Raw genomic sequence first — 57481 nt, 5'->3', positions numbered from 1 at the left:
TGCCCAGCGCCCTGGCTTCCGCCGATCTGGTGGCGCTGCTCAAGGATGTGCAGTTGGCCACGATCACGCTGGTCACCGCGCCGGACGAGAACACCGCGGCCCAGGCCAAGGACAAGCTGACGGCGCAGAAAGCGCGCTTGAAAGTGGGGCTGGAGCTGCAATTTCGGCAGGCCAGCAGCACCACCCAGCAAGGCCTGCTGCAGCAGGCCCAGGAGGGTCTGGATGACTACTTTGCGGCGGTGGACGAGACGATGCAGTTCAAGCTGGCGGGTCAGAAGGACCTGGCCGAGGCCAGCCTGTTCGCCAGCGTTGCCGAGTACCAGCGGGCCATGGAACAGATCATCGGCACCTTGCGGATCGAGAAAAACCGTACCAAGGACGAGGCGATCACCGCCTTGAACGAGAACCTGTCGGATACCGTGATGGCCATCGCCGGGGTCAGCGTCCTGGCCGCGCTGGTGCTGGCCGCCGCCGGTGCCTTGCTGTACCGCCAGATCACCCGGCCGATCAGCCGCATGCAGGCGATGATGAGCGAGATCGCCGCGAGCCAGGATTTCACCCGCCGCGTGCCGGTCGACCGCATGGATGAAATCGGCCATTCGATCGTGGCGTTCAACAGCATGATCACCAAGATCCAGGAAAGCTCGGAATTGCTGCAGCAAAAGACGGCCGACATGCAGGCCATGCTGCAGAACATCCCGCAGGGCATTCTGACCATCGTCGATGGCAACAAGGTTCACCCGGAGTTTTCCGCTTATCTGGAAACGATTTTCGAGACCAGGGATATCGCCGGCCGCAGCATGATGGACCTGGTCTTTGCCAACACCCATCTTGGCGCCGATGCGCTGTCGCAACTCGAGGCCGTCGGCGGGGCGTGCCTCGGCGAGGACGTGATGAACTTCGCCTTCAACGAGCACCTGCTGGTCGGCGAAATCGAAAAGACCATGGCGGATGGCCGGGTGAAGATTCTCGACCTGAGCTGGTCGCCGATCACCGACGACGCCGACACCATCGTGCGCCTGATGCTGTGCGTGCGCGACGTGACCGAGCTGCGCAAGCTGGCGGCGGAGGCCAACGAGCAGAAGCGCGAGCTGGAGATCATCGGCGAAATCCTCGCCGTCACCCAGGAGAAGTTCCACGATTTCATCGCCGGTGCGATCAAGTTCATCGACGAGAACGAACTGCTGATCCGCCAGCATCCGGAGCACGACGCCGAGACGATCGCACAGCTGTTCCGCCACATGCATACCATCAAGGGCAATGCCCGTACCTACGGCCTGCAGCACCTGACCAACATCGTGCACGAGGCCGAGCAGACCTACGACGAGCTGCGCAAGCCGCGCCCCGGCATCGCCTGGGATCAGGCCATGCTGCTGGACGAGCTGGCCGGCGTGAAGGCCATGGTCGAGTGCTATGCGCACATCAATGAAGTCAGCCTGGGACGCAAGGGGCCGGGCCGGCGTGGCGGCGAGCGCTATCTGCTGGTCGACCGGGAGCATATCCAGCAGGCCATCCAGCGCCTGGAAACGATCAATACCCGCAACCTGCACGAGTTGGTGGCGGCACGCGATGCGGTGCGTAAGGCGTTGCGTCTCTTGGGCACCGAGCCGATCGGCGAGGTGCTAGGCGGGGTGTTCGAATCGCTGCCGGCGCTGGCGCAGGAACTCGGCAAGGCCGCACCGCTGGTGAAGATCGAAGACAACGGCTACGTGGTGCGCAACCAGGCCGGCAGCCTGCTCAAGAACGTATTCATGCACCTGATCCGCAATGCCATGGACCACGGCCTGGAAACCCCGGCGGTGCGGCTGGCGCAGGGCAAGCCGGGGGCTGGCCTGATCCGCCTGAAGATGGGTGTTGCCGGCGGCATGTTGAACCTTCGCCTCAGTGACGACGGACGCGGCCTGGCGCTGGCCCGCATCCGCCAGATGGCCGTCGAGAAGGGGCTGATCGCGGCCGACGCGCCACTTGTCGACGAGGAGATCGCACGCCAGATCTTCCGTCCGGGATTCTCCACGGCGGAGAAAGTGACCGAGGTGTCGGGGCGTGGTGTCGGGATGGATGCGGTGAACGATTTCATCAAGCGCGAGCATGGCCGCATCGAGATCCGTTTCCTCGACGATGCGGTGGGCGCCGATTTCCGTCAGTTCGAGATCGTGGTGTGCCTGCCGGAGAGCCTGGCCGAGCATGTCGATGACGACCAGGTGCTGTTGGTCGAGCGCACGCGTCAGGAGCCGGTGGCCGCCGGGAGTGCGGCCGGGCCTGACCAGGGGGCGCACGAGGCGGAACCCGGCAAGGGCAACCTGCGCGTGGTCTGAGGCCGGGGGCCGTCGGCGGGCAAGGATGGGATGGTTGAATCAGGAACAGGGTTGGTAGATGAAGAACGATAGGCTGGTCGTCAGCAAGGTCCTGGTGTTGGACGATGTGGCGGCGCATTTCGAGCACCTGAAGGCCTTCTGCGAGGAGTGCGGGTTGGTGGGCATCCGGCCGCAGCAGCGCGATGCGGCCAGCGTGATGGCCATCCTCCGCTCCAATGTCGATCTTGGCGGCATCATGCTGTACGAGCGCTTCGGCGGCACGGCGGGCCAGGGCCTGGCTCTGGCCCGTGAAATCCACGCGGCGCGTCCGGAATTGCCGATTTTTCTGCGTCGCGACGCCGTGGCCAGCATGGCCGGGCTGGACGAGAAGACGGCGGCGATGTTCCGCTGCGCCTACACGCTGGCCGACCTGCAGCAGCTGCGTTCCTCGCTCGAGGTCTCGATCTTCAGCCGCGTCTACCCCAACGAGCTGGTGCGCGGCATCTCCGACTTCACCCGGGCCTCGCTCGAAACCTTGTTTCCCCTCTGCGACATCGACACCGAGACGCCTTATCTGGTCAAGGACCGTCTCATCTACGGCGAAGTCTTCACGCTGATCGCCATCGACAGTGACTGGTGCCGCGGCTACATGATGTTCCAGGCCTCGGAGGAGGCGGTGCTGGAGCTGCTGCGCCGAGCCGGGGGGCCGGAGGGCGAACACTGGACCTTCCGCGAGCTCAACAACGTGCTGGGGGAATTGACCAACCTGGCCTGGGGCTCGTTCAAGAACCGCTACGTCGGCCATGACAACCGTGGCGAGCGCGGCCAGACCCAGGTGCCGATCATCATCAACCATCAGCGCGGTTTCATTTCCTTTGGTTCGGACGATCCCCAGCTGTGCCTCAAGTACCTGCTGCGCGAGCGTCATCGTCCCGAGGCGGCGGCGGTGCCGATCTTCCAGCGCTTCGTCTTCAACCTGAACTGGTCGCCCGACGAGTTCCGGGAAAACCCTTCGGTCGAGTCGCTGGTGGATGCCGGCGAGCTCGAGCTGTTCTGATCATTGCTCATGTCATTTTGAAAAGGATATTCCATGGCGCAGATTTTGGTAGTCGATGATTCCAGCACCGTCCGCAACGAGGTGGCGGATTTTCTGAAGTCGCAGGGCCTGGCGGTCGCCACCGCGGTGGACGGCAAGGACGGGCTCGACAAGCTCAAGGCGGATGCGTCGATCAAGCTGGTGGTCAGCGACGTGAACATGCCCAATATGGACGGCCTGACTATGGCCGAGAAAATCCGCAGCGAGCAGAAGAACACGGCCGTCAGCATCATCATGCTGACCACCGAGAACAGCCCGGCGATGAAGGAGCGCGGCAAGGCCGCCGGCATCAAGGGCTGGATCGTCAAGCCGTTCAATGGTCCTGGCGTGATCGCGACGCTGAAGAAACTGGCCAGCTGAGGAGCGGCCGGGCCGCAAAGGGTAAGGGATGGATTTAACGCTAAACACGTTCCTGCTGGTGGCGGCGGGGATGGTGCTGGGCGCGGCCGCCATGTGGTGGCGCGCCGCCGCCGGGCAGCGCTTGGCCCGCAAGGAGCTCGCGCAGCGTGACGAGCTGATCCGCGAGCTGTCCGGGCGCCTGGCTGCCGACGAGTTGGAGGCGCACCTGGCCAAGTGGCGTGCCGAAGCCGACGCACTGCGTCAGCAGCTGGCGCAGCAGGCCGCTGTGCATGAGGCGGCGCTGGCCCTGGCGGCGGAGCAGGCCGCCGTGGAATGCGACGACCGTCTGTCGCAACTGGCCCAGGAGCATGCCCGGCAGCTGGCCCGGGTGCGGGCGGAGCTGAGCGCCGATCAGGCGTCCCTGCAGCGCGATATCGAACTGCTGTTGGGCATCGTCAGGACCGTCGAGCGCTGGCACGACGAGATGCAGACCATTCTGGGCAACAACCGGGAACTCAAGGAACAGAACGAGGAATTCGCCCGCATCGTGAAGAACGTGGTGATGCTGGCGCTCAATGCCGCCATCGAGGCGGCCCGCGCCGGCGAGCACGGGCGCGGCTTTGCCGTGGTGGCGGACGGCGTGCGCGACCTGGCTCTGACCTCGGCCAAGCTGTCGCAGGACTACAAGTGCAATCTCGACAAGAACGATCTCATCACCACCACCACGTTCCAGGACATGCAGGCGAGCGGCAACATGATCCGCACCGCCGTCTTCGGCATCCGGGCCAAGGCCGAGAAGATCCAGTCGACCATCGTCAGCGCGGACCTGTCGGCATGATGACCGCCAAGGCAAGTGCCGCGATGGATTGGTTGTTCGAGCAGGCCATCCGCGACCACAGTGTCCTCGGCGGTGGGGCGAGCTGCACCGTGACCCGCAAGGCGGAGGGGGACGTCGCGGCCGAGGATGGCCCGCGCCAGCTCGTGGTGCTCAACATGTCGTCCTACCTGTTCCGCATCGTGGCGCTGTTCGATTTCGACAATGCGGCGGCCACCACGGCGCATCTGGCCGGACAGGCGCGCGGCGGCGACAGGGCCCTGGACGATCAGGCCCAGTTCGACACCTACGCCGAGTTCGTCAACATGGTGTGCGGTGCCGTCAACCGCGGGCTGTGCGCCGAGTTCCTGCATGCCGGCATGTCGACGCCGTTCAGGCTCGAGAGCAGCTGCGCTCGCTACCTGTCCGTCCTGAATCCGACGCGGGTGCAGTGTTTCGCGGTGGAGGTGGACGATGGGATGCGCTTCGACGTTACGGTCTGCGTGTGTCTGGCCAACGGTACCACGCTGGATTTCGATGTCGACCGCCGCGAGCCGGAGCGGGAGCCGGCGGGTGAACTCGAGCTGTTCTGAGGGGGGCGTGGCGGGCGGCGGCGTGCCCGGGGACTTGGGTACGCTGGGGTTCTGCGCTACATTGATGCCAACGGCGTGATGCGCCGTTCAGCCATCGGCGGATGCGGCCGGTGGCTTTCGATTGAGTTCGACCGTAATGCAACCAGAAGAAGGGATGTGAACCATGCGCAAATTCGTAATGATGGCACTGCTGGCCCTGGTTTCGGCCAACGTGGCCCTGGCCGGCAACGCCGCGTGCGAAGCCAAGGCGGCGGAGAAGAAGCTGGCGGGTGCCGCCAAGGCCAGTTTCCTCAAGAAGTGCGAGAAGGACAGCAAGGCCTCGTCGGCGCAGTCGAGCTGCGAGGGCAAGGCCGCCGAGAAGAAGCTGGCGGGCGCCGCCAAGGCGAGCTTCGTGAAGAAGTGCGTGAAGGACGCCGGCGCCAAGTAAGCCGGCAGCGCGTGGCGTATCACCCGGGCCCGTCCGTTGTGGACGGGCTTTTTATTGCCCGGGCGGCGGGGCGCGTGCCGCCGGATGCCTTCACTTGTGGGGCAAAGCGGGCTAGTTTTAAAGAATCTCAAGGGGCAACCTTTCGCATACCGCACGGCTCGCGCCCGTCGTCCGCCGGCTTTCGGGGGCCGGGTCATGGCCGAGTTTGGAGGAGGACGATCATGTCGATCTCTACCACCCTGCAGAACTGCCTGAGCCGCAAGGGCAGTCAGTACGATATCGTGCATCACGCGCACACCCATTCCACCAGCGAAACCGCCCAGGTGGCGCACGTGCCGGGCGATCGCCTGGCCAAGACGGTGCTGCTGGCCGACGAGCGCGGCTACGTGGCGGCGGTGCTGCCGTCCACCTTCCGCCTGGACATGTCGGAGCTGAGGGACACCACCGGACGGGATCTGGAACTGGTCCGGGAGGCCGAGCTGTCGGCGCTGTTCCAGGACTGCGAAATCGGCGCGGTGCCGCCGGTGGGCATGGCCTACGGCATGCAGACCTACCTCGACGAGAGCCTGGCGGCGCAGCCGGACATCTACTTCGAGGCGGGCGATCACGAGGACCTGATCCACATGCGCACCGAGCAGTTCCTCAACCTGATGGACAAGGCGGAGCGGGGCAGTTTCGCCCACCGCTGGAGCACGTGACGCGCCCGCGCCGGCGCTAGCGTCAGGGAGCATGCATGGGAAAAGCCATCATCACGCCGCGCAACAACGGCCCGTATCACATCAAGGGCGAGTTCACGATCGTCACCCAGGGCGGCCGGGAGATCGCCGTGGAGCAGGACCAGGTCTGGCTGTGCCGCTGCGGCCACTCCAGGAACAAGCCGTTCTGCGACGGTTCGCACAAGGCGGCCGAGTTCAAGAGCGATCTGGACGAGACGTCGTAGCGGCGCCGTGGATCGGCCCGCCCTGGACGGCACCGGCGCGGCAGAAAGCAAAAAAGGTTGGCTTCGGCCAACCTTTTTTGCCTGTTTGAGGCCTGTCCGGCCGGGCGGGCCGTTATGGCGCCAGCCGCGACTTCTGCCACTGGCCGGTGGCGTCCAGTGTGTACACCACGCGGTCGTGCAGCCGGCTGGGGCGGCCCTGCCAGAATTCGATGCGGTCGGCGGCCACGGCGAAGCCGCCCCAGTGCGGCGGGCGCGGCACGTGCAGCGGGTACTTGGCGCCGAACAGCGCGGCACGCTTGATCAGCTCGGCCTTGGAGGAAATCTCGCTGCTCTGTTCCGAGGCCCAGGCGCCGAGGCGGCTGGCGTAGGGGCGGCTGTGGAAGTAGGTGTCGGACACCTCCGGCGCCACCGTCACGGCCTTGCCTTCGATGCGCACCTGGCGTTCCAGCTCGGGCCAGAAGAAGGTCAGCGAGACCCAGGGGTTGGCCGTCAGCTGGCGCCCCTTGCGGCTGTGGTAGTTGGTGTAGAACACGAAGCGGCCGTCCTCGACCCCCTTGAGCAGCACGATGCGCGCGCTGGGGCGGCCGTTATCGCCGACGGTGGCCAGATGCATGGCGGTCGGTTCGTTGACCTTGGCGGTGATGGCTTCGTTGAGCCAGAGCGTGAACTGCGCGACGGCGTCGGGCAGGCAGTCGTCCGGCGACAGTTCCTTCTGGGCGTAATCGTGGCGGATATCGGCGAGCTTCAGCGACATGGCGTCCTCCTGTGGGGTGCTATCTTAAGAGCCTGTTCAACGTCTTTTTTCGACTGCGCTGGCCTGGCAAATGGCCAGATGCTAGGCGGACGGTGCAGATCTTCGTTATTTTAAGGTCAAGTCGTCCAACACCGCAGCTGGCCGTTTGCCGGGCCAGCCCTTCGGGGCCGGGTGCTGCCGGCGCATCGCGTTGTCGTTCGTCCCTGGCAGTGAATGACACTGCGGCGGGACGCTCTTCTCGCGCTGCATCCGGCTGTACTCGGCCGCCGCTGCAAAAAGACGTTGAACAGGCTCTTACCTCTTCGCCTCCGCCGTGGGGAGTAGGGACGGGAGCACTGGTTTAGGCTAGAATAAGCCATTTAATCTGCGGCCTTTCCGCTCATGCATCTGGTTGCTTTCGGACTCAATCATCAAACCGCGCCGTTGTCGGTCAGGGAGAAGCTCGCTTTTCCGGCGGAGGTATTGCCGGGAGCGCTGGAGAGCCTGGTCCATTCCGACGCCGCGGGCGAGGCGGCTATCGTCTCCACCTGTAACCGCACCGAGATCTACTGCGCGAGCCACAACCCGCAGGCGGCGCTGGAGTGGCTGTCGCAGTTCCACGGCCTGCCGCTCGACGAACTCGCGCCTTATCTCTATCAGCTCGACGCCGCCGCCGCCGCGCGCCACGCCTTCCGCGTCGCCTCGGGGCTGGATTCGATGGTGCTGGGCGAAACCCAGATCCTGGGTCAGATCAAGGACGCGGTGCGCGCCGCCGAGCAGAGCGGCACGCTCGGTACCCAGCTCAACGCGCTGTTCCAGAAAACCTTCGCCGTGGCCAAGGAAGTGCGCAGCAAGACCGCGGTCGGCGCCAATTCGGTGTCGATGTCGGCGGCGGCGGTGAAGCTGGCCGAGCAGATCTTCCCCACCATCCGCGAGCTCAAGGTGCTGTTCATCGGCGCCGGCGAGATGATCGAGCTGGTGGCCACGCACTTCGCCGCGCGCAACCCGTCCTGTATCACCGTGGCCAACCGCACGCTGGAGCGTGGCGAGAAGTTGGCCGAACGCTTCGGCGGCAACGCCATTACCCTGTCCGACCTGCCCGAGGCGCTGCCGCGCTACGACGTGGTGGTGACCTCCACCGCGAGCCAGCTGCCGATCCTCGGCAAGGGCCTGATGGAGCGCGCCATCAAGATCCGCCGCCATCGCCCGGTGTTCATGCTCGATCTGGCGGTGCCGCGCGACATCGAGGCCGAGGTGGGCGAGCTGGACGACGTCTTCCTCTACACCGTGGACGACATCGCCAGCGTGGTCGAGGTCGGCCGCGAGGCGCGCCAGCTGGCGGCGGAAGAGGCCGAGACCATCATCCAGGCGCGCGTGCAGGAATTCGTCGAGTGGCTCAAGCGGCGCGAGACCGTGCCCCTGATTCGCGGCCTGCGCGACGAGGCCGAGCGCGTGCGCCGCCACGCGCTGGAGGCGGCGCAGAAGCAGCTGGCGCGCGGCGACGACCCGGCCAAGGTGCTGGAAGCGCTGTCGCAGCAGCTCACCAACAAGCTGATGCACCCGCCGACCCAGGCGCTGTCCGCGGGCCACGGCCCCGAGCACGACGCGCTGGTGCACGCCATCACGCGTCTTTACCGTTTACACCCGGAGTCGTAATGAAACCGTCGATTGCGACGAAGTTGAGCCAGCTGGCGGACCGGCTGGAAGAAGTCACCCATCTGTTGGCGAGCGAAGCCGCCACCCGGGACATGGACGCGTTCCGCAAGCTGACGCGCGAACACGCCGAGCTCACGCCGGTGGTCGAAACCTACCACGCCTATCGCCAGTGCGAGAGCGACCTGGCCGCCGCCACCGAGATGCTGGGCGACCCGGACATGAAGGAATTCGCCCAGGCCGAGATCGACGAAGGCAAGGAGCGCATGGCCAGCCTCGACGTCGAGCTGCAGAAGCTGTTGCTGCCCAAGGACCCCAACGACGAGAAGAATATCTTCCTCGAAATCCGCGCCGGCACCGGCGGCGACGAGGCGGCGCTGTTCGCCGGCGACCTGCTGCGCATGTACACGCGCTATGCCGAGCGCAACCGCTGGCAGGTGGAGATCGTGTCGTCGTCCGAGTCCGACCTGGGCGGCTACAAGGAAGTGATCGTGCGGCTGGTGGGCTTTGGCGCCTTCTCGCGCCTCAAGTTCGAGTCGGGCGGGCACCGCGTGCAGCGCGTGCCGGCCACCGAGACCCAGGGCCGCATCCACACCTCGGCCTGCACCGTGGCGGTGATGCCGGAGGCTGAGGAAATCGCCGAGGTGGTGCTGAACCCGGCCGACCTGCGCATCGACACCTTCCGGGCCTCCGGCGCCGGCGGCCAGCACATCAACAAGACCGACTCGGCGGTGCGCATCACCCACCTGCCCACCGGCATCGTCGCCGAGTGCCAGGACGGCCGCTCGCAGCACGCCAACAAGGCCAGCGCGATGCAGGTGCTGGCGGCGCGCATCTATGACATCCAGCTGCGCGCGCAGCAGCAATCGGTCGCCGCCGAGCGCAAGAGCCTGATCGGTTCGGGCGACCGCTCCGAGCGCATCCGCACCTACAACTATCCGCAGGGCCGCATCACCGATCATCGCATCAATCTGACGCTGTACAAGCTCGATTACGTGATGGACGGCGATCTGTTCGAACTGACCGACGCGCTGATCGCCGAGCACCAAGCCGAGCTCTTGGCCGCCATGGGCGACTGAGAAGCTGTTCCCGATCTTGCTGCGCCTTCCTGATCGGGAATCCTCATGTACTCCAGACCATTCCGGTTCCTGTGCTGCTCTTCGCCCCGTTGAGGGCGGCTTGCGACAGATCGTGAACAGGTTCTGCGCCCTTCCTCTCGTTTTGCCGTCACACGGGCCGCCTTCGGGCGGCCCGTTTCGTTTGGGGGCAAGCTTGCCTTTTTACGCACCATATATTATATATTTATATATATTGTTTTCGAATGGCGCACAAAGGAGCGAGTGATGAAGCAGAACATCGGCAAGATCGAACGCGTGGTACGCATCGCAGCGGGGCTGGGCATCGTCAGCCTGGCGCTGGTCGGGCCACACAGCCCGTGGGGCTGGCTGGGGCTGATTCCGCTCGCCACCGGGCTGGTCGGCTGGTGCCCGCCGTACGCGCTCTTCGGCATCAACACCTGCAAGTGCCGCCACTAGCCGCCGCTTAGAACCTGTTCATGGTCGTGCTGCGCATCCCTGATCGGGGCTCATGTGCCCTGTGTGCCAATCTATCGCTGAGCCAATCGAAGATTGGCACGCAGAGATTGGCTCAGCGATCAGAAATCCTCATGTACTCCAGACCATTCCGGTTGCTGCGCTGCTCTTCACCCCGCTGAGGGCTGCTCGCGACAGATCGTGAACAGGTGCTAAGAGCCTGTTCAAGGTCTTTTTCCGGCTGCGCTGGTCCGGTAAATGGCCAGATGCTAGGCGGACGGCGCAGACCTTAGTCATTCTAAGGTCAAGTCGTCCAACACCGCAGATGGCCGTTTACCGGACCAGCCCTTCGGGGCCGGGTACTGCCGGCGCATCGCGTTGTCGTTCGTCCCTGGCAGTGAATGACACTGCGGCGGGACTCTCTTCTAGCGCTGCATCCGGCAGTGCCCGGCCGCCGCCACAAAAAGACCTTGAACAGGCTCTTACCTCCTGCCCGCCGCCGCCCTGTGCGGCGGTTTCTATTTGCACAGCAAGAATCGGATCGTCATGCGACGCCACCTTCTCTACACTGGCGTTTTGCGAGGACATCCCGATGAAGCTACCGAGTCGTTATTCCGGGCGCGACCCACGGCGCGCCGTGACCGCCGTGGTGGAGGTGCGCCATGGCTGAGCGGCGCGACTGGCTGTGGCTGGTGTTGCTGGCCGCGATGTGGGGCGGCTCGTTCCTGTTCATGCGCGTGGCGGTGCCGCAGCTGGGGCCGTTCCCGCTGATCGCGCTGCGCCTCAGCGTGGCGGCGCTGGCCTTGCTGCCCTTGCTGCTGTGGCAGGGCGGGATCGCGCTATGGCGCCAGCATTGGCGCGCCATCGCCGTGGTGGGGGTGTTCCTGTCGGCGCTGCCGTTCTGCCTGATCGCCTGGGCCACGCTCAGCCTGCCGGCCGGGGTGGCCTCGGTGCTCAACGCCACCACGCCGCTGATGACCGCGCTGTGGGCGATGCCGCTGGCCGGTGAGGCGATGACCCGGCAGCGCGCCGCCGGGCTGGCGCTGGGGCTGGCCGGGGTGCTGGTGCTGACGCTGGGGCGCGGCGCCGCCTTCGGCCTGGACAGCGGGCTGCCGGTGCTGGCGATGCTCGGCGCCACCGCCTGCTACGGCTGGTCCGGCCACATGGCCAAGCGCTGGCTGCCGGGCCTGCCGCCCTTGGTGACGGCGACCGGCAGCCTGGCGTCGGGCGCGGTGCTGCTGTTGCCGCTGGCGCTCTTCACCTGGCCGCCGGTGGTGCCGCAGGGCAAGGTGTGGGGGGCGGTGCTGCTGCTGGCGCTGGCCTGCACGGCGTTGGCCTACGTGATCTTCTACCGCCTGATCGAGAAGCTCGGCGCCACCCGCGCCAGCAGCGTCACCTACCTGGTGCCGGTGTTTGGCGTGTTGTGGGGGGCGATGTGGCTGGGCGAGGCGGTGAGCGCGGCGATGCTGGCAGGCGGGGTGCTGATTCTGGCGGGGGTGTTGCTCTTAGGCTGGCGGCGGCGCGGCTGAGAACCTGTGCACGATCCTGCTGCGCGTTCCTGATTGGGGCTTGTGTGCACTGCGTGCGAATCTTTCGCTGGGCACATCGAAGATGTGCACGCAGAGATTCGCTCAGCGATCAGGAATCCTCATGGACTCCATGTCCATTCCGGTTCCTGCGCTGCTCTTTACCCCGCTGAGGGCCGCTCGCGACAGATCGTGGACAGGTTCTGCGAGCCCATCCCGAGGCGGCTGCGCCTGCGCAGCTTGAGCGCCGGCGATGCTCTGCGCGTGCGAATCTATTGCAGAGATTCGCTCAGCCATGATCCTCATGGACTCCGTGTCCATTCCAGTTCCTGTGCTTTGGCGGCACTCAACCTGCTTTGGCTCGCTCGCCTACTGGGGCGGGCTTTGAGGAGCTCGATTCGGCTACTCCATGTCCATTCCGGCTCCGGTGCTTCGGCGGCACTCAACCTGCCTTGGCTCGCCCGTCTACGGGGGCGGGTCTTGAGGGCTTCGGCCAACCTTTTGACCCAACGGGGAGCTTTGGCTCCCCGTTTTTCGTTTGTGGCGGCATCGTGTCGCTCCAGTCTGATCAAATGTCGCCAGAGTTCGCTGGGCCGGGTACCGATGACGCTACAGTGACGCCACTACCCCCTCCGCCGGGTGACGAGGCGCCAAAGGGCGCCGCGTGGATGGCCGTCGCAACGGCCCGCGGGTCGGAACAGGACCGATTCTTTTCACGGAGCTAGGACATGAAACTGGATATCAAACCGCTGGTGCTGTGCCTCTCTTCGCTGCTGGCGCTGCCGGCCTTGGCCGCGGAGCCGGAAAGCTGCCGCAACGTGCGTTTTGCCGACGTTGGCTGGACCGACATCGCCGCCACCACCGGGCTCGCGACGGTGGTGTTCAAGGGGCTGGGCTACACCCCGACCAAGACCATCGCCTCCGAGCCCATCGTGTTCGCCGGCCTGAAGAGCAAGCAGCTTGACGTCTACTTGGGCTACTGGGACCCGTCGCAGACCCCGGCCATCACCCCGTTCGTGCAGAGCAAGTCGCTGAAGGTGCTGCCTTCCGCCAACCTGGAGGGCGCCAAGTACACGCTGGCGGTGCCGAGCTACGCGGCCGACAAGGGGCTCAGGACGTTTGCCGACATCGCCAAGTTCCGCAAGGAGCTGGACGGCAAGATCTACGGCATCGAGCCCGGCAGCCAGGGCAACGCCCAGATCAAGAAGATGATCGACAACAACGAATTCGGCCTGAAGGGCTTCAAGCTGATCGAGTCGAGCGAGGCCGGCATGCTGGTCATGGCGACCAAGGCGTTCAGCCAGAAGCGGCCGATCGTGATCCTGGCCTGGGAGCCGCACCCGATGAACTTCCTGATGAAGCTGACCTACCTCTCGGGCGGCGACAAGCAGTTCGGCCCCAATTACGGCGGCTCCAAGGTGTACTCCGTGGTGGCCAACGACTACCAACAGCGCTGTCCGAACGCCGGCAAGCTGGTCGACAACCTCAAGTTCACGCTGGACATGGAGAACCATGTGATGAACCCGATCATGAGCAAGGTCGACCCGGAGCTGGCGGCCAAGCAGTGGCTGCAGCGCAACCCGCAGGCGCTGACCGCCTGGCTCGACGGGGTCACCACCTTCGATGGCAAGCCGGGGCTGGACGCGGTCAAGGCCGCGCTCGCGCAGTGACGCCGCCGACAGATTCACGCAAAGAGGACATAGCATGAACCATGAAGTCATCGTCACCTGCGCGGTGACCGGCGCCGGCGACACCGTCGGCAAGCACCCGGCCATCCCGGTCACCCCGCGCCAGATCGCCGACGCCGCCATCGAGGCGGCCAAGGCCGGCGCCACCGTGGTGCACTGCCACGTGCGCAACCCGGACACCGGCAAGCCCAGCCGCGACCCGAAGCTCTACCGCGAGCTGGTGGACCGCATCCGCTCCTCCGGGGTCGACATGATCCTCAACCTGACCGCCGGCATGGGCGGCGACCTGGAGATCGGCGCCGGCGAAAAACCGATGGAGTTCGGCCCCGGTACCGACCTGGTGGGCGGGCTGGAGCGCCTGATCCACGTCGAGGAACTGCTGCCTGAAATCTGCACACTCGACTGCGGCACGCTCAATTTCGGCGACGGCGACTACATCTACGTCTCCACCCCAGCGCAGCTGCGCGCCGGCGCCAAGCGCATCCAGGAGCTGGGCGTGAAGCCGGAGCTGGAGGTGTTCGACACCGGCCACCTGTGGTTCGCCAAGCAGCTGTTGAAGGAAGGCCTGCTCGACGACGCGCCGCTGTTCCAGCTCTGCCTCGGCATCCCCTGGGGGGCGCCGGCCGACACCACCACGATGAAGGCGATGGTCGACAACCTGCCGCCGGGGGCGAACTGGGCCGGCTTCGGTATCGGCCGCATGCAGATGCCGATGGTGGCGCAGGCGGTGCTGTTGGGCGGCAACGTGCGCGTCGGCCTGGAGGACAACCTCTACCTCGACCGCGGCGTGTTCGCCAGCAACGGCTCGCTGGTGGAGCGCGCCATCGACCTGGTGCAGAAGCTCGGCGCGCGCACGCTGACGCCGGAAGAGGGACGCAAGAAGCTCGGGCTGAAGAAGCGCGGCTGAGTCGCAGGATGGGTGGAGCAGCGCGTAACCCATCAAGCCCTTGCCATCTTCATCGTGATGGGTTGCGCTGCGCTCCACCCATCCTACTTACTGCACTCGATCATCGTTCGTAGCTTGGGCTTGGCAGTCCAACCTACCCATGTTCAACCTACAGGGGATGTTCATGTCTGTAATCACCAAAATCCAAACTTTTGCCGCGCTCGGCGTCGGCGTGATCGGCAGCGGCTGGGTGGCGCGTGCGCTCGCCAACGGCCTCGACGTGGTCGCTTGGGACCCGGCCCCCGGCGCTGAGGCGCAACTGCGCGCCAACGTCGCCAACGCCTGGCCGGCGCTGGAGCAGGCGGGCCTTAAGCCCGGCGCCGCGCCGGCGCGGCTGCGCTTCGTCGCCACCATCGAAGAAGCGGTGGCCGACGCCGACTTCATCCAGGAGAGCGCGCCGGAGCGGCTGGAGCTGAAACTGGAATTGCATGCACGGGTGTCGGCGGCGGCCAAGCCCGACGCCATCATCGCCTCGTCCACCTCGGGTCTGCTGCCATCCGAGTTCTACCGCGACGCGCTGCATCCCGAGCGTTGCATCGTCGGCCACCCGTTCAACCCGGTCTACCTGCTGCCGCTGGTCGAGGTGGTGGGCGGAGAAAAGACGTCGCCGGAGACTATTGAGGCCGCCAAGGCGATCTACGCCGGCCTCGGCATGCGTCCGCTGCACGTGCGCAAGGAGGTGCCCGGCTTCATCGCCGACCGCCTGCTGGAAGCCTTGTGGCGCGAGGCGCTGCACCTGGTCAACGACGGTGTGGCGACCACCGGCGAGATCGATGACGCCATCCGTTTCGGCGCCGGCCTGCGCTGGGCCTTCATGGGCACGTTCCAGATCTACACCCTGGCCGGTGGCGAGGCGGGCATGCGCCACTTCATGCAGCAGTTCGGTCCGGCGCTGCAACTGCCGTGGACCTATTTGCCGGCACCCGAGCTGACCGACGAGCTGATCGAACGCGTGGTCGAGGGAACCACGGCGCAGCAGGGCGCGCGTTCGATCAAGGCGCTGGAGCGCTACCGCGACGACTGCCTGCTGGGCGTGCTCGGCGCGGTGGCGGCGGCCAAGGCGCATCACGGCCTGAAGCCGGAGGAGTGAAATGAGCGCGCTGACGCTGTACCGCGACGAGGTGCGCGCCGAGTGGGTGGACTACAACGGCCACCTGCGCGATGCCTTCTACCTGCTGTTGTTCAGCTACGCCGTCGATGCACTGATCGACGCCATCGGACTCGACGCGGCGGAGCGCGAGCGCAGCCGGCGTTCGGTCTACACGCTGGAGGTGCACCTCAATTACCTGCACGAGCTGAAGCAGGGCACGGCGCTGCGGGTGGACTGCCAGCTGCTCGCTCATGACAGCAAGCGCCTGCACGTCTACCTGACGCTGCATCGTGGCGACGAAGCCGAACCTGTGGCCGTCAGCGAGCAGATGTTGCTGCACGTGGACACGGCGCAAGCCTGCTCGGCGCCGTTCGACGCCGCGGTACTGGCGCGCGTGGCCGAACTCGCCGCCGCGCACGCCGGCCTGCCGCGTCCGGCCTACGCCGGCCGGGTGATCGGGCTGCCGCAGCGGGCGCGTTCGGAGGCCGATCTGACATGAGCGAACTCACCCACACCGAGCCGCTGTGGCGGCCCAGCGCGCCGTGCCGGCTCGACGCCTTCCGTCGCGAGGTGGCGTGCGAGCAGGGCATCGTCCTCGACGACTACGATGCGCTGTACGACTGGTCGATCCGCGAGCCGGCGGCATTCTGGCAGGCGCTGTGGCGCTACGCCGAGGTGCGCGCCATGCGCGAGGCGGACACCGTGCTGGAGGATGGCGAGCGCATGCCCGGCGCGCGCTGGTTCGTCGGCGCGCGGCTGAACTTCGCCGCCAACCTGCTGCGGCGACGCGATGACGGCGTGGCGCTGGAGTTCTACGGCGAGGACCGGGTGCGCGCGACGTGGAGCTGGCGCCGGCTGTACGACACCGTGTCGCGCCTGGCCCAGGCTTTGCGCGCCCTTGGGGTCGGCCCCGGCGACCGCGTGGCCGGCCTCGTGCCGAACATGCCGGAGACGGTGGCGGCGATGCTGGCCACCGCCAGCCTGGGTGCGGTGTGGAGCAGTTGTTCGCCCGATTTCGGCGTCGAGGGTGTGCTCGACCGTTTCGGCCAGATCGAGCCCAAGGTGCTGTTTGCCAGCGATAGTTACCGCTACAACGGCAAGGCGATCGACCTGCACGACAAGCTGGCCGCTGTGGCCGGCGCCCTGCCGGGCCTCGAACGCGTGGTGGTGTGGAACTACGCTGGCGGCGCAGCGGAGCTCGACGGGATGGTCAAGGCGCAGTCGCTGGACGATTTCGTCGCGCCGTACCCGGCCGGCGAGATCGACTTCGTGCCGATGCCGTTCGATGCGCCGCTCTACATCCTCTATTCGTCCGGTACTACCGGCCAGCCCAAGTGCATCGTGCACGGTGCCGGCGGCACGCTGCTGCAGCATCTGAAGGAGCACATGCTGCACGGCGATCTCGGGGCCGGCGACCGCCTGCTGTACTACACCACCTGCGGCTGGATGATGTGGAACTGGATGGTGTCGGCGCTGGCGGTCGAGGCGACGCTGGTGCTGTACGACGGCTCCCCGTTGTTGAACGACGCGCCGGACGTGTTGTGGCGCATCGCCGAGGAGATGCGGCTCACCCATTTCGGCACCAGCGCCAAGTATTTGTCGGCACTGGAGAAGGCCGAGGTCGAGCCGGGCGAGCGTTATGACCTGACGAGCCTGCGCTTCATCTATTCCACCGGTTCGCCGCTGTTGCCGGCCAGCTACGACTACGTCTACCGCGCCATCAAGCCGGATGTGGCGCTCTGTTCGATTTCCGGTGGCACCGACATCGTGTCCTGCTTCGCGCTGGGCTGCCCGGCCAAGCCGGTGTACCGCGGCGAGTTGCAGGCGCGCGGGCTCGGCATGGCGGTGGAGGTGTGGAACGAGGCCGGCGAAGCGGTAGAGGAGGAGAAGGGCGAGCTGGTGTGCGTCAAGCCGTTCCCGTCGATGCCGCTTGGTTTCTGGAACGATGCCGATGGAGCGAAGTACCGCGCCGCCTATTTCGAACGCTTCCCCGGCGTATGGGTGCATGGTGACTACGCCGAGCTGACCGCGCGCGGCGGGCTGATCATCCATGGCCGCTCCGACACCGTGCTCAACCCCGGCGGGGTGCGCATCGGCACCGCAGAGATCTACCGCCAGGTGGAAACGGTGCCGGAGGTGCTGGAATCGCTCGCCATCGGCCAGGACTGGCAGGGCGACGTGCGCGTGGTGCTGTTCGTGCGGCTCGCCGCCGGGCTGACGCTGGACGATGAGCTGCAGCAGACGATCCGCGCGCGCATCCGCACCCACACCACGCCGCGCCACGTGCCGGCGCGCATCGTGCAGGTGGCCGACATCCCGCGCACGCAAAGCGGCAAGCTGGTGGAACTGGCGGTACGCGAGGTGGTGCACGGCCGGCCGGTGAAGAATGTGACGGCGCTGGCCAACCCGGAGGCGCTGGCGCTGTTCCGCGATCGGGCCGAGCTGGCCATGTAGGGCGGATGCCCCGGCAGAGCCGGGGCGATCCGCCGGGGTCTGTGACAGGGCGATCCGCCGGGAGTCGTGACGGGGTGTCGTCGGCAGGCGTATCGAATTCACCGTTGTTCTTGGCGTTGATTGGCGGAACGCCCCGTATTCCTTCGCAACGCTGCGCTATCTTGCTCAGTCACGGGGCTTCCGCCCTACGGGGGCGGAGAGTAGGGCGGATGCCCCGGCGCGGCCGGGGCGATCCGCCGAAGTCTGTGACAGGGCGATCCGCCGGGCGTCGCGATTCCCCAACGGGAGTTTGGCAGAGCTCCCCCGCATTCCTTCGCAACGCTGTGCTACCTTGCTCAGTGTCGCCACAGGTCGTCGTTGGTACGCAACTCCGTGGTTCCGACTTGGCGGAACGCCCCTTTAAAAGGGGCTTCCGCGCCAAGACTGGCAAGGGTTTCAGCGTGGTGTGGCGGAACGCCCCGCAGGCGGGGCTTCCGCCCTACGGTCAGGGCGCCGCCCGGGCTGCGTTCTCTTCGTGGCGGTCGTGGCTCGGCGTCACCCCATAGCGCTGGCGGTAGGCGCGCGCGAAATAGGTGGCCGACTCGAAACCGCAGGCCACGCCGATCTCCATCACGTTCATCCCGGTCTGGCGCAGCAGCTCGCGCGCCCGTTCCAGCCGCAACTTCAGGTAGAACGCGCTCGGAGTGTCGTCGAATTGGGCGCGGAACAGCCGCTCCAGCTGGCGCCGCGTCACCCCCACCGTCTCGGCCAGCTCGTCCGCCGTCAGCGGCGTCTCGAGATGCCGTTCCATGGCGCCGATGGCGTTCACCAGCTTGCGGTTGTGCACGCCGTAGCGCACCGCGATCTGCAGGCGCTGGTGGTCCGACTTGGCGCGGATGCGCCCCAGCACGAACTGCTCGGACACCTGCATCGCCAGCTCGGCGCCGTGGCGGCGGCCGATCAGCTCCAGCATCAGGTCGATCGAGGCGGTGCCGCCGGCCGAGCTGATGCGCGCGCCGTCGATTTCGAACAGCTCCTGCGTCACGTTGAGCGCCGGGTAGCGCTCGCGAAACGCCGCGATCGCCTCCCAGTGCAGCGTCAGCTTCTCGTGCCGGAACATCCCGGCCTCGGCCAGTACGAAGCTGCCGGTGTCGATGCCGCCCAGCGTCGCGCCCTGCCGGTCGAGCTGGCGCAGCCAGGCCGTCAACGCCGGCGTGGCGTGCGCCAGCGGGTTGAAGCCCGCCACCACGAACAGCGTGCGCACCTCGCCCACCCCGGCGCAGGCGCCTTCCGCCGCCAGCGACATGCCGTTGCTGGCGCTCACCGCGCCGCCGTCCAGGCTCAGCAGGTGCCAGCGGTACAGCGCCGGATGGAAGCGGTTGGCGACGCGCAGCGGCTCGATCGCCGACAGCAGGCCGAGCATGGAGAACTCCGGCAACAGCACGAAGTGGATGTCTTCGGGGGCGGCGGTCGGCGGAGTCGGGCAGGGGGCGCTCATCGGGCGGGGCGGCTCGGTTGGGGGGTGACACAGCATAGCGCATGCGCGGCACGGCGCCGAGTCCGGCGCCGGAGGCCGTCCCGACCGGCATGACACCTGGTACGAATTCGCATTCTCTCCATGTTTGCGTAAGGTTTAGCCGATATCATTGAACCTCGCCCGGTGCGTCAAGGCTGGTCCGGGCGTCTGCCCGTTTTCCTTTTTCCCAGCCCCCAGACTGCGAACCGACACGATGAGCCCGACCCCCGCCGAATCCACCCCCCCGTCTTCTCCCTCTTCCCCCCGCCCGCGTCGCCGCCTGCTATGGCTGGCCCTGGTCGGCCTGGCCGTGGCCGGGGCGGTCGGCTGGCAGCGCTGGCATGCGGCGTCCGGTGCGGACCAGGCGGCGGTGCAGAAACGGGGCGAGCGCGGGCCGCAGACGGTGACGGTGGCGGCGGTGCGGCGCGGTGAACTCAAGGTCTATCTGACCGCCTTGGGCACGGTGACGCCGAGCGAGACGGTGACGGTGAAAAGCCGCGTCGATGGCCAACTGATGCGGGTGCTGTTCACCGAGGGCCAGCTGGTGAAGTCCGGTCAGCTCTTGGCCGAGATCGACCCGCGCCCGTTCCAGGCGGCGGTGGCGCAGGCCGAAGGCCAGCTGCTGCGCGACAGCGCGCAATTGAAGAACGCCGAGATCGACCTGGCGCGCTATCAGTCGCTGTTGGCGGAGAATTCCATCGCGCGCCAGCAGGTTGATACCCAGGCGGCGCTGGTGCAGCAGTTCCGCGGCACGGTCAAAGTCGACCAGGGCGTGGTCGACAACGCCCGCCTGCAGCTGTCGTACAGCCATATCACGGCGCCGCTGGCGGGGCGGGTCGGGCTGCGCCGCGTCGACGCCGGCAACATGATCACCGCCAACGACGCCAACGGCCTGGTGGTGATCACCCAGACCCAGCCCAGCCACGTGGTGTTCGCGCTGCCCGAAGCGCACCTGAGCACGGTGATGAAGCCCTATCTGGCCGGTCAGGCGCTGCCGGTCGAGGCGTGGGACCGCGGCGGCAAGCTGCTGGCGCAGGGCCGGCTTGAGACGCTGGACAACCAGATGGACAGCACCACCGGCACGGTCAAGCTCAAGGCGCGTTTCGCCAACGCCGACAACGTGCTGTTCCCCAACCAGTTCATCAACGTCAAGCTGCTCACCGAGGTGCGCCGCGACGCGGTGCTGATCCCGGAGGCGGCGCTGCAGCGCGGCAAGGACGGCCCGTTCGTCTACCTGGTGCAGCCGGACAACCGCGTCGCGCTGCGCCCGGTGGTGCCGGGGCCGGCCGACGCCGGGCAGCTGGCGGTGGAGCAGGGTCTGGCATCAGGCGAGCGCGTGGCGCTCGACGGCCTCGACCGGCTGCGCGCCGGCAGCCAGGTCAAGCCGCGCGCGTTCGGCGCGAAGGATGAGGCGGCGGGTCAGGGCGGCGGCAAACGCCACGGCAAGCGCACGGCCTCGGCGCCGGCGGAGCAGGCCAAGTGATGAACCCGTCCCGTCCCTTCATCCTGCGGCCGATCGCCACCACGCTGTGCATGCTGGCGCTGGTGCTGACCGGCTGGGTGGCGTACAAGCTGCTGCCGGTGTCGGCGCTGCCGCAGGTCGACTACCCGACGATCCAGGTGGTGACGCTCTATCCCGGCGCCAGCCCCGAGGTGATGGGGGCGATGGTGTCCTCGCCGCTGGAGCGCCAGTTCGGCCAGATGCCGGGCCTGAGCCAGATGCGCACCAGCAGTTCCGGCGGCGCCTCGGTGATCACGCTGCAGTTCACGCTCGACATCGCGCTCGACGAGGCCGAGCAGGAAGTGCAGGCGGCGATCAATGCCGCCAGCTCGCTGCTGCCGGCCGACCTGCCGTCGCCGCCGATCTACAACAAGGTCAACCCGGCCGACAGCCCGATCGTGTCGCTCGCCATCACCTCGCCGACGCTGCCCTTGCCCAAGCTGGAAGACCTGGTCGACACGCGCCTGGCGCAGAAGCTGTCGCAGCTCTCCGGGGTGGGGCTGGTGAGCCTGAGCGGCGGCCAGCGCCCGGCGGTGCGCATCCGCGCCGATGCGCGCGCGTTGGCGGCCAACGGCCTGACCCTGGCCGATCTGCGCAGCGCCATCGGCAGCGCCAACGTCAAGCAGTCCAAGGGCGGCTTCGACGGCCCGCTGCAGGCCTCGAGCATCGACGCCAACGACCAGCTCGCCTCGTCCGATGACTATCGCCGCCTGGTGCTGGCGTACAAGAACGGCGCGCCGCTGCGCCTGTCGGATGTGGCCGCGGTGGTGGACGAGGTGGAGAACCGCCGCCTCGGCGCCTGGGCCAACCGCAGCCCGGCGATCATCGTCGACATCCGCCGCCAGCCCGGCGCCAACGTGATCGAGGTGGTCGACCGCATCAAGGCGCTGCTGCCGCAGCTCAAGGCGACGCTGCCGGGCTCGGTCGACGTCACCCTGCTCAGCGACCGCACCGACGGCATCCGCGCCGCGGTGCACGACGTCGAGTTCGAGCTGATGCTGGCGGTGGCGCTGGTGGTGATGGTGATCTTCCTGTTCCTGCGCAACGTGCCGGCCACGCTCATTCCCGGCGTGACGGTGCCACTGTCGCTGATCGGCACCTTCGGCGTGATGTACCTGGCGGGCTTCAGCCTCAACAACCTGACGCTGATGGCGCTGACCATCGCCACCGGCTTCGTGGTGGACGACGCCATCGTGATGATCGAGAACATCGCGCGCTACATCGAGGAGGGCGATTCGCCCATGCAGGCGGCGCTCAAGGGCTCGGCGCAGATCGGCTTCACCATCATCTCGCTGACCTTCTCGCTGATCGCGGTGCTGATCCCGCTGTTGTTCATGGGCGACGTGGTGGGGCGCTTGTTCCGCGAGTTCGCCATCACGCTGGCGGTGTCGATCCTGCTGTCGGCGGCGATCTCACTGTCGCTGACGCCGATGATGTGCGCGCGCCTCTTGAAGCACGTGCCGGAGGAGAAGCAGGGGCGCTTCTACCACGCCAGCGGCGCCTTCATCGACGGCATGATCGCGCGTTACGGCCGCGCCCTGGAGTGGGTGCTGGAGCACCAGCCGCTGACGCTGCTGGTGGCGCTGGGCACGCTGGCGCTGACCGCCGCGCTGTACCTGGTGGTGCCGAAGGGCTTCTTCCCGCTGCAGGACACCGGCGCCATCCAGGCGGTGACCGAGGCGCCGCAGTCGGTGTCGTTCGCCGCCATGGCCGAGCGCCAGCAACGGCTGGCCGCGGTGTTGCTGCACGACCCGGCGGTGGCGAGCCTGTCGTCCATCGTCGGCGTCGACGGCAGCAACGCCACGCTCAACAGCGGGCGTCTGCAGATCAACCTGAAGCCGCACGGCGAGCGCGACGACGTGTCCACGGTGGCGGCGCGGCTGCAGCAGAGCGCGGCGCAGGTGCCCGGCATCGCGCTCTACCTGCAGCCGGCGCAGGACCTCACCATCGAGACCACGCCGAGCCGCACCCAGTACCAGTTCGCGCTCGACAGTTCCAACGCCGCCGAACTGGCGCAGTGGGTGCCGCGCCTGCTGGAGGCGCTGCGCCAGCGCCCGGAGCTGGCGGACGTCGCCAGCGACCAGCAGGAGCAGGGCTTGCAGGCGTATATCGAGATCGACCGCGACAGCGCGGCGCGTCTCGGCGTCAGCGCCGCGGCGGTGGACAACGCGCTGTACGACGCCTTCGGCCAACGTCTGATCTCGACCATCTTCACCCAGACCAACCAGTACCGCGTGGTGCTGGAATCGGGCGGGGCGTCCGGCAAGGGCCTGGCCGCGCTCGACGATCTCTACCTGACCAGCAGCGGCGGCACGCCGGTGCCGCTGAAGAGCGTGGTCAAGGTGAGCGAGCGGCTGGCGCCGCTGGTGCTCAACCGCCTCGACCAGTTCCCCACCGCCACGCTGTCGTTCAACCTCGCCCCCGGCGTGTCGCTCGGCGCGGCGGTGGCGGCGGTGCGCGAGGCGGAGCATGAGATCGGCCTGCCCGCCAGCGTCGAGACGCGCTTCCAGGGCGCCGCCGCGGCGTTCCAGAGCTCGCTCTCCAACACCCTGTGGCTGATCCTGGCGGCGGTGGTGACGATGTACATCGTGCTGGGGGTGCTGTACGAGAGCTATATCCACCCGGTCACCATCCTCTCCACGCTGCCGTCGGCGGCGATCGGCGCGCTCTTGGCGCTGCTGGTGTCGGGCACCTCGCTCGACGTGATCGCGGTGATCGGCATCATCCTGTTGATCGGCATCGTCAAGAAGAACGCGATCATGATGATCGACTTCGCGCTGGAGGCCGAGCGCAAGCAGAAGCTGAGCCCGCGCGAGGCGATCTTCCAGGCCTGCCTGCTGCGTTTCCGTCCGATCCTGATGACCACGCTGGCGGCGCTGTTGGGCGCGCTGCCGCTGATGCTGGGCTCCGGCGCCGGCTCCGAGCTGCGCCACCCGCTCGGCATCACGCTGGTGGGCGGGCTGCTCTTGAGCCAGCTGTTGACGCTGTTCACCACGCCGGTGATCTACCTCGCCTTCGACCGCCTGGCGCGGCGCTGGCGCAAGGCGCCGGCGGCACAGGGTGACGCGGCATGATCCCGTCCGCACCCTTCATCCGCCGCCCGGTCTCCACCGTGCTGTTGACGCTGGCGATCGCGCTGGCCGGGATGCTGGCGTTCGGGCTGTTGCCGGTGTCGTCGCTGCCGCAGGTGGATTTCCCCACCATCCAGGTGCAGGCGCAGCTGGCCGGCGCCAGCCCGGAGACCATGGCGGCCACGGTGGCGACGCCGCTGGAGCGCACCCTGGGGCGCATCGCCGGGGTCAACGAGATCACCTCGACCAGCTCGCAGGGCAGCACCCGCATCGTGCTGCAGTTCGACCTCAACCGCGACAGCAACGGCGCCGCCAAGGACGTGCAGGGCGCCATCAACGCCGCGCTCGCCAACCTGCCCAGCGCGCTGTCCGGCACGCCGACCTACCGCAAGGTCAACCCGTCCGAGGCGCCGGTGCTGATCCTGACGCTGACCTCCGACACCCTGACCAAGGGCCGGCTGTACGACCTCGCCTCCACCGTGCTGGCGCAGAAGCTGTCGCAGGTGGACGGCATCGGCCAGGTCACGGTCGGCGGCGGGGCGCTGCCGGCGGTGCGCGTGGCGCTCGACCCCACCGCGCTGTCGCGCCACGGCGTCAGCTTCGACGAGGTGCGCCGGGCGATCCAGAACTACACCCTGAAGCTGCCCTTGGGGGTGCTGGAGGACGCCGGCAAGCAATGGCAGCTCGCTAGCAACGACCAGCTCAACCGCGCCGCCGACTACCGCGGCCTGATCGTGCACTACCAGGACGGCGCCGCGCTGCGCCTGGCCGACGTCGCCGCGGTGAGCGATTCGGTGCAGGACGTGCGCAACGCCGGGCTCGCCAACGGCAAGCCGGCCATCGTGCTGCTGCTGTTCCGCGCCCCCGGCGCCAACGTCATCGACACCGTGGAGCGCGTGCGCGCGCTGATGCCGCAGCTCTCCGCCTCGGTGCCGCAGACCGCCACGCTGACGGTGACGCAGGACCGCACCTCGACCATCCGCGCCTCGTTGCGCGACGTCGAGCGCACCCTGGTTACGGCGGTGGCGCTGGTGGTGCTGGTGGTGTTCCTGTTCCTCAAGAGCGGGCGTGCCACGCTGGTGCCGGCGATCACCGTGCCGGTGTCGCTGATCGGCACCTTCGGCGTGATGTATTTGGCGGGCTTCAGCCTCAACAACCTGTCGCTGATGGCGCTCACCATCGCCACCGGCTTCGTCGTCGACGACACCATCGTGGTGCTGGAGAACATCGCGCGCCATATCGAGAACGGCATGACGCCGCGCGCGGCGGCGTTCCGCGGCGCGCGCGAGGTGGGCTTCACGGTGCTGGCGATGAGCCTGTCGCTGATCGCGGTGTTCATTCCGATCCTGCTGATGGGCGATATCGTCGGGCGGCTGTTCCGCGAATTCGCACTGACGCTGTCGGCGGCGATCCTGGTGTCGCTGGTGGTGTCGCTCACCACCGCGCCGATGCTGTGCTCGCGCTGGCTGCGCCCGCGGCCGCACCGGCCGGCCACGCCGAGCCGCTTCGCGCGCTGGCGCGCGCAGTGGTTCGAACGCCTGGTGGCCGGCTACCGCCGCTCGCTGGCGTGGTCGCTCGACCACCACCTGCTGATGCTGCTGCTGCTCGTCGCCACCGTGGCGGCCAACGTCGCGCTCTACGTCGCGGTGCCCAAGGGCTTCTTCCCGCAGCAGGACACCGGGCGCCTGATCGGCAACATCCGCGCCGACCAGAGCATCTCGTTCCAGGCCATGCGCGGCAAGCTGCAGCGCTTCGTCGACGTGGTGCGGCGTGATCCGGCGGTGGACAGCGTGGTCGGCTTCACCGGCGGCGGCGCGCGCAACAGCGCCAACGTCTTCGTCGGCCTCAAGCCGCGCAGCGAGCGTACCGAGAGCGCCGACCAGGTGATCGCGCGGCTGCGCAAGCAGCTCTCGCGTGAGCCGGGCGCCACCTTGTTCCTGCAATCGGCGCAGGAGCTGCGCATCGGCGGGCGCCAGAGCAACGCCCAGTACCAGTACACGCTGCAGGGCGACGACCTGGCCCAGCTGCGCGCCTGGGAGCCGCGCCTGCGCCAGGCTCTGGTGCGGCTGCCGGGGCTCGCCGACGTCAACACCGATCAGCAGGACCGTGGCCTGCAGACCACGCTGCTGTTCGACCGTGACAGCCTGGCGCGCCTCGGCCTGACCCAGAACGACGCCGACAGCGCGCTCGGCAACGCCTTCGGCCAACGTCAGATCGCCACGCTGTACAACCCGCTCAACCAGTACAAGGTGGTGCTGGAGGCGGCTCCGGCCTACCTCGAGCGCCCCGAATCGCTGCGCGATATCTACCTGATCACGCCGCAGCACCTGCCGGTGCCGCTCGCCACGGTGAGCCGGGCACAGCCCGACAACACCCCGCTCGCGGTCAACCACCAGGGCCAGTTCGCCGCCACCACGGTGTCGTTCAACCTCGACCCCGGCGTGTCGATCGGTGCCGCCCGCAGCGCCATCGACGCCGCCGTCAACCGGCTTGGCATGCCCGGCTCGCTGGTGGGCAGCTTCCAGGGCAGCGCGCGCGCCTTCCAGGCCTCGCTCGACAGCCAGCCCTGGCTGATCCTGGCGGCCTTGGCGGCGGTGTACATCGTGCTCGGCATCCTCTACGAGAGCGCCATCCATCCCATCACCATCCTGTCCACGCTGCCCTCGGCCGGCGTCGGCGCCATCCTGGCGCTGCAGCTGTCCGGCGGTGAACTGAACGTGGTGGCGATGATCGGCGTGCTGCTGTTGATCGGCATCGTCAAGAAGAACGCCATCATGCTGATCGACTTCGCGCTGGCGGCCGAGCGCCAGCAAGGCCTGGCGCCGCGCGAGGCCATCCTCGAGGCCGGCGTACTGCGTTTCCGCCCCATCCTGATGACGACCATGGCGGCGCTGTTGGGCGCGCTGCCGCTGGCGCTGGGACACGGCGAGGGCGCCGAGCTGCGCCAGCCGCTCGGCGTCTCGGTGGTGGGTGGGCTGATCGTCAGCCAATTGTTGACGCTGTACACCACGCCGGTGGTGTACCTGTACATGGACCGCCTGCGGCGGTGGAACTGGCGCTTCTGGCGCCGCTCCGCCGCGGTGCAGGCGTAGGAGAACGGGGAATGAAGACAAGCAAGCGCCATGCGCTGTGGCCGCTGGCGGCGCTGCTCTTGGGCGGCTGCGCGGTGGGGCCGGATTACCAGCGTCCGGCCGTGACGGTGCCGGCGGCCTACAAGGAAGCGGGGGACTGGAAACCGGCGACCCCGGCCGATCATCTGCCGCGCGCGGCATGGTGGCAGGCATTCGCTGACCCGCAGCTGGACGGCTTGCAACAGCAGTTGCAGAAGCACAACCAGACGCTGCGTGCCGCCGAGGCCAGCTTCCGCCAGGCGCTGGCGCTGCTGCAGCAGGCCGAGGCCGGCTACAGCCCCACCGTCACGGCGGGCGCCTCGGCTAGTCGTGGCCGCGCCAGCGGCGACAGCGCCGTCGCCACCAGCTACCGCGCCGAACTGAGTGCCGCCTGGGAATTGGACCTGTGGGGACGGGTGCGGCGCAGCGTGGAGTCCGGCCGCGCCAGCGCCGAGGCCAGTGCCGCCGATCTCGAATCGACCCGGCTGAGCGCCCAGGCGCAGCTCGCCAGCGCCTACTTCCAGCTCTACGTCGCCGACCGCACACTGCGCCTGTTGGACGAGCAGGTGGCGGCCTACCGCCAGCAATTGCAGATCACGCGCAACCGCTACCGCCAGGGCGTGGTGTCGCGCGCCGACGTGGTGCAGGCCGAGACCCAGCTCAAGAGCACCGAGGTCAGCCTGCTCGCCAAGCGTGTAACGCGCCGCCAGCTCGAGCACGCCATCGCGGTGCTGCTCGGACGCCCACCGGCCGGCTTCACTCTGGCCGAGCAGCAACAACCGCCGGCGCTGCCGCTGCTGCCGGCTGGCTTGCCGTCGCAGTTGTTGGAGCGGCGTCCCGACATCGCCGCCGCCGAACGGCGCGTGGCGGCCGCCAATGCCGCCATCGGCGTCGCCAAGGCCGGCTACTTCCCGAGCCTGACGCTGGCCGCCAGCGGCGGCTACGCCGCCTCCCGGCTGGCCGACTGGTTCAGCCTGCCGGCCCGCTTCTGGTCGCTCGGGCCGGAACTGGCGGTGACGCTGTTCAACGGCGGCCTGACCCGTGCCAAGACCGCCGAGGCCATCGCCGCCTACGACGGCAGCGTGGCCAACTACCGCCAGACCGTGCTGCAGGGATTCCAGGAGGTGGAGGATGCCTTGACGGCGATCCGCCTGCTCGACCAGCAGGCAGCCTTGCAGGTGGAGGCGCTGGCCGCCGCGCGCGAGGCCGAAACCATCGCGCGCAACCAGTACCAGGCCGGCCTGGTCAGCTATCTGGATGTGGTCACGGTGCAGAGCACGCGGCTCAGCGCCGAGCAAGAGGGACTCGCCATCCTCGGCAGCCAGCTGGCGGCAAGGGTGGCGTTGATCAAGGCGCTGGGAGGAGGGTGGCAGGCGTCGCCGCCAGCGGCAGGGTGATGCGCACGCGGAAGCCGCCCTCCGGGGCGTCTTCCAGGAACAGCGCGCCGCCGTGCTGCTTGACGATGCGCGCCACGATGGCGAGCCCGAGGCCGCTGCCGCCGTCGGTGCCGCGGTGTTCGGCCAACCTTTCGAACGGGGCCAGCGCGTTTTCGCGCTGCGCCGGGGCGATGCCGCTGCCCCGGTCGCTCACCGTCAGCGTCACCGTGGCGGCGTCGGCGTCCACCCCCACCCGCACCGGCGGGCGGCCGTAGCGCCGCGCGTTCTCGATCAGGTTGGTGAGCAGGCGCTCCAGCGCCAGCGCGTCGGCCTCGATTTCCGGCTCGGCGCCGCGTCGCAGCCCCACTTCCATGCCCTCGCGGCGGAAGCGCGCCACCACGCTGGCCGCCAGTTCCGCCAGCGCCACCGGTTCGCGCCGGGTGGTTTCCTCGCTGCGCGCGAAGTCGACGAACTGGCGCACGATGCGCGACAGCTCGTCGATGTCGGCCAGCATGTCGTCCTTGTCCTGATTGTCCGGCTGCAGCTCCACCGTCAGCTTGAGCCGGGTCAGCGGCGTGCGCAGATCGTGCGACAGCCCGGCCAGCATCAGGCGCCGCTCGCGCGCCGCGTCGTCCAGCGCCTCGGCCATGCGGTTGAAGCGCTTGGCCAGCACGCGCACCTCGCTCGGGCCGGACGGCGGCACTGGCTCCGGCTTGTAGCCGCTCTCCAGCTGGCGCGCAGCGTGCGCCAAATCGGTGAGCGGGCGCGTGACGCGCCACGCCAGTACCGAGGCGGCCAGGATCGCCAACAGCGAGAACAGCAGCCCGCCCAGCAGCACCGGCGACACCGACGGCGGAATGTAGCGCCCGGCCGGCATCACCAGCCAGTAGCGCTGGCCGATCACCTGCACGTCGAGCCAGATCTCCTGGCGCTCGCCCTGCTGCGCCCACAGCACCGTCACCGGCTCGTTCATGCCGAGCGACAGGCGGTCGCGCAGCGCCAGGCCCAGCGAGGGCAGGCTGGGGCTGAAACGCTGCTCCTGGCGCGAGGCGGCCGGCAGCAGGCGCGGAAAACCGGGGCGGTTGTAGGCGATGAGGAAGTCCACCCGCTGCAGCGGGCCGAGGTTGTCGAGCGCGCCCTCCAGGTCGGCCAGGGTATCGACCACCTGGGCGTAGAGCTGGTCGGCCAGCAGATGCTCGCGCTGGCGCGCGCTCATCCACAGCGTGAAGGCCTGGCTCGCCAGCACCACCAGCACCACCAGCAAGGCGAGACGGAAGAACAGCGAGCCGAACAGACGGCGCAACGCGTGCTCCTTATTCCCGTGGCGCGCCGTCGGGCACGAACACGTAACCGTAGCCCCACACCGTCTGGATGTAGCGCGGGCCGCCGTCGTCGGTGTCGAGCGCCCGGCGCAGGCGCGAGATGTGCACGTCGATGCTGCGGTCGAGCGATTCGCCGTTGCCCTTGCCCAGCGCCATCTCCATCAGCTGCTCGCGCGTCAGCGGCCGGCGCGGGTGGCTCGCCAGCACCGCCAGCACCGCGTACTCGGCGCTGGTCAGCGTCACCACCTTGTCCTGATGGGTCAGCTCGCGCCGCCCGAGGTGCAGGGTGAACGGGCCGAATTCGACCGCGTCGCCCTCCTCGTGGCGCGCCGCCAGCGCCGGCGTGGCGTTGTGACGGCGCAGCACCGACTGGATGCGCGCCACCAGCTCGCGCGGGTTGAACGGCTTGGGCAGGTAGTCGTCGGCGCCCATCTCGAGGCCGAGGATGCGGTCGATGTCCTCGCCGCGCGCGGTGAGCATGATCACCGGCACCATCTCGCCCTGCGCGCGCAGCCGGCGCACCACCGCCAGCCCGTCCTCGCCCGGCATCATCACGTCGAGCACCATCAGGTCGGGGCGGTTGCGCGCCAGCTTGCGCTGCAGCTCGCGCGCGTCCGGCAGCGTGTCCACGGTGTAGCCCTGCTGGCCGAGGTAGCGCACCAGGAGGTCGCGTAGTTTGGCGTCGTCGTCGACGACCAGGATTTTGCTGTTTTCCATAATGCACAAGAGTAGCGTGTCGCGGTAGCGGGTGTCAGCCCGGAAAGTAAACAGATTTTACATCGCGCCGCCGGCTTCAAACTCGTTAACACTTGGCACGGATTTGCACACGGTTCGGCAACACCCTGTGCCTAGACTGGCAGCATCCCCCTCGCTGTCAGGAGTTCCCCATGATCCGCACTACCGTTCCGCTCGTGCTGCTGGCCATGCTCGGCGGTGGCGCCCTGGGCCTCTGGGTCGGCGCCCCGCAGCCGTCAGCGGCCCCTCCGTTCTCCCCCGCCGCGCTGTCCCGCATGCCGGTGCAGCAGCAGCGCCCCGCACTCGCCCCCCCGAGCCGGGAGCGCTACCCCGAACTCGGCTGGCGCGCCAACCAGCGGCCGTTCGAGGCCGACGTCTGAACCCTGCCGATATCATGCATGCGACGGATGGCAGGTCCGCTTGGCACAGGATAGAATGAAAGCATGAAACATCGCGTCTTCGCCGGTTTGGCGGCTTGTCTCGTTCTGGTTCTGGCGCCACCGGCGTTGGCCGGCCGGCATGGGCCTCCCGGTGGCGGGATGGACGACGGCGGCTTCTCGCCGCCGGGCTGGATGCAGGCCGGCCGGGGCCAGGATGGCCAAGGCCAGGACGGCGACATGCGGCGGCTGCGCGAGCTGCGCCTCAAGGAAGCCATTCGCAATGGCGACCTGAGCCGCGAAGAAGCCCGCCAGCAGCGTCCGTCGCCGCGCGAATACTGGCCGTTTGCGCCAGGCAACTCGGCCGGTGAAGGCCCGGGTGCTCCGGATAACAAGAGACGCTACTGGCGCGACAAGCGGCGACAAGCCAACGAACGCGACCGTGGCGATTGACAGCCTGCAACCGCAGGGCAAGGGGGCAACGCAGCGTGGATGCCGTGGAGGCACGCGCTGAAAATGACCACCGCCTGAAGGAAGTCGGCTTCACAAGGGGGATGGATGCTGCGGCGACAGATGCTGGCCATGGGGGTGATGGCGCTGTTGTCAGGCTGGCCGATGACGGGCTGGTCGGCGGAGCCGTTGGCGCTTTCCTGTAGCCAGAGCATCGCCCCGCAGCGCTGCGAACTGATGCGCCTGGGCCAGTTATCGTGTTCCGACCTGCCGCTCGAGCACCAGCGCGAATGCGAGCAGCTGTTCACCCCGCCCCTCAACTGCTTCCGCAGCCGCGATGCACGTGCCTGCCAGGCCCTGCAGCAGGCGCAGCAGGCCTGCGATGCCCAGCGCGGCGAGGCGCGCCGGGTGTGCATCCGCGAGCGCCTGCCGGCACCGGACTGCACCCACGCGGCCGCGCCCGAGCGCTGCCACCAGCGGGTGGAGGCGGAACAGGCCTGCAGCGAACGCTACGGTGCGGACTACCGCGAGTGCGTCGCCAAGGCGATGCGTTAACCCGTCCCGCCGAGAAAGACAAAAAGTGGCCGACCCCCGCGCGGGGGTCGGCCACTTTTTTGCCTGAGAGCCTGAACAGGCTCTAAAGCGAACGGCGGGCGGTTAGAACCCGTTCACGATCAGTCGCGAGCCGCCCTCAGCGGGGTGAAGAGCAGCGCAGAAACCGGGATGTACTGGAGTACATGAGGATTCCTGCTCGCTGAGCCAATCGAAGATTGGCACGCAGGGATTCACTCAGTGATAGATCCGCACGTAGTACCCATGAGCCCCGATCAGGGATGCGCAGCAAGATCGGGAGCAGGTTCTTACGGCAGCAGGACCAGCGAACCGGTAGTGCGGCGCCCTTCCAGGTCGCGGTGCGCCTGGGCCGCGTCGGCCAGCGCGTAGCGGTGCGACGGGGCAATCCGCACCGCGCCGGCCCGCACCCGCTCGAACAGCGCGTTGGCCGACTCCTCCAGTTCGGCACGACTGGCGGTGTAATCACCCAGCTTGGGACGGGTGAAGTAGAGCGAGCCCTTCTGCGCCAAGATCAGCGGAGCGAACGGCGGCACCGCGCCGGAGGCGTTGCCGAAGCTGACGAACATGCCGCGCGGCGCCAGGCAGTTCAGCGAGATCTCGAAGGTATCCTTGCCCACCGAGTCGTACACCACCGGCACGCCCTGTCCGGCGGTGATCTCGCGCACGCGCTCCACCACGTTCTCGGTGCTGTAGTTGATGACGTGGGCGCAGCCCAGCTCGCGCGCCAGCTGCGCCTTGGCATCCGAGCCCACCGTGCCGATCACGTTGACGCCGAGCGAACTCAGCCACTGCACCGCGATCTGCCCGACGCCGCCGGCGGCGGCGTGCCACAGCACGGTCTGGCCCGGCTGCACCGGGTAGGTGCGACGGATCAGGTACTCCACGGTCATGCCCTGCAGCATCATGCAGGCCGCCTGTTCGTCGCCGATCTCGTCCGGCAGCTTCACCAGCACCGCCGCCGGGATCAGGCGCTCGCCGCTGTAGGCACCGATCGGACCGCCGCAGTAGGCGACCCGGTCGCCCACCCGCACCTGCTCGACGCCGGCGCCCACCGCCTCGACCACCCCGGCCGCCTCGGTACCGAGCCCGGACGGCAGGCTGGCCGGGTAGAGCCCGCTGCGCACGTAGGTGTCGATGAAGTTGACGCCGATGGCACGGTGGCGCAGCCGCACCTCGCCCGGTCCGGGCGCGCCCACTTCCACGGTTTCGGTCTGCAGCACCTCGGGTCCACCGGTCTGGTAAAAGCGGATGGCAAGCGTCATGTCGGGTCTCCTCAAGCGATGTCGATCTAGCTCGGCATAGTGTCGCGGCGGCGCCGGCCGCGCAATGGCCGTGGCAGAACAGGCTGTTTCGCGCAGCGAACAGCGGGCGGCGTTACGTCTCGTCCACCCGTTCCCGGCACTCGTCGCCCGCCCACGCCAGCACCCCCGGCAGGCATTCAGACCAGCGGGCCAGGCGGTGATCGTCGCCAAAGAACACGGTCTGGCGCGCACCGCGGTAGTGGCGCACCGCCTCGCGCCAGTCCAGCACCTCGTCGGCGGTGCCCAGCACCAGCCAGTAGCGTGCCGCGTTGGGGCGCTCCACGGCGAGCCGGCGCAGCGCCGTCAGGTCGGCCTCGTCGAGCGTGTACTGCTCGCCGGTATAGGGATTGGTCTGTGGCCCGATATAGGCGGCCAGCGAGCGGTCGGGGCGCACCGCCGGGTTGATCAGCACCGCGCGCAGCCCCAGCGCCTCGGCCAGCCAACTGGCGTAGAACCCCCCTAGCGAACTGCCGATCAGCAGCGTGTCCGCCGGCAGCTTCTGCAGCAGCGCCGTGGCGGCGGCGATGGCATCGGCCGGGTGCGGCGGCAGGCGCGGGCAGTGAAACGTTTCGGCCAAGCCGCGTTGGTCGAGAAAGGCCGCGGTTTCTCGCGCCTTGGCCGAGAGTTCGCTGGAATTGAAACCGTGCAGATAGACGATGTGTGGCATGGCGGACCTGAGAACTTGTTTATGATCTTGCTGCGCATCCCTGATCGGGGCTCATGTGCACTGCGTGCGAATCTATCACTGAGCAAATCCCTGCGTGCCAATCTTCGATTGGCTCAGCGATGGATTTGCACGTAGTGATTCGCTCAGCGATCAGGAATCCTCATGTACTCTAGTACATTCCGGTTCCTGCGCTGCTCTTCACCCCGCTGAGGGCGGCTCGCGACAGATCGTGAACAGGTTCTGAAAGCGAGGTTGGCGAAAGGGGCGGGGCGGCATGGAAGGCGGATGAGCGCATCGCCTTGTACATGACATGCGGGCCACTATACTTTTTTTAACTGAACTTTTTTTATCTGATCTATTAGTCTGTTGTGCCGCTGCCGTCAAAGGATGCCGATAATGAAAACAAGTACCATCGTCGCCGGCTTGTTGATCTCCGTTGCCCTGATGCCCGCCGCCCAAGCGCTCGATCTGTCGCTGTCGCTGGGGAAAAGCGGGGAGGGGTCCGATTATTACCGCCTGGGGCTGCAGCAGGAATTCACCCAGAGCTGGTGGAACAGCCCCACCGGCCGCCTCACCGGCTACTGGGACGTCGGCCTGACCCACTGGGCCGGCGACCAGGCCGCCAGCAACCAGTCGCTGTCGTTCTCGCCGGTGCTGGTCTACGAATTCAGCAACAGCGACATCCGTCCCTTCGTCGAGGCGGGCATCGGCCTTGCCGCGTTCCGCCATACCCAAGTCGAGGATCGCCAGTTGGGCAGCGTGCTGCAGTTCGAGGACCGCATCGGTATCGGCCTGCGGTTCGGCGCCCGCCACGCCCTCGGCCTGCGCGCCATCCATTACTCCAACGCCGGACTCAAGCAGCCCAACGACGGCATCGAAGCCTATTCTCTGTACTACCAGCTGCGTTACTGATGGCGTGTCCGGGGGCGTTCAATTGGCCTGCCACTGGTAGGCCTTGAGAATGGTCTTGAGCTTGCCGTTCTTGTGCAGCCGGGCGATGGCCTGGTTCAGCTCGGTCACGCTGTAGCGGCTGGCCGGGGCCACCGCGCACATGGTCGGCATGGTGGACACCACCACCGGCAGCATCTCCAGCTTGCGCGCCTCGAACGGGTAGCTGCGCGCCCAGTAGGCGAACTCCAGTTCGGAATGGATGGCGACGTCGATCAGTTTCTTCTGCAGCGATTTCATCAACAGCTCGATGCGCGCCTCGTCCACGCGCGTCGCCTGGCCGCTGGCCCACAGCGCCTCCACCGCCGGATAGTGGTAACCGCGCGTGGTGCCGATGCGCTTGCCCGCCAGCTCTTCCAGGTGCCGGATCGGGTGGTTCGACCTGAGCGCGATCAGCCGCTCCACCTGCGGGTACAGCTCCTGGGTCCAGCCCAGGCGGCTGGCGTTGCCGTACCACAAGGGGTTGGCGTTGCAGTGGATGTCGACCTTGTTGGCCTCGATGTTCTGCTCCACCCGCTTGCGCGACACCACGATGAACTGCGGCGTGGTGCCCAGTTCTTCCGCCAGCGCCGTTCCCAGCTCCTTGTACAGGCCGCCCACCAGCCCCTGCTGCGGATCGCTGGCGAGCTCGACGATGGGCGGGCCGTCCGAATCCGACACGCCGATGCGTAATACCGCTGCCGCCTGCGCGGACAGTCCCCCCCCTAAGGCCAGCACCATCGCCAGCACTGGTTTATGCGCCCTGAACATAAGCTTCTGCTCTCTTCTTCTTAAAGGTTGGCGGGTTCGGTACGGACAGCATGGTAAGATGCCAGACCGATGACGCCACCTTCCCGTTTTAGACGATAACCACTTGTTTGCCATGACGATCGCCACCACCCCCACCCTATACGATCACCTGTCGCGCCGCATCCTGATTCTGGACGGTGGCATGGGCACCATGATCCAGCGCCACCAGCTCACCGAACAGGACTACCGCGGCGAACGCTTCGCGGACTGGCGCAGCGACGTCAAGGGCAACAACGACCTCCTGGTGCTGACCCAGCCCGGCATCATCGGCGGTATCCACCAGGCCTACCTCGACGCCGGCGCCGACATCGTCGAGACCAACACCTTCAACGCTACCTCGATCGCCATGGCCGACTACGAGATGGAAGCCCTGGTGTGGGAGATCAACCACGCCGCGGCGCGTCTGGTGAAGGAGCTGTGCATCGCCGAGACGGCGAAGAACCCGGCCAAGCCGCGCTACTGCGCCGGCGTGCTGGGGCCGACCAACCGCACCTGTTCCATCAGCCCGGACGTCAACGACCCGGGCTACCGCAACGTCACCTTCGACGCCCTGGTCGAGAGCTATACCGAGGCCATCGACGGCCTGGTCAAGGGCGGCGCCGACCTCTTGCTGGTCGAGACCATCTTCGACACGCTCAATGCCAAGGCGGCGGTGTTCGCGATCCATCGCTACTTCGACGAACGCCCGGAGGTGGCGCGGCTGCCGATCATGATCTCCGGCACCATCACCGACCAGTCCGGCCGCACTCTGACCGGGCAAACGACAGAAGCATTTTACAACTCGCTGTCCCATGCCGAGGCCATTTCTTTTGGCCTGAACTGCGCCTTGGGGCCGGACCTGTTGCGTCCCTACGTCGAGGAAATGGCGCGCATCTCGTCCACCTTCGTCTCGGTGCACGCCAACGCCGGCCTGCCCAACGCCTTCGGCGGCTACGACCTGTCGCCGGCGGACATGGCGGTCAACGTCAGGGAATGGGCCGAATCGGGCCTGATCAACATCGTCGGCGGCTGCTGCGGCACCACGCCAGAGCACATCGCGGCGATTTATCAGGCAGTGAAAGACCTGCCGCCGCGCGCGCTGCCGGCGATCGAACCCAAGTGCCGCCTGTCCGGCCTCGAGCCGTTCAACATCGGCGACAACGACCTGTTCGTCAACGTCGGCGAACGCACCAACGTGACCGGTTCGAAGGCCTTCGCCCGGCTGATCCTGAACGGCGACTACGCCACTGCGCTCGACGTGGCGCGCCAGCAGGTGGAAAACGGGGCGCAGATCATCGACATCAACATGGACGAGGGCATGCTGGACGCCCACGCCGCGATGGTGCGCTTCCTCAACCTGATCGCCGCCGAACCGGACATCGCGCGCGTGCCGATCATGATCGACTCCTCCAAGTGGGAGGTGATCGAGGCCGGCCTCAAGTGCATCCAGGGCAAGGGTATCGTCAACTCGATCTCGATGAAGGAAGGCGTCGACAAGTTCGTCGAGCAGGCGCGCCTGATCCGCCGTTACGGCGCCGCGGTGATCGTGATGGCGTTCGACGAGGCCGGTCAGGCCGACACCTACGCGCGCAAGGTCGAGATCTGCGAGAAGAGCTACCGCATCCTGGTGGACGAAGTGGGCTTCCCGCCGGAAGACATCATCTTCGACCCCAACATCTTCGCCGTCGCTACCGGCATCGAGGAGCACGCGCGCTACGGCCTCGACTTCATCGAGGCCACCGGCTGGATCAAGGAGAACCTGCCGCACGCCAAGATTTCCGGCGGCGTGTCCAACGTGTCGTTCTCGTTCCGCGGCAACAACAAGGTGCGCGAGGCGATCCACGCCGTGTTCCTCTACCACGCCATCAAGTGCGGCATGACCATGGGCATCGTCAACGCCGGCGCGCTCGAGGTGTACGACGAGGTCGACCCGGTGCTGCGCGAGCGCATCGAGGACGTGGTACTGATGCGCGGCGACGACAGCATGGCCGCCACCGAGGCGCTGATCACGTTGGCCGAAAGCTTCCGCGGTGACGCCAAGGAAGCCAAGGGCGAAGACCTGGCGTGGCGCAGCCTGCCGGTGGAGAAGCGCCTGGAACACGCGCTGATCAAGGGCATTACCACTTATATCGTCGAAGACACCGAAGAAGTCCGCCTCAAGTGCGAGCGCCCGATCCACGTCATCGAAGGCCCGCTGATGGACGGCATGAACGTGGTGGGCGACCTGTTCGGCGCCGGCAAGATGTTCCTGCCGCAGGTGGTGAAGTCCGCCCGCGTGATGAAGGCGGCCGTGGCGCACCTCGAACCGTTCATCGAGGAAGAGAAGATCGCCATGGGCCTGCAGGACGCGCCGGCCAAGGGCGTGATCATCATGGCCACGGTCAAGGGAGACGTGCACGACATCGGCAAAAACATCGTCGGCGTGGTGCTGCGCTGTAACAACTACAAGGTGATCGACCTCGGCGTGATGGTGCCGTGCCAGAAGATTCTGGACGCGGCGATCGAGCACAAGGCCGACATCATCGGCCTGTCCGGCCTGATCACCCCGTCGCTGGAAGAAATGGCGCACGTCGCCAAGGAAATGCAGCGCCAGGGCTTTACCGTTCCGCTGTTGATCGGCGGCGCCACCACCAGCCGCGTGCACACCGCGGTGAAGATCGCCCCCAACTACCACGGCCCGGTGATCTACGTGCCGGACGCCAGCCGTGCCGTCGGCGTGTGCTCCAACCTGCTGTCCGACACGCTGCGCGACGTCTTTGTCGAGGAAGTCGCCGCCGACTACGCCAAGGCGCGCGCCATCTTCGAAGGCCGCGGCGAGGCCAAGCTGCTGCCGATCGCCGAAGCCCGCGAGCAACGTCACCAGATCGACTGGGCGCAGTACACCCCGCCCAAGCCGAGCTGGCTCGGGGTGCGCCGCTTCGAGCACTACGACCTGGCCGAGATCGCCCGCTGCATCGACTGGACGCCGTTCTTCCAGAGCTGGGAACTGGCCGGCCGCTACCCGGCCATCCTGTCCGACGAGGTGGTGGGTGAGTCGGCGCGTGCGCTGTGGGCCGACGCCCAGGCCATGCTCAAGCAGATCATCGACGAAAAATGGCTGTCGGCGAATGCCGTGATCGGGCTATTCCCGGCGGCCAGCGTCAACCACGACGACATCGAGATATTCGATCCGGCCAGCGGCGAGCGGCTGATGACCTGGGTCGGCCTGCGCCAGCAGATCGTCAAGACCGACAAGGACGGCAACAAGAACCCGGACTGGTGTCTGGCCGACTTCATCGCGCCCAAGGACAGCGGCGTGGCCGACTACATCGGCGCCTTCGCCGTCACCGGCGGCCTCGGCATCGACCCGCACGTGGCGCGCTTCGAAGCCGCCAACGACGATTATTCGGCGATCCTGCTGAAGGCGCTGGCCGACCGCTTCGCCGAGGCCTTCGCCGAGCTGATGCACCAGCGCGTGCGCACCGAGTTCTGGGGCTACGCGCCGCACGAGCAGCTCGACAACGAGGCGCTGATCGACGAGAAGTACCAGGGCATCCGCCCGGCGCCGGGTTACCCGGCCTGCCCGGACCACACCGTGAAGAAGGAGCTGTTCGAACTGCTGGACGCCCCGGCCATCGGCATGACGCTGACCGAAGGCTACGCCATGCTGCCGACCGCGGCGGTGTCCGGCTTCTACTTCAGCCATCCGGATTCGCGCTACTTCGGCGTCGGCAAGATCAGCCGCGACCAGGTCGAAAGCTACGCCCAGCGCCGCGGCGTCAGCGTCGAGCAGGCCGAGCGCGATCTGGCGTCGAATTTGGGCTACAACGCCTGAGCGGTGCCCCGTAGGGCGGATGCCTCGGTTTGACCGGGGCGATCCGCCATTGTCTTGCCCACGCAGTTTGGCTGTGGCGTGTTGGCGGAACACCCCGCAGAGCGGGGTTTCCGCCCTACGGGTTGAATCGTGCCCCCGTAGGGCGGATGCCCCGGTGTGACCGGGGCGATCCGCCATTGTCTTGCCCATGCAGTTTGGCGGTGGCGTGTTGGCGGAATGCCTTTCCCTCTGCGATGTGGCGCCATTCTCGGCGGAACACCCCGCGTAGCGGGGTTTCCGCCCTACAGCGCTGACGCCGCGATCGCCTGATCGACGTCCTCGATCAGGTCTTCGACATCCTCCAGTCCCACCGACAGCCGCACCAGCGCGTCGGGCAGCCCGGCTTTGTGGCGCTGCTCCGGCGGGATGGCGGCGTGGGTCATGGTGGTGGGCAGGCTGATCAGCGACTCCACCCCGCCCAGGCTCTCGGCCAGCGCGAACAGCCGGGTGCGGGTGGTGAAGCGGGCGCTGCGCTCGGTGCCGCCCTTGAGTTCCAGCGAGATCATGCCGCCGAAGGCGTACATCTGGCGCCGCGCCAGCTCGTGCCAGGGGCTGGACGGCAGGCCGGGGTAGTGCACCCGCGCCACCTCGGGATGCTCCTCCAGGTGCTGCGCCAGTTCCAGCGCGTTGGCGCAGTGCTGGCGCATGCGCAGCGCCAGCGTCTTGATGCCGCGCAGCACCAGGAAGCAGTCCATCGGCCCCGGCACCGCGCCGACCGCGTTCTGCAGGAACTTGAGCGTCTGGTACAGCGCTTCGTCGTTGGTCACCAGCGCGCCGCCCACCACGTCGGAATGGCCGCCCAGGTACTTGGTGGTGCTGTGCAGCACCAGGTCGGCGCCGAGTGTCAGCGGCTGCTGCAGGTAGGGCGAGGCGAAGGTGTTGTCTACCACCACCGTGACGCCGCGCGCGTGCGCGAGCCGGGCCAGCGCGGCGATGTCGCACACCGTCAGCAGCGGGTTGCTCGGCGTCTCCAGCCACAGCAGCCTGGTGGCGGGGGTGAAGGCGGCTTCCACCGCGGCGAGGTCGGTGGCGTCGACGAAGCGGGAGGCGATGCCGAAGCGGGCGAACACCTGGGTCATCAGGCGGTAGGTGCCGCCGTACAGGTCCTGCCCGCACAGCACGTGGTCGCCGCTCGACAGTGTCTGAAGGATGGCCGATTCGGCCGCCAGTCCGCTGGCGAACGCCAGGCCGTAGGCGCCTTCCTCCAGTGCCGCCAGGTTGGCCTCCAGCGCGCTGCGCGTGGGGTTGGCGGTGCGCGCGTAGTCGTAGCCCTGGTGCACGCCGGGTGCCTGCTGCGCGAAGGTGGAGGTCAGGTAGACCGGGGTCATGACGGCGCCGGTGGCCGGGTCTGGCGCCAGCCCGGCGTGGATGGCCTTGGTGGAGAAACGCATGGTTGCCTCGCTAGTGAGTGGCGGTCAGCGCCCGCAGCAGATCGCCCTGGGTGACGATGTCGTAGCCGGCGCCGGTGTGCACCAGCAGCGCCGGCACCTGGCTCGGCACGCGCCGCGCGACCTCGTCGAACGGGGCGTCGGCGGCAAGCACCGGCAGCGGTTCGCGCAGCAGTTCGCGCACGATCAGCGCGTCCAGCGCCTTGCCGGCGAGCAGGGCGTCGATCAGGTCCTGGCGGTACAGCGTGCCCAGCAGCGCGTCGCCGTCGAACACCGGTAGCTGCGCGCACGGCAGGTCGCGCATGCGCTGCAGCGCGTCGCGCAGCGCGTCGGCCGGGGCGGCGGTGGCGAGCCGGCGCGACGGTTTGGCGCGCAGCACGTCGGCCACGGTGCGGCCGGGCCGGGCCTCGAGGTGGCCGTTGGCGCGCATCCAGTCGTCGTTGTAGATCTTGCCGAGGTACTGCCGGCCGCCGTCCGGCAGCAGTACCACCATCAGGTCGTCCGGTCCGAGCCGCCGCGCCACCTGCTGCGCCCCCAGCATCGCCGCGCCGCTGGAGCCGCCGGCGAAGATGCCTTCCGAACGCGCCAGGGTGCGCGCCATCAGGAAGCTGTCCTTGTCGTTCACCTGCACCACGTCGTCGATCACGCTCCAGTCCAGCGCCCCCGGCACGAAGTCCTCGCCGATGCCTTCCAGCTGGTAGACGTGCGGCTCGACCTCGCGCCCGCTGTGGAACAGGTCGTACAGGATGGAGCCTTCCGGATCGACGCCGATCACCTGCACCGCCGGGTTCTGCTCCTTGAGGTAGCGGCCGATGCCGCTGATGGTGCCGCAGGTGCCCATGCAGCAGACGAAGTGGGTGATCTTGCCGGCGGTGTCGTGCCAGATTTCCGGGCCGGTGCTGACGTAATGCGCCTGGGTGTTGTCCGGGTTGTGGTACTGGTTGCACAGGAAGGCGCCGGGAATCTCGGCCGCCAGTTGGCGCGCCACCTCGATGTACTGGCGCGGATGGTCCGGTGGCACGTCGGTGGGACAGACGATCACCTCCGCCCCCATCGCGCGCAGCATGTCGATTTTCTCGCGCGATTGCTTGTCGGCGATGGTGAACACGGTGCGGTAGCCGCGTGCCGCGGCGAACATGGCGAGCCCCATGCCGGTGTTGCCCGAGGTGCATTCGACGATGGTGCCGCCCGGCGTGATCTCACCGCGGCGCTCGGCCTCGCCCACCATGAACTGGCCGATGCGGTCCTTGACCGAACCGCCGGGGTTCATGAATTCGAGCTTGGCGTAGAGCGCGCCCTGCGGCGGGGCGAGGCGGTTCAGCCGCACCAGCGGGGTGTGGCCGATGGCGTCCAGAATGCTCTCGTACTTCATGGCGTTCCTCCATGCCGTGCGCCGGGGCGGAGTTCAGGGGGCGGCAGCCGGTGCCGGAGCCCGTCGTCGCGGTGCTCCACCGCGCCTGCGATCCGCGCGCGGCAGATCGTGGACCGGTTCTTCGGTTCACTATAGCCGGTGGATAGGGCCGGCTGCTGCCCCGGCGTATCCGTTTTACAATGCCGGCGTCGCTACGCTCAGAACTTCTGGATTGCCATGAACATCACCGTGCTGTTTCCCACCGCCACCGAGGCGAGCCTGTTTTCCCATCCCGGCGTCACCAGCGTGGTCTCCGGCGTCGGGCTGACCGCCACCGCCTATGCCACGCTGAAGGCGATCCAGCAGCATAAGCCCGACGTCATCATCCTGGCCGGCGTGGCCGGGGTGTATCCGCACGCCGAGCTGCGGATCGGCGACGTGGTATTGGTGGCGTCGGAGGTGGAGGGCGATCTGGGCTTCTTCACGCCGGAGGGCTTCACCCACCTGGCGCATCTGCCGCTCGACATGGCGTTCGAACGCCGTCATACCCTGGCGTGCCCGGCGCTGCCGGCCGGCTTTGCGCAAGCGAGGAGCGTGTCGCTGAACGCGGCGCTGGCGCCCTTCATCGATAGCCGCGAGGTGGAGATCGAGAACATGGAGGGGGCGGCGTTCTTCCACGTCTGCCTGCAGGAAGGGCAGCGTTTCGTGGAGATCCGCGCCATTTCCAACGTGGTGAAGCCGGGGCACGACGACTGGGACCTGGAAGGCTCGGTGCGGGCGCTGACCGACGGGCTGCACCGCCTGATCGACGTGTTGCAGCAGGAGGACGCCGGCGCGGCGCCGGCCTGAGCACGGGGGCCGAACGGGCCGCGTGCCGTGCGGTGGGAGGGGGGGGCGGCCAGGGGCCGGTTGCGCCCTTCCGTGTGGCCGCGTTCGTCGCCCCGCAACGGGCCGGGTGCGGCCGATGCTGACGGGGTGAGACGCGCAGGTGGTTCTCTGCGTTAAATCAAGAACGGCGGCGTGGGGGGCGTCTAACATGGCATGAAACCCCTGCCGCCGCCGCGCGGCCCGCCACCTTTGGAGGATGTCATGTTTCCCGAATTTCGCGACCGTATCAGCCAGCTCAAGACCGCAGACGCCCATTTCGCCCGCCTGTTCGACAAGCACAACGCGCTGGACCAGCAGATCAAGAACATCGAGGCGCACCTCGAGGCGGGCAGCGCCGAAGACGTGGAGAACCTGAAGAAGGAAAAGCTCAAGCTCAAGGACGAGCTGTACCAGATCCTGAAAAGCGCCGTGGCCTGATCGGCGTCGCGCCGCGCACTGCCGACGCGGTGGCGCGGTTGGGCTACAATGCCCGGCGCTGATCGCCGGGTGGCAAAAGGTTGGCCGAAGCTTCACTGGGGCTTCGGCCAACCTTTTGCCTATGCGGCAGGCGGCGGGGGTTGATCTGGCTCATGGCACCCCGGCCGCAGCGATGCACAATGCCATGCCATATAAATGCCACGGTGCCGGCGCTGCCGGCGCGCTCGTCTTCGGGATGTAAGGTCATGAAGGGTATCCACACCAGGCACCGGGGCCGCCGTTGGGCGGCCTTGCTGTGCGCGTTGCTGCCGGCGCTGGCCGGTGCCGTTCCGTTGGGCGGGCCATTGCGCGTGGCCATCGGCGAGACCAAGGCGCCGTACGTGATGGCGGAGGAGCAGCGCGGGGTGGAGTACGAGCTGGTGAGCGCCGCGCTGCGTGGCGCCGGCTACCAGCCGCAGGTGCTGTTCGCTCCCAACAAGCGCGCCCAGGAGTGGCTCGCCGCCGGGCGGGTGGACGCGGCCATCGCCAACGACGGCGGCTACCTGTCCGATCCCTACATCACCTACCAGAACACCGCGATCACGCTGTGCCGCCGTCAGATTCGGCTCGACGCCGTGCCGGACCTCGGCCGTTACCGGGTGGCGGCATTCCAGAACGCGCGGCGCTTTCTCGGTCGGGACTACGCGGCGATGGCGGCGGGCAATCCCGACTACGTCGAGCAATCGCCGCAGATCACCCTCAACCGCCTGCTGTACAGCGGCCGCGCCGACGTCGCGGTGACGGACATCAACATCTTCCTGCAGTTCAACGACGAACTCGGCCCCGGCCTCGACACCGCACCGTCGCTGTGCCCGTTCGCCCTGTTCCCGCCCACGCCGTACCGGCTGGCCTTCCACGACGCCGCGGTGCGCGACCGTTTCAACCAGGCGCTGCATCAGCTCAACCAGCAGGGCTTCTACGAGGCGCTGGCGAAGCGCTACCGCCTGCCGGCGCCGCAGGGCCGGCCATGGTTCAAGCCGCTGGCGCGCTGAGAACCTGTTCACGATCTTGCTGCGCCTCCCTGATCGGGGCTCATGTGCCCTGCGTGCGAATCTATCGCTGGGCCCATCGAAGATTGGCACGTAGTGATTCGCTCAGCGATCAGGAATCCTCATGTACTCCAGACCATTCCGGTTTCTGCGCTGCTCTTCACCCCGCTGAGGGCCGCTCGCGACAGATCGTGAACAGGTTCTGATCCTCGCTACAACCCGATCGCCCCGGCCAGCGTGGCGAAGTGGCGCGCGATGTCGTCCTCGTCGACGTGGGCGTAGCCCAGCAGCAGGCCGGGCAGGTGCGCGGCGTCGCCACGGTAGTAGGCGCTCAGCGGCCGGGTCAGGATGCCGCGCGCGAGCGCTGCGGCGGCGACGGCGCGGTCGTCGCTGCCTTCCGGCAGGCCCAGCACCAGGTGCAGCCCGGCGGCGCCGTCGTGGATGGCGAGGCTGTCGCCGAAATGCTGGCGGATGGCCGACAGCAGCGCCTCGCGCCGCGCCGCGTAGAGGTGGCGCATGCGGCGGATGTGCGAGACGAAGTGGCCCTCGGCGATGAAGTCGGCCAGCACTGCCTGGGTCAGGTACTGGCCGCCGCGGAACAGCTCCGACAGTCCGGTCTGGAAGCATTCCACCAGCGCCTCCGGCACCACCATGTAGCCCAGCCGCAGCCCAGGGTAGATCACCTTGGAGAAGGTGGCGAGGTAGATCACCCGGCCGTGGTCGTCCAGCCCCTGCAGCGACGGCAGCGGCGGGTGGCCGTAGCGGAATTCGCTGTCGTAGTCGTCCTCGACGATCCAGCTGTCGTGGCGGCGCGCGTACGCCAGCAGACGGCGCCGACGCGCCAGGCTCATCACCGCGCCCAGCGGGTACTGGTGCGAGGGCGAGGCGTAGATCAGCTTCGGCACCCCGAGCCGGGCGCCTTCGTCCACCTGCAGCCCCTCGTTGTCCACCGGCACCGGCAGCGTGGCCAGCCCGGCGCTGCGCCACACGCTGTGCACCCCCCAGTAGCCCGGATTCTCCACCCAGGCCGTGTCGCCCGCATCGCCCAGCAGCAGTGCGATCAGCTGCAGCGCCGAGTGCGAGCCGTTGGTGACGATGATCTGTTCCGGCGTGCAGCGCACCCCGCGCGAGCTGTGCAGGTAGTCGGCCAGCGCGCTGCGCAGCGCCGGCAGGCCGGGGCCGACGGCGTAGGTCAGCAGGTCCGGCTGCGGCTTGCGCCACTGGCGGTTGTGCAGCCGCATCCAGGTGCGCGACGGAAAGGTGCGCACTTCCGGCACGCCTGGCATGAAGGCGCCCCACTGCTTCTCGCCGGCGCCGGCCTGTTCCACCAGCTCGGCACCACGGCGCGAGATCGCCGCCTCCGGGGTAGCCGGCGCGGGCCGGGCCGGACCGGGGGCATCGCGGCTGGCGAGCTTGTCCGGGCGGGTGTCGAGCACGAAGGTGCCCTGGCCGACCCCGGCCGAGACGTAGCCCTCCGCCCCCAGCCGTTCGTAAACGTGGATCACGGTATTGCGTGCGAGCCCGAGCTCGGCGGCGAGCTGGCGCGACGAGGGCAGGCGCAGCCCCGGCGGCAGCGCTTCCTGCAGAATGGCGTCGCGCAGCAGACGGTAGAGCTGCTGGTTGTTGGGCTCGCTGCTGGCCGGGTCGAAATGCTGTTGCAGCAGGTCGGCCAGGAGCGGCGGCGTGGCCGAGGCGGCGGGGCTGGGACGTGGCGACATGGGCGTGCGGGCCGAAATGGCTCCATCAAAAAAACCGGATTGGGTCTAATTGTATCGCCAATCCGCGCTTACACTCACTCCCTGCATTTCCCCATGCACAAAAAAAACCGATAACACGCCGGCCGCCGCTTCCCTTGCCGCAGCCGAGCACAGGCCCCGGCGCGTTCCGCGCACGAGGGCCGGGTAGTCAGGAGAATCTATTCATGAGTGTTTCATCCCAGGGCCTGAGTCACGGCCTCAAGCAACGTCACGTCACCATGCTGTCGATCGCCGGGGTGATCGGCGCCGGCCTGTTCGTCGGCTCCGGCCACGCCATCGCCGAGGCCGGCCCGGCGGTGCTGATCGCCTACGCCATCGCCGGTCTGCTGGTGGTCCTCGTCATGCGCATGCTGGGCGAGATGGCCGTCGCGGCGCCGGATACCGGTTCCTTCTCCACCTACGCCGACCGTGCCATCGGCCACTGGGCCGGCTACATCATCGGCTGGCTGTACTGGTGGTTCTGGGTGCTGGTGATCCCGCTCGAGGCCAACGCCGCCGCCACCATCCTGCACACCTGGTTTGCCGGCGTGCCGATGTGGCTGTTCGCGCTCGGCATCACCGTGCTCTTGACCATCACCAATCTGTTCAGCGTGAAGAACTACGGCGAGTTCGAGTTCTGGTTCGCGCTGGTCAAGGTGGTGGCGATCGTCGCCTTCCTCGCCATCACCGGCGCCGCCATCATGGGCTTCATCCCGGGCAGCCAGGTGAGCGGGGTGTCGCAGCTGTTCGCCCACGGCGGCTTCATGCCCAACGGCTTCGGCGCGGTGCTGGGCGCGATGCTGACCACCATGTTCACCTTCCTCGGCACCGAGATCGTCACCATCGCCGCCGCCGAATCGGACAACCCGCAGCAGCAGATCACCAAGGCCACCAACTCGGTGGTATGGCGCATCAGCCTGTTCTACCTGGGCTCGATCTTCGTGGTGACCGCGCTGGTGGCGTGGAACGACCCGCTGCTGGCCTCGTCCGGCTCCTACCAGCGCACGCTGGAACTGATCGGCATCCCCAACGCCAAGGCCATCGTCGACGTGGTGGTGCTGATCTCGGTGGCGAGCTGCCTCAACTCGGCGCTCTACACCGCCTCGCGCATGCTGTACTCGCTCTCCCGCCGTGGTGACGCGCTGCGCCAGTTCGGCGAAACCGCCGCCAACGGTACGCCGCAGAAGGCAGTGCTGGGCTCGATGGTGGTGGGCTTCCTCACCGTGATCGCCAACTACCTGATGCCGAAGGCGGTGTTCGACATCCTGCTCGCCACCTCCGGCACCATCGCCCTGCTGGTGTACCTGGTGATCGCCATCTCGCAGCTGCGCATGCGCCAGCGCATGATCGCCAAGGGCGAGACCCCGGCGTTCAAGATGTGGCTGTTCCCGTGGCTGACCTGGGCGGTGATCCTGTTCATCTGCGGCGTGGTGGCGATGATGGCGATCCGTCCGGAGCACCAGATCGAGGTGATCGGCACCGGCGTGCTGGCACTGGCTCTGCTGGTGGTCGGCTGGGCCCGCTCGCGCCTGTTCGGCACGCCGTGGAGCAAGAGCCGCCCGGTGGTGGCTGCGGCGCGGTCGTAAGCGCTGGATAGTTGGCGCGGCGGTTGGTGCCGTTGTTGTGATGAGAAAGCCCATCGTGCCTCATGGCCGATGGGCTTTGTTGTTGATGTCCTCTTTCTTGAGAGAGGATGGTGATGTGTCAGGTCTGCGGGTCCCGCCCCGCTGGCGGGAAGGGGGCTTTGCGTGGCCAAAGCCCCCCTTCACCCCCAAAGGCCACCCCGGCAAACCGCCCTTCGGGTTCCCTCGCGACACACTTTGGCAAGGCGCGGCTGGAACTAGCCGGGCGCTAATGTCGCCCGGCGTCGAACAGCCAGCCGCTTAAGACCTTGCCAAACCGTTTCACTCGGCGGCTTGCGATGGGGGCTACTGCTGCGGCAACACGCTGGTTTGTGGATAAATGGGCAGATTCAGAAAACCTGTGGATAAGGTGGTTGAGGGGTTAGGGTCGTCCAAGGCTACTTAGCGATATTCACTGGAACGAAGACTGGGCCGCTTGATTGAGTGTCCGGGGTAACCACGTAGACGACGTGCCCGGTCCCCCTTGATCGCCGCCGGGCGAAGGCTGGCTGGCAAGGTTTTAAGCTGGCGGCTGTTTGAGCCATTCGACGCTAGCGAATGGCGAGTTTCGCCAGCGCCTTGCCAGCCAGCTTTCACACGGGAACCCGAAGGGCGTGACTGAGCGAGGCAAGCGTAGCGTCGCGAAGGAATAGTCGTGGGGGTGGCCTTGGGATGGTTAAGGGCATTGGCCACGCAATGCCCTTAACCCGCCAGCGGGGCGGGACTCGCAACTTAGTCGATCAGCCCACTGGCCGCGCTCGGTAGAGCCGCGGCTATCAAGCCCCACCGTATCCAGCTAAAGCAACGGCAGCCTCCTCTTCGGCCAACCCTTCCACTCAGCAGGTCGGGTCAGGATGCAGCCGTGACGTGGCATCGCCACGCCGCGGGCGGGCGCCACTGGCTGACCCAGACCGGGAAGTCCGTCGCCGGCATCGGCCGGGCGATGGCGTAGCCCTGGCCGAAGCGCACCCCGAGCGCCAGCAGGTCTTGGCCGATGGCCTCGGTTTCCACCCCCTCGGCAATCACGGTGCGGCCGGAGAGCTGGGAGAAGGTGCTGACGCTCTTGATGATGGCGATGTTTTCCGGCTGCTCGCGCATCGAGCGCACGAAGCGCTGGTCGATCTTGATCACGTCGGGCTGGATGCGCTGCAGGTGCAGCAGCGAGGAGGCGCCGGTGCCGAAGTCGTCGAGCGCCAGCGACACCCCGATGTCCTTGCAGGCCTGCAGGCAGTCGATGATGTACTGCAGGCTGTCCTGGCTGACCGATTCCAGCACTTCCAGCTGCAGCGCCTGGTGCGGCAGGGCGGCCTCGGCGAGCAGTGCGCGCAATTCACCGAAGAACGCCGGGCGGCGCAGCGAGATGGCGGAGACGTTGACCGAGATCTGCAGCGGCAGGCCGTGGCGGTGCCAGTGAGCGGCATGGGCGATGGCGTGGCGGATCGCCCAGCTGTCGATCTGCCCCAGCAGTTCGGTGCCTTCCAGCGCCGGTAGGAAGCGGCCGGGGGCGCGCACCTCGCCGTTCACCACCCAGCGGATCAGCGCCTCGGCGCCGATCACCGCGCCGCTTTGCAGGTCGACCTTGGGCTGGTAGTAGAGCGCCAGCTCGTCGCCGTCGAGCGCGGCGCGGATGGCGTGGCGCGTCGTCTGCTGCTGCTTGAGCTGGCGTTCCAGCTCGTCATCGAACAGGCAGTACTGGTCGCGCCCGAGCGACTTGGCGCGGTACAGCGCGATGTCGGCCTGGCGCAGCAGGGTATCGGCGCTGACGCCGGCGCTGCCGGTCACCATGCCGATGCTGGTGCTGACGCTGACCTCGCCGTCCGGCAGTGGCACCGGGCGGCGCACGGCGCTGATGATCTGTTCCACCGCGTTGCGCGCGGTGTGCGGGTCGGGCAGCTGTTCCAGCAGTACCACGAACTCGTCGCCGCCCATGCGCGCCACCACGTCGGCGGGGCGGCACAGCGCGCGCAGGCGCTCGGCGATGCGACACAGCAGGGTGTCGCCGGCGCTGTGGCCGAACAGGTCGTTGATGTCCTTGAAGCCGTCCAGGTCGAGCATCAGCACCGTCAGCCGGTCGGCGGCGTCCGCCTGCAGCGCCTGTTCCAGGCGGTGGAACAGGCGGGTGCGGTTGGGCAGGCCGGTGAGCGGGTCGTGGGTGGCCTGGTGTAGCAGCCGGGCCTCGGCCTGGCGCTGCCGTTCCAGGTCGTCGAGGTGGCCCAGCGCGAGGTCGATCTTGTCGGCGATGGCCTTGGCCAGGCGCTGTTCTTCCGCGCCGAAAAAGCCGGGCGCGGCGGCGTACAGGTTGAGCACGCCGATCACCGCGCCGTCGCGCCACAGCGGCGTCGCCACGCTGCTGCGGAAGCCCTGCCGCAGCGCGTGCTGGCTCCAGGCGTGATAGCCCGGGGCGTTGAGCGAGTCCTCGAGCAGTTGCAGCTGCCCGCTGCGGACCGCGCGGCCGGAGGGGCCCTGGCCTTCCGGCCGCGCCGGGTCGACGGACACCGTGATGCCGCCCAGGTAGCGCGCGGCGTCGGCGCCGGCCCAGGCGAACGGCTCGATGCGCTGCGACGCCGCATCGATGAAGCCGACCCAGGCCATGTGGATGCCACCGTGCTCGACCACGGTTTCGCACACCTCGCGCAGCAGGGTCTGCGCCGCCAGCTCGCGCGAGCCGAGGTGGCGCACGTTGCGCGCGGCGATGTGGCTGACCTGGCTCAAGGTGATGTAGAGGCGGTTGAGGCGCGCCAGCCGCTGCGCCTCGCCCTGGCTCACCGCTTCCGCCCCGGCGTGGTAGCCGCTCAGTTGCAGCAGCAGATCGTAGAACACCAGTTTGCGCAGCGCCGCGGTCAGGCCGGCGCGCTCGTCCGCCGCCAGGGCGAGGCCGCCCACGCGCTGCTCCAGGTGGTCGAGATAGACCCGGTGCGCGCTGCTGAGCCAGGCGGTGGAGAGTCCGTACTCGTGCTGTTGCCGTCCCAGCGCCAGCCCGGCGTCGAGCGACTCCCCGGCCCAGGGCCGCGTCAGCAGGGTGGCGAAGTGGTTTACCTTGTGCTCGACCAGCTGGCGCAGCTCGGCGTCGACGGCGTCGCCGAAGCGCTCGCCGGTTTCCGGCTGGCGCTGGAGGAAGTCGTGCAGCGCGGTGCCGAGGAGGGCGGTGTCGGCCAGCGCCGGGTGCTGCTCGAGGTCGTACCGTGCCAGCTCGGCCGGATCGAGATCGACCCGTTGCGCCAGCAGCGCGGCAAGGTCGGGAAGAGGGGCAGCGGATGACATGCGGTTTCGGCCTTGCCAAAAGGGTAAGTGAGGAGGCGTAGAGGTGTTTTTAACACATTTGACGCGGCGGCATCATGACGCCGCTGAGGATCGGCGCCGTACTGTGGCGGGCGTGCCGGTTTGGCGGGGAGGGGGCAGGGCGGGAAGCGGGGGCGGGAAAAAGCCGACGGGCCGGCGCCGGCCCGTCGCGGGCGGCAGGCGGGTCGATGCGACCGGCTCGTCGCCACCGGGGAAGGGCGCGCTTAGAACCTGTTCACGATCTTGCTGCGCGTCCCTGATCGGGGCTCATGTGCACTGCGTGCGAATCTATCGCTGAGCCAATCGAAGATTGGCACGCAGGGATTCGCTCAGCGATCGGAAATCCTCATGTACTACTTGTACATTCCGGTTTCTGCGCTGCTCTTCACCCCGCTGAGGGCCGCTCGTGACAGATCGTGAACAGGTTCTTACGCGGCGGTGTCTTCCACCTGGCGCGGCGCCATGAAGTACAGCCAGGCCAGCGCGATGAAGTAGGCGGCCGGGATCATGGTGAACAGCACGGCGTAGTTGTTGTGGGTCGTGGTCAGCACATAGCCGACCAGCTGCGTCATGAACATGCCGCCGACGGCGCCCATCATGCCGCCGAAGCCGAACACCGAGCTCACCACGTGCTTGGGCGTGTAGTCCATCACCAGGCTCCAGATGTTGGCGGTCCAGGCCTGGTGGGCGCCGATGGCGACCGAGATCGCCAGCACCGCCATCCACAGGCTGCTGGCGCCGGCGGCCAGCACGATGGAGCTGATGCACAGCGCGCAGATCAGCATCGAGACCAGGCGGGCACGCACCGGCGCCATGCCGCGGCCGATCATGAAGGACGACAGCGCGCCGCCGCCGATGCTGCCGACGTCCGCCATCAAGTAGATCACCATCAGCGGCAGGCCCATCTGCGTCACGCTGATGCCCAGGTGGTACTGCTGGTTCAGGAACGGCGGCAGCCAGTACAGGTAGAACCAGAACACCGGCGCGGTGATGGTGAAGGCCAGCGCGAACGCCCAGGTGCCGCGCATCGTCAGGATGCGCGAGTAGGGCACCTTCTCCGGTGCCGGCTCGACGCCCTGCAGCACGTAGTCGCGTTCCTGCTGGCTGACGCGCGGGTGCTCTTCCGGGTTGTAGTAGTTGCGCAGCCAGAACACGAGCCAGACGGCGCCGAGTGAGCCGATGGTGTAGAACGCCGCCTGCCAGCCCCAGACCGAGAGGATGAACGGCAGCATCAGCGGGGTCAGCATCGCGCCGACGTTGGTGCCGGCGTTGAAGATGCCGGTCGCCATGGCGCGTTCGCCGGCCGGGAACCACAGGCGCGTGGTCTTGACGCAGGACGGGTAGTTGGCGGCTTCGGCCAGGCCCAGGAAGAAGCGGCAGACCATGAAGCCGACCACCGAGGCGGCCAGTCCGTGGGCCGCCGCGGCGATGCTCCACAGCAGCACCGCCAGGGCAAAGGCGCGCTTGACGCCCACCATGTCGATGAAGCGGCCCTGTGCGGCGAAGCCGATGGCGTAGCCGACCTGGAACCAGAAGTTGATGTTGGCGTAGTCCTGCGCCGTCCAGTCCATGGCCTTGGCCAGTACCGGCTGCATCACGCCCAGCGCGGCGCGGTCGATGTAATTCAGCGTGGTGGCGAAAAAGACCAGCGCGAGCATGCCCCAGCGCATCTTGCCGATGGCGAAGGCGCTGCGGATCTTGTCGCCGACGCTGCCGGAGGGGGCGGTCGCCGTCAGGGGGGTGGGGGTAGTCGACATCCTGTTGTTCTCCATTCGTTTCTGGCGACGGCGTCTGCATTGCGTCGTCGCTGTTTTATCGCGTTGTTACAAGGTGTTGTTTTTATTGGGTGTGAAGCAGTGCGCTGGCCTGGCGTCCCGGTGCCGCGGTGCGCGCGGCCGAGGGTCTGGTCAGGGACGGCGTGCGGGGCGGTGATGTCGCGGCGCGACCGTCGGGTCTTGTTTTGCCCCCGGGTGGAGGGCGGCCCGTCGTCCTGCGGGTGTGAGGACGGGGGGCGCTCAAAATGTAGCAACAGGGCTAGGTGACGACAATTCCGATTATCGAAAATATGTTCGTTAATCGGTCAATCGAGAGGGGGACGCCGTTACATCGGCATTCAGGTGATGGTTCTGTTGGTTTGTTGCCATGCAGCACGTGCGCCGGGATGGCCGGCGCCCGCGGTGAGGCCCGGCTGCCGAGCCGGCGCGCCAGGCGGAAAAACCCGGTGTCAGCCCGGCTTCGGCCAACCCGGGCCTCAGGCTGGCACGGTGGTGCCGGACTCGGCTAGCCGGCCGCCACGGTCTCGTCGTCCTCCGCCTCTTCGCCGAGGAAGCCGCCGCTCTGGTGCGCCCACAGCCGCGCGTACAGCCCGCCCTGCGCCAACAGCGCGGCGTGCGTGCCTTCCTCGACGATCTGGCCGCGGTCGAGCACGACTAGCCGGTCCATCGCGGCGATGGTGGAGAGGCGGTGCGCGATCGCCACCACGGTCTTGCCCTGCATCAGGCGGTACAGGCTGCCCTGGATTGCCGCTTCCACTTCCGAATCGAGCGCGCTGGTGGCTTCGTCCAAGAGCAGGATCGGCGCGTCCTTCAGCATCACGCGGGCGATCGCCACGCGCTGGCGCTGGCCGCCAGACAGCTTGACGCCGCGCTCGCCGACATGGGCCTCGTAGCCGTGGCGGCCCTTGGGGTCTGTCAGCGTCTGGATGAAGTCGTGTGCTTCGGCACGGCGCGCGGCGGCGACCATCTGCTCGTCGCTGGCGTCAGGGCGGCCGTACAGCAGGTTGTCGCGCACCGAGCGGTGCAGCAGCGAGGTGTCCTGCGTCACCATGCCGACCTGGGCGCGCAGGCTGTCCTGCGTGACGTGGGCGATGTCCTGGCCGTCGATCAGGATGCGGCCGCCTTCTACGTCGTAGAAGCGCAGGAGCAGGTTGACGATGGTCGACTTGCCGGCGCCGCTGCGCCCCACCAGGCCGATCTTCTCGCCCGGGCGCACCGTCAGGGTGAGCTGGTCGATCACCTTGTTGGTGCCACCGTAGCCGAAGTCGACCGCCTCGAAGCGGATCTCGCCGCGCGTCACTTGCAGTGGCTTGGCGTCGGGGCTGTCGGTGACGGCGATGCTGCGCGACAGCGTGGCGATGCCGTCCTGCACCGTGCCGATGTGTTCGAACAGGCTCGACATCTCCCACATGATCCAGTGCGAGATGCCGTTGAGCCGCAGCGCCATCGCGGTGGCGGCGGCCACCGCGCCGACGCCGACCTGGCCCTGGCTCCACAGCCACAGCGTGGCGCCGGCGGTGCTGGCGATGAGCGCCATGCTGAGGGCGTGGTTGGTGACCTCGAAACCGCTCACCAGCCGCATCTGTCGGTAGGCGGTGAGCATGAACTCCTGCATCGCGCTCCTGGCGAAGCCGGCCTCGCGCTGGCCGTGCGAGAACAGCTTGACGGTGGCGATGTTGGTGTAGGCGTCGGTGATGCGCCCGGTCATCAGGCTGCGCGCGTCGGCCTGGGCGCTGGCGGCACGCCCCAGGCGCGGCACGAAGAAGGCGAGCGTGGCGACGTAGAGCGCCAGCCAGCCGAGGAAGGGCAGCATCAGTGTGAGGTCGAAACGGCCCACCACCGCCACCATGGTGACGAAGTAGATCACCACGAACACCAGGATGTCGGTGACGATCATCACCGTTTCGCGCACCGCCAGCGCGGTCTGCATCACCTTGGCCGAGACCCGGCCGGCGAATTCGTCCTGGTAGAAGCTCATGCTCTGGCCGAGCAGGTGGCGGTGGAAGTTCCAGCGCAGCAGCATCGGGAAATTGCCGGCCAGGCCCTGGTACTTGCACAGCGATTGCAGCGCGATCAACAGCGGGCTGGCCAGCAGGATGCCGGCCAACAGCAGCAGGTTGTGCTGCTGCGTCTGCCACAGCTGCGCCGGCGGTACCTTGCTCAGCCAGTCCACCACCGAGCCCAGCATCGAGAACAGCAGTGCCTCGAAGGCGCCGATCAGCGCGGTGAGCGAGGTCATTGCCGCGATCAAGGGCCGCAGGCCGCGGGTGCAGGACCAGACGAAGGGGAAGAAGCCCTGGGGGGGCTGGGCCGGCGGCGTGTCGGGGTAGGGGTGCAACCGTTTTTCGAACCAGGCGAACATGGGGGAGTGTCCTAAGTCCTGTGTATCCAGCAGCGACGCGGAGCGTGGGAAAGAAATCGTTGTGAGCGCAGCAGATTTATTCACACGCTCTCCAGTAGCTGTTCACGCGCTGTCGCGAGTGGCCCTCAGCGGGGTGAAGAGCCACGCAGAAACCGGAATGGACATGGAGTCCATGAGGCTTTCTGATCGCTGAGCGAATCTCTGCCTGCCCATCTATCGCTGAGCCAATCGAAGATTGGCACGCAGAGATTGGCTCAGCGATAGATTCGCACGCAGTGCACATGAGCCCCGATCAGGGACGCGCAGCAAGAGCGTGAGCAGGTTCTCAGCGCGTGCTGTTCCAGTTGTGTATCGCTTCCTTCTTGTTGTCGGCCTGCGCGCCGATGGCGTTGCAGTTGCCGTTGCCGGCGTAGCGCGTGCATTGCACCCAGTAGCGGCGCGAGCCGCTCTTGATCAGCTCGGCGCGCGAACCGCACTTGTTGCAGGGTTTGAGGGTATCGGGGACGGTCTGGTTCATGTCGGTCTCATGATGGGGCGGCGCGGCAGCCGGATAGTGGGCGATGATACCGCAAAGCCGGCCACGGCACGGCAGGGTCAGGCGCGGCGCAAGTTGGCGGCCGCGCAAGATAATGCTATCCGCGGCGGGCGGACGGCCTATCATCTGCTTATGCGGGGTCACCGTCGGCACCGCTACAGGGAGACACCTTCAACAGCCTTACCGTAGTGCCGGGGCAGGACACGATGCCGGCACTGCCAGGAGATATCCCATGGCTAAAGGTCAAGTGCGCAGCAACAAGGAAGTCAAGAAACCGAAGCAGGCCAAGCAGAAGGTGGTGGAGCCGGGCTCGATCATTCCGCCGGGCAGGGGCCGCGAACCGGCCAAGAAGTAAGAACCAGTTCATGATCTTACTGCGCGATCCCTGATCGGGGTTCATGCGCTGCGCGAAATCCTCATGTACTCCAGTACATTCCGGTTTCTGTGCTGCTCTTCACCCCGCTGAGGGCCGCTCGCAATAGATCCTGAACCGGTTCCAAGCGGCCGGACAAGACAAAACCCCGTCAGCGTGACGGGGTTTTTGTTTCTGGCGAGATTGTCCGGCGGCTGGCTCAGGCCAGCTTCAGGATGCTGCGCGCCACTGCCTCGGCCACCTTGATGCCGTCGACCCCGGCCGACAGGATGCCGCCGGCGTAGCCGGCGCCTTCGCCGGCGGGGAACAGGCCGCGCACGTTCAGGCTCTGGCAATCCTCGCCGCGGGTGATGCGCAGCGGCGACGAGGTGCGGGTTTCCACGCCGGTCAGCACCGCGTCGTTCATGGCGAAGCCGCGAATCTTCTTGTCGAAGGCCGGGATCGCCTCGCGCATGGCGGCGATGGCGTAGTCGGGCAGCGCGCTGGACAAGTCGCCCAGCTTGACGCCCGGCTGGTAGGACGGCGTGACCGTGCCGAGACGGCTGGACGGCCGGCCGGCGAGGAAGTCGCCCACCAGCTGGCCGGGCGCCTCGTAGGTGCCGCCGCCCAGCACGAAGGCGCGCGACTCCAGCTCGCGCTGCAGCACGATGCCGGCCAGCGGGCCACTGCCGGGGTAGTCGGCCGGGGTGATGCCGACCACGATGCCGGCGTTGGCGTTGCGCTCGGCCCGCGAGTACTGGCTCATGCCGTTGGTGACGACGCGGTTGGGTTCGGAGGTGGCCGCCACCACCTGCCCGCCCGGGCACATGCAGAAGCTGTACACCGAACGGCCGTTGCCGGCGTGATGCACCAGCTTGTAGTCGGCCGCGCCCAGAAGGGGGTGGCCGGCGTACTTGCCGAGGCGCGCCTTGTCGATCAGCGTTTGCGGGTGCTCGATGCGGAAGCCCACCGAGAACGGCTTGGCCTCCATGAACACCTCGCGTGCGTGCAGCATCTCGAAGGTATCGCGCGCGCTATGGCCGAGCGCCATGACCACGTGGTCGGACAGGATCTGC

At 67.6% G+C, this 57481-nt stretch carries 45 protein-coding genes and 1 pseudogene (2 of these 46 only partly in view); 31 read left to right on the top strand and 15 right to left on the bottom strand.

Features of this window, described 5'->3' with window-relative positions; genetic code table 11:
- From B9N72_RS01520 to B9N72_RS01485, 8 genes and pseudogenes are all read left to right on the top strand, one after another.
- On the top strand, positions 1 to 2315 hold the 3' portion of the coding sequence (locus B9N72_RS01520; RefSeq protein WP_085274687.1) for a HAMP domain-containing protein. Its footprint begins 130 nt before the window's first position; 2315 of the gene's 2445 nt are visible here — the last part of the coding sequence; the start codon falls outside the window, past its left edge; the stop codon is at positions 2313 to 2315.
- A 58-nt stretch (positions 2316 to 2373) separates the two neighbouring features.
- Positions 2374 to 3351, top strand: coding sequence for a chemotaxis protein CheX (locus B9N72_RS01515; RefSeq protein ID WP_085274686.1), 978 nt, complete (start codon positions 2374 to 2376; stop codon positions 3349 to 3351).
- 33 nt (positions 3352 to 3384) lie between these two features.
- Entirely contained in the window at positions 3385 to 3750 is a 366-nt protein-coding gene (locus B9N72_RS01510; RefSeq protein WP_085274685.1) for a response regulator, read from the top strand.
- 541 nt (positions 3751 to 4291) lie between these two features.
- Positions 4292 to 4567: pseudogene (locus B9N72_RS21340) on the top strand (methyl-accepting chemotaxis protein); the annotation flags it as partial.
- Positions 4564 to 5136 (top strand): hypothetical protein, encoded by a 573-nt coding sequence (locus B9N72_RS01500; protein ID WP_085274683.1) that lies wholly within the window; start codon positions 4564 to 4566, stop codon positions 5134 to 5136. The pseudogene B9N72_RS21340 and the gene B9N72_RS01500, both read left to right, overlap by 4 nt.
- Positions 5137 to 5299: 163 nt before the next feature.
- The gene (locus B9N72_RS01495) at positions 5300 to 5563 is read left to right on the top strand and encodes a hypothetical protein (protein ID WP_085274682.1); all 264 of its coding nucleotides are present in this window, start codon (positions 5300 to 5302) and stop codon (positions 5561 to 5563) included.
- Positions 5564 to 5784: 221 nt separating this feature from the next.
- Positions 5785 to 6261 carry an aminoacyl-tRNA deacylase gene (locus B9N72_RS01490; protein WP_085274681.1) on the top strand — a complete coding sequence of 159 codons (477 nt, stop codon included), beginning with the start codon at positions 5785 to 5787 and terminating at the stop codon, positions 6259 to 6261.
- A 35-nt stretch (positions 6262 to 6296) separates the two neighbouring features.
- Positions 6297 to 6503, top strand: coding sequence for a CDGSH iron-sulfur domain-containing protein (locus B9N72_RS01485; RefSeq protein WP_085274680.1), 207 nt, complete (start codon positions 6297 to 6299; stop codon positions 6501 to 6503).
- Between the two features lie 112 nt (positions 6504 to 6615).
- Here B9N72_RS01485 and pdxH read toward each other — a convergent pair whose 3' ends face one another.
- On the bottom strand, positions 6616 to 7257 hold the full coding sequence (pdxH, locus tag B9N72_RS01480; protein WP_085274679.1) for a pyridoxamine 5'-phosphate oxidase: 642 nt from the start codon (positions 7255 to 7257) through the stop codon (positions 6616 to 6618).
- Between the two features lie 381 nt (positions 7258 to 7638).
- Between pdxH and hemA the strand changes: the two genes are divergently transcribed.
- From hemA to B9N72_RS01430, 9 genes are all read left to right on the top strand, one after another.
- Positions 7639 to 8892, top strand: a complete 1254-nt coding sequence (gene hemA, locus B9N72_RS01475; RefSeq protein ID WP_085274678.1) for a glutamyl-tRNA reductase — start codon at positions 7639 to 7641, stop codon at positions 8890 to 8892.
- Positions 8892 to 9968 (top strand): peptide chain release factor 1, encoded by a 1077-nt coding sequence (gene prfA / locus B9N72_RS01470; RefSeq protein WP_085274677.1) that lies wholly within the window; start codon positions 8892 to 8894, stop codon positions 9966 to 9968. The genes hemA and prfA overlap by 1 nt, the downstream gene beginning before the upstream one ends.
- Positions 9969 to 10232: 264 nt before the next feature.
- Positions 10233 to 10424, top strand: coding sequence for a YgaP family membrane protein (locus tag B9N72_RS01465; RefSeq protein WP_085274676.1), 192 nt, complete (start codon positions 10233 to 10235; stop codon positions 10422 to 10424).
- A gap of 659 nt (positions 10425 to 11083) precedes the next feature.
- Complete coding sequence (locus B9N72_RS01460; protein WP_085274675.1) at positions 11084 to 11950, top strand: DMT family transporter; 867 nt, start codon at positions 11084 to 11086, stop codon at positions 11948 to 11950.
- A gap of 725 nt (positions 11951 to 12675) precedes the next feature.
- Positions 12676 to 13617, top strand: coding sequence for a choline ABC transporter substrate-binding protein (locus B9N72_RS01450; protein WP_085274673.1), 942 nt, complete (start codon positions 12676 to 12678; stop codon positions 13615 to 13617).
- Between the two features lie 34 nt (positions 13618 to 13651).
- On the top strand, positions 13652 to 14542 hold the full coding sequence (locus B9N72_RS01445) for a 3-dehydrocarnitine:acetyl-CoA trimethylamine transferase CdhC (RefSeq protein ID WP_085274672.1): 891 nt from the start codon (positions 13652 to 13654) through the stop codon (positions 14540 to 14542).
- A 163-nt stretch (positions 14543 to 14705) separates the two neighbouring features.
- Positions 14706 to 15671, top strand: a complete 966-nt coding sequence (locus B9N72_RS01440; RefSeq protein ID WP_085274671.1) for an L-carnitine dehydrogenase — start codon at positions 14706 to 14708, stop codon at positions 15669 to 15671.
- Between the two features lies 1 nt (position 15672).
- On the top strand, positions 15673 to 16170 hold the full coding sequence (locus B9N72_RS01435; protein WP_085274670.1) for a thioesterase family protein: 498 nt from the start codon (positions 15673 to 15675) through the stop codon (positions 16168 to 16170).
- Positions 16167 to 18125 (top strand): acetoacetate--CoA ligase, encoded by a 1959-nt coding sequence (locus B9N72_RS01430; protein ID WP_085274669.1) that lies wholly within the window; start codon positions 16167 to 16169, stop codon positions 18123 to 18125. Before B9N72_RS01435 ends, B9N72_RS01430 begins: the two co-directional genes overlap by 4 nt.
- A 484-nt stretch (positions 18126 to 18609) precedes the next feature.
- On the opposite strand, the gene B9N72_RS01425 is transcribed toward B9N72_RS01430, so the two are convergent.
- Positions 18610 to 19602, bottom strand: coding sequence for a GlxA family transcriptional regulator (locus B9N72_RS01425; protein WP_085274668.1), 993 nt, complete (start codon positions 19600 to 19602; stop codon positions 18610 to 18612).
- A gap of 232 nt (positions 19603 to 19834) precedes the next feature.
- Between B9N72_RS01425 and B9N72_RS01420 the strand changes: the two genes are divergently transcribed.
- The 4 genes from B9N72_RS01420 to B9N72_RS01405 are packed head-to-tail and all read left to right on the top strand — an operon-like array spanning position 19835 to position 28699.
- The gene (locus B9N72_RS01420; RefSeq protein WP_085274667.1) at positions 19835 to 21103 is read left to right on the top strand and encodes an MdtA/MuxA family multidrug efflux RND transporter periplasmic adaptor subunit; all 1269 of its coding nucleotides are present in this window, start codon (positions 19835 to 19837) and stop codon (positions 21101 to 21103) included.
- Positions 21103 to 24195 (top strand): MdtB/MuxB family multidrug efflux RND transporter permease subunit, encoded by a 3093-nt coding sequence (locus tag B9N72_RS01415; protein WP_085274666.1) that lies wholly within the window; start codon positions 21103 to 21105, stop codon positions 24193 to 24195. The genes B9N72_RS01420 and B9N72_RS01415 overlap by 1 nt, the downstream gene beginning before the upstream one ends.
- Positions 24192 to 27284 (top strand): multidrug efflux RND transporter permease subunit, encoded by a 3093-nt coding sequence (locus B9N72_RS01410; protein ID WP_085274665.1) that lies wholly within the window; start codon positions 24192 to 24194, stop codon positions 27282 to 27284. Before B9N72_RS01415 ends, B9N72_RS01410 begins: the two co-directional genes overlap by 4 nt.
- 11 nt (positions 27285 to 27295) lie before the next feature.
- Positions 27296 to 28699 (top strand): efflux transporter outer membrane subunit, encoded by a 1404-nt coding sequence (locus B9N72_RS01405; protein ID WP_085274664.1) that lies wholly within the window; start codon positions 27296 to 27298, stop codon positions 28697 to 28699.
- Here B9N72_RS01405 and B9N72_RS01400 read toward each other — a convergent pair.
- Positions 28650 to 29981, bottom strand: coding sequence for an ATP-binding protein (locus B9N72_RS01400; RefSeq protein ID WP_085274663.1), 1332 nt, complete (start codon positions 29979 to 29981; stop codon positions 28650 to 28652). The two genes, B9N72_RS01405 and B9N72_RS01400, sit on opposite strands and share 50 nt — an antisense overlap.
- Positions 29982 to 29991: 10 nt before the next feature.
- Complete coding sequence (gene ompR, locus B9N72_RS01395) at positions 29992 to 30717, bottom strand: osmolarity response regulator transcription factor OmpR (protein ID WP_085274662.1); 726 nt, start codon at positions 30715 to 30717, stop codon at positions 29992 to 29994.
- A gap of 170 nt (positions 30718 to 30887) precedes the next feature.
- Between ompR and B9N72_RS01390 the strand changes: the two genes are divergently transcribed.
- The 3 genes from B9N72_RS01390 to B9N72_RS01380 all read left to right on the top strand — a co-directional run bounded on the left by B9N72_RS01390 (position 30888) and on the right by B9N72_RS01380 (position 32117).
- The gene (locus tag B9N72_RS01390) at positions 30888 to 31115 is read left to right on the top strand and encodes a hypothetical protein (protein WP_085274661.1); all 228 of its coding nucleotides are present in this window, start codon (positions 30888 to 30890) and stop codon (positions 31113 to 31115) included.
- 63 nt (positions 31116 to 31178) lie between these two features.
- Positions 31179 to 31565, top strand: a complete 387-nt coding sequence (locus tag B9N72_RS01385) for a hypothetical protein (RefSeq protein ID WP_085274660.1) — start codon at positions 31179 to 31181, stop codon at positions 31563 to 31565.
- A gap of 105 nt (positions 31566 to 31670) precedes the next feature.
- Positions 31671 to 32117: a hypothetical protein gene (locus B9N72_RS01380; protein WP_085274659.1), complete on the top strand. Its 447-nt coding sequence runs from the start codon at positions 31671 to 31673 to the stop codon at positions 32115 to 32117.
- A gap of 305 nt (positions 32118 to 32422) precedes the next feature.
- Here the strand turns inward: B9N72_RS01380 and B9N72_RS01375 are convergent, their stop codons facing one another.
- Positions 32423 to 33397: a quinone oxidoreductase family protein gene (locus B9N72_RS01375; protein WP_085274658.1), complete on the bottom strand. Its 975-nt coding sequence runs from the start codon at positions 33395 to 33397 to the stop codon at positions 32423 to 32425.
- A 112-nt stretch (positions 33398 to 33509) separates the two neighbouring features.
- Positions 33510 to 34103, bottom strand: coding sequence for a YqiA/YcfP family alpha/beta fold hydrolase (locus B9N72_RS01370; protein ID WP_085274657.1), 594 nt, complete (start codon positions 34101 to 34103; stop codon positions 33510 to 33512).
- Between the two features lie 396 nt (positions 34104 to 34499).
- Here B9N72_RS01370 and B9N72_RS01365 point away from each other — a divergent pair, with 396 nt between their 5' ends.
- Complete coding sequence (locus tag B9N72_RS01365) at positions 34500 to 35015, top strand: acyloxyacyl hydrolase (RefSeq protein ID WP_085274656.1); 516 nt, start codon at positions 34500 to 34502, stop codon at positions 35013 to 35015.
- Between the two features lie 18 nt (positions 35016 to 35033).
- On the opposite strand, the gene B9N72_RS01360 is transcribed toward B9N72_RS01365, so the two are convergent.
- Positions 35034 to 35801, bottom strand: coding sequence for a substrate-binding periplasmic protein (locus tag B9N72_RS01360; protein ID WP_085274655.1), 768 nt, complete (start codon positions 35799 to 35801; stop codon positions 35034 to 35036).
- 112 nt (positions 35802 to 35913) lie between these two features.
- On the opposite strand from B9N72_RS01360, the gene metH reads away from it, so the two are divergent.
- Positions 35914 to 39633 (top strand): methionine synthase, encoded by a 3720-nt coding sequence (gene metH / locus B9N72_RS01355; RefSeq protein WP_085274708.1) that lies wholly within the window; start codon positions 35914 to 35916, stop codon positions 39631 to 39633.
- A gap of 281 nt (positions 39634 to 39914) precedes the next feature.
- Here metH and B9N72_RS01350 read toward each other — a convergent pair whose 3' ends face one another.
- On the bottom strand, positions 39915 to 41063 hold the full coding sequence (locus B9N72_RS01350) for a cystathionine gamma-synthase (protein WP_085274654.1): 1149 nt from the start codon (positions 41061 to 41063) through the stop codon (positions 39915 to 39917).
- Between the two features lie 10 nt (positions 41064 to 41073).
- On the bottom strand, positions 41074 to 42432 hold the full coding sequence (locus B9N72_RS01345) for a pyridoxal-phosphate dependent enzyme (protein ID WP_085274653.1): 1359 nt from the start codon (positions 42430 to 42432) through the stop codon (positions 41074 to 41076).
- A gap of 216 nt (positions 42433 to 42648) precedes the next feature.
- Here B9N72_RS01345 and B9N72_RS01340 point away from each other — a divergent pair, with 216 nt between their 5' ends.
- From B9N72_RS01340 to B9N72_RS01330, 3 genes are all read left to right on the top strand, one after another.
- Positions 42649 to 43260 carry a phosphorylase family protein gene (locus B9N72_RS01340; protein ID WP_085274652.1) on the top strand — a complete coding sequence of 204 codons (612 nt, stop codon included), beginning with the start codon at positions 42649 to 42651 and terminating at the stop codon, positions 43258 to 43260.
- Between the two features lie 240 nt (positions 43261 to 43500).
- Positions 43501 to 43716 carry an HP1242/YdcH family protein gene (locus tag B9N72_RS01335; RefSeq protein WP_085274651.1) on the top strand — a complete coding sequence of 72 codons (216 nt, stop codon included), beginning with the start codon at positions 43501 to 43503 and terminating at the stop codon, positions 43714 to 43716.
- A gap of 245 nt (positions 43717 to 43961) precedes the next feature.
- A complete protein-coding gene (locus tag B9N72_RS01330; RefSeq protein ID WP_085274650.1) occupies positions 43962 to 44747 on the top strand; it encodes a substrate-binding periplasmic protein in 786 nt (261 codons plus the stop codon).
- Between the two features lie 209 nt (positions 44748 to 44956).
- Here the strand turns inward: B9N72_RS01330 and pdxR are convergent, their stop codons facing one another.
- Positions 44957 to 46462, bottom strand: a complete 1506-nt coding sequence (gene pdxR, locus B9N72_RS01325; RefSeq protein ID WP_085274649.1) for a MocR-like pyridoxine biosynthesis transcription factor PdxR — start codon at positions 46460 to 46462, stop codon at positions 44957 to 44959.
- Positions 46463 to 46665: 203 nt separating this feature from the next.
- Between pdxR and gabP the strand changes: the two genes are divergently transcribed.
- Positions 46666 to 48066 carry a GABA permease gene (gene gabP, locus B9N72_RS01320; protein ID WP_085274648.1) on the top strand — a complete coding sequence of 467 codons (1401 nt, stop codon included), beginning with the start codon at positions 46666 to 46668 and terminating at the stop codon, positions 48064 to 48066.
- Between the two features lie 885 nt (positions 48067 to 48951).
- Here gabP and B9N72_RS01315 read toward each other — a convergent pair.
- The 4 genes from B9N72_RS01315 to B9N72_RS01300 all read right to left on the bottom strand — a co-directional run bounded on the left by B9N72_RS01315 (position 48952) and on the right by B9N72_RS01300 (position 56035).
- The gene (locus B9N72_RS01315) at positions 48952 to 51363 is read right to left on the bottom strand and encodes an EAL domain-containing protein (RefSeq protein ID WP_085274647.1); all 2412 of its coding nucleotides are present in this window, start codon (positions 51361 to 51363) and stop codon (positions 48952 to 48954) included.
- A gap of 446 nt (positions 51364 to 51809) precedes the next feature.
- Positions 51810 to 53138 carry an MFS transporter gene (locus B9N72_RS01310; RefSeq protein ID WP_085274646.1) on the bottom strand — a complete coding sequence of 443 codons (1329 nt, stop codon included), beginning with the start codon at positions 53136 to 53138 and terminating at the stop codon, positions 51810 to 51812.
- Between the two features lie 523 nt (positions 53139 to 53661).
- A complete protein-coding gene (locus B9N72_RS01305; protein WP_085274645.1) occupies positions 53662 to 55518 on the bottom strand; it encodes an ABC transporter ATP-binding protein in 1857 nt (618 codons plus the stop codon).
- A gap of 325 nt (positions 55519 to 55843) precedes the next feature.
- Complete coding sequence (locus B9N72_RS01300) at positions 55844 to 56035, bottom strand: Lar family restriction alleviation protein (protein ID WP_085274644.1); 192 nt, start codon at positions 56033 to 56035, stop codon at positions 55844 to 55846.
- A gap of 250 nt (positions 56036 to 56285) precedes the next feature.
- On the opposite strand from B9N72_RS01300, the gene B9N72_RS21555 reads away from it, so the two are divergent.
- The gene (locus B9N72_RS21555) at positions 56286 to 56408 is read left to right on the top strand and encodes a hypothetical protein (RefSeq protein ID WP_008954593.1); all 123 of its coding nucleotides are present in this window, start codon (positions 56286 to 56288) and stop codon (positions 56406 to 56408) included.
- Positions 56409 to 56625: 217 nt separating this feature from the next.
- Here B9N72_RS21555 and B9N72_RS01295 read toward each other — a convergent pair whose 3' ends face one another.
- A protein-coding gene (locus B9N72_RS01295) for an NAD(P)/FAD-dependent oxidoreductase (protein ID WP_085274643.1) crosses the window boundary here: on the bottom strand, positions 56626 to 57481 show its 3' portion. Its footprint extends 761 nt past the window's final position; 856 of the gene's 1617 nt are visible here — the last part of the coding sequence; its start codon lies off the right edge, out of view; the stop codon is at positions 56626 to 56628.

Source organism: Pseudogulbenkiania subflava DSM 22618 (genome assembly GCF_900177275.1).
GTDB classification, from domain to species: Bacteria; Pseudomonadota; Gammaproteobacteria; order Burkholderiales; family Chromobacteriaceae; genus Pseudogulbenkiania; species Pseudogulbenkiania subflava.
The sequence above is the reverse complement of the archived record's forward strand: the minus strand, read 5'-3'. Positions and strand labels throughout refer to the sequence as shown.

Bases quoted from the DNA above. Each gene is read 5' to 3' on its own strand.
- B9N72_RS01435 (WP_085274670.1), top strand. From the start codon at position 15,673: ATGAGCGCGCTGACGCTGTACCGCGACGAGGTGCGCGCCGAGTGGGTG.
- B9N72_RS01370 (WP_085274657.1), bottom strand. From the start codon at position 34,103: ATGCCACACATCGTCTATCTGCACGGTTTCAATTCCAGCGAACTCTCG.
- B9N72_RS01490 (WP_085274681.1), top strand. From the start codon at position 5,785: ATGTCGATCTCTACCACCCTGCAGAACTGCCTGAGCCGCAAGGGCAGT.
- B9N72_RS01500 (WP_085274683.1), top strand. From the start codon at position 4,564: ATGATGACCGCCAAGGCAAGTGCCGCGATGGATTGGTTGTTCGAGCAG.
- metH (WP_085274708.1), top strand. From the start codon at position 35,914: ATGACGATCGCCACCACCCCCACCCTATACGATCACCTGTCGCGCCGC.
- pdxR (WP_085274649.1), bottom strand. From the start codon at position 46,462: ATGTCGCCACGTCCCAGCCCCGCCGCCTCGGCCACGCCGCCGCTCCTG.
- prfA (WP_085274677.1), top strand. From the start codon at position 8,892: ATGAAACCGTCGATTGCGACGAAGTTGAGCCAGCTGGCGGACCGGCTG.
- B9N72_RS01415 (WP_085274666.1), top strand. From the start codon at position 21,103: ATGAACCCGTCCCGTCCCTTCATCCTGCGGCCGATCGCCACCACGCTG.
- B9N72_RS01405 (WP_085274664.1), top strand. From the start codon at position 27,296: ATGAAGACAAGCAAGCGCCATGCGCTGTGGCCGCTGGCGGCGCTGCTC.
- B9N72_RS01425 (WP_085274668.1), bottom strand. From the start codon at position 19,602: ATGAGCGCCCCCTGCCCGACTCCGCCGACCGCCGCCCCCGAAGACATC.
- B9N72_RS01385 (WP_085274660.1), top strand. From the start codon at position 31,179: ATGAAACATCGCGTCTTCGCCGGTTTGGCGGCTTGTCTCGTTCTGGTT.
- B9N72_RS01340 (WP_085274652.1), top strand. From the start codon at position 42,649: ATGAACATCACCGTGCTGTTTCCCACCGCCACCGAGGCGAGCCTGTTT.
- B9N72_RS01365 (WP_085274656.1), top strand. From the start codon at position 34,500: ATGAAAACAAGTACCATCGTCGCCGGCTTGTTGATCTCCGTTGCCCTG.
- B9N72_RS01445 (WP_085274672.1), top strand. From the start codon at position 13,652: ATGAACCATGAAGTCATCGTCACCTGCGCGGTGACCGGCGCCGGCGAC.
- B9N72_RS01460 (WP_085274675.1), top strand. From the start codon at position 11,084: ATGGCTGAGCGGCGCGACTGGCTGTGGCTGGTGTTGCTGGCCGCGATG.
- B9N72_RS01380 (WP_085274659.1), top strand. From the start codon at position 31,671: ATGCTGCGGCGACAGATGCTGGCCATGGGGGTGATGGCGCTGTTGTCA.
- B9N72_RS01390 (WP_085274661.1), top strand. From the start codon at position 30,888: ATGATCCGCACTACCGTTCCGCTCGTGCTGCTGGCCATGCTCGGCGGT.
- B9N72_RS01330 (WP_085274650.1), top strand. From the start codon at position 43,962: ATGAAGGGTATCCACACCAGGCACCGGGGCCGCCGTTGGGCGGCCTTG.
- B9N72_RS01375 (WP_085274658.1), bottom strand. From the start codon at position 33,397: ATGACGCTTGCCATCCGCTTTTACCAGACCGGTGGACCCGAGGTGCTG.
- B9N72_RS01440 (WP_085274671.1), top strand. From the start codon at position 14,706: ATGTCTGTAATCACCAAAATCCAAACTTTTGCCGCGCTCGGCGTCGGC.
- pdxH (WP_085274679.1), bottom strand. From the start codon at position 7,257: ATGTCGCTGAAGCTCGCCGATATCCGCCACGATTACGCCCAGAAGGAA.
- B9N72_RS01360 (WP_085274655.1), bottom strand. From the start codon at position 35,801: ATGTTCAGGGCGCATAAACCAGTGCTGGCGATGGTGCTGGCCTTAGGG.
- B9N72_RS01485 (WP_085274680.1), top strand. From the start codon at position 6,297: ATGGGAAAAGCCATCATCACGCCGCGCAACAACGGCCCGTATCACATC.
- B9N72_RS01345 (WP_085274653.1), bottom strand. From the start codon at position 42,432: ATGAAGTACGAGAGCATTCTGGACGCCATCGGCCACACCCCGCTGGTG.
- gabP (WP_085274648.1), top strand. From the start codon at position 46,666: ATGAGTGTTTCATCCCAGGGCCTGAGTCACGGCCTCAAGCAACGTCAC.
- hemA (WP_085274678.1), top strand. From the start codon at position 7,639: ATGCATCTGGTTGCTTTCGGACTCAATCATCAAACCGCGCCGTTGTCG.
- B9N72_RS01350 (WP_085274654.1), bottom strand. From the start codon at position 41,063: ATGCGTTTCTCCACCAAGGCCATCCACGCCGGGCTGGCGCCAGACCCG.
- B9N72_RS01420 (WP_085274667.1), top strand. From the start codon at position 19,835: ATGAGCCCGACCCCCGCCGAATCCACCCCCCCGTCTTCTCCCTCTTCC.
- B9N72_RS01410 (WP_085274665.1), top strand. From the start codon at position 24,192: ATGATCCCGTCCGCACCCTTCATCCGCCGCCCGGTCTCCACCGTGCTG.
- ompR (WP_085274662.1), bottom strand. From the start codon at position 30,717: ATGGAAAACAGCAAAATCCTGGTCGTCGACGACGACGCCAAACTACGC.
- B9N72_RS01515 (WP_085274686.1), top strand. From the start codon at position 2,374: ATGAAGAACGATAGGCTGGTCGTCAGCAAGGTCCTGGTGTTGGACGAT.
- B9N72_RS01310 (WP_085274646.1), bottom strand. From the start codon at position 53,138: ATGTCGACTACCCCCACCCCCCTGACGGCGACCGCCCCCTCCGGCAGC.
- B9N72_RS21555 (WP_008954593.1), top strand. From the start codon at position 56,286: ATGGCTAAAGGTCAAGTGCGCAGCAACAAGGAAGTCAAGAAACCGAAG.
- B9N72_RS01465 (WP_085274676.1), top strand. From the start codon at position 10,233: ATGAAGCAGAACATCGGCAAGATCGAACGCGTGGTACGCATCGCAGCG.
- B9N72_RS01510 (WP_085274685.1), top strand. From the start codon at position 3,385: ATGGCGCAGATTTTGGTAGTCGATGATTCCAGCACCGTCCGCAACGAG.
- B9N72_RS01495 (WP_085274682.1), top strand. From the start codon at position 5,300: ATGCGCAAATTCGTAATGATGGCACTGCTGGCCCTGGTTTCGGCCAAC.
- B9N72_RS01305 (WP_085274645.1), bottom strand. From the start codon at position 55,518: ATGTTCGCCTGGTTCGAAAAACGGTTGCACCCCTACCCCGACACGCCG.
- B9N72_RS01300 (WP_085274644.1), bottom strand. From the start codon at position 56,035: ATGAACCAGACCGTCCCCGATACCCTCAAACCCTGCAACAAGTGCGGT.
- B9N72_RS01315 (WP_085274647.1), bottom strand. From the start codon at position 51,363: ATGTCATCCGCTGCCCCTCTTCCCGACCTTGCCGCGCTGCTGGCGCAA.
- B9N72_RS01430 (WP_085274669.1), top strand. From the start codon at position 16,167: ATGAGCGAACTCACCCACACCGAGCCGCTGTGGCGGCCCAGCGCGCCG.
- B9N72_RS01450 (WP_085274673.1), top strand. From the start codon at position 12,676: ATGAAACTGGATATCAAACCGCTGGTGCTGTGCCTCTCTTCGCTGCTG.
- B9N72_RS01335 (WP_085274651.1), top strand. From the start codon at position 43,501: ATGTTTCCCGAATTTCGCGACCGTATCAGCCAGCTCAAGACCGCAGAC.